At 62.1% G+C, this 57,671-nt stretch carries 47 protein-coding genes and 1 tRNA gene (1 of these 48 running past the window's edge); 27 read left to right on the forward strand and 21 right to left on the reverse strand.

What is annotated here, in order from left to right; translation table 11 throughout:
• Positions 1-237 (reverse strand): DnaJ domain-containing protein (locus tag ABL914_RS07210; protein ID WP_391562497.1); only part of this gene is annotated, 237 nt, incomplete at its 3' end.
• A 103-nt stretch (positions 238-340) separates the two neighbouring features.
• Between ABL914_RS07210 and pdxH the strand changes: the two genes are divergently transcribed.
• Genes pdxH through ABL914_RS07230 form a run of 4 tightly spaced genes read left to right on the forward strand, consistent with a single transcriptional unit; the run spans position 341 to position 4,085 of the window.
• A complete protein-coding gene (pdxH, locus tag ABL914_RS07215; protein WP_391562498.1) occupies positions 341-961 on the forward strand; it encodes a pyridoxamine 5'-phosphate oxidase in 621 nt (206 codons plus the stop codon).
• Positions 958-1,896 carry a cation diffusion facilitator family transporter gene (locus ABL914_RS07220; RefSeq protein ID WP_391562499.1) on the forward strand — a complete coding sequence of 313 codons (939 nt, stop codon included), beginning with the start codon at positions 958-960 and terminating at the stop codon, positions 1,894-1,896. Before pdxH ends, ABL914_RS07220 begins: the two co-directional genes overlap by 4 nt.
• 18 nt (positions 1,897-1,914) lie before the next feature.
• Complete coding sequence (locus ABL914_RS07225; protein ID WP_391562500.1) at positions 1,915-3,093, forward strand: glycosyltransferase family 4 protein; 1,179 nt, start codon at positions 1,915-1,917, stop codon at positions 3,091-3,093.
• Between the two features lie 20 nt (positions 3,094-3,113).
• The gene (locus ABL914_RS07230; protein ID WP_391562501.1) at positions 3,114-4,085 is read left to right on the forward strand and encodes an NAD-dependent epimerase/dehydratase family protein; all 972 of its coding nucleotides are present in this window, start codon (positions 3,114-3,116) and stop codon (positions 4,083-4,085) included.
• Between the two features lie 22 nt (positions 4,086-4,107).
• Here the strand turns inward: ABL914_RS07230 and ABL914_RS07235 are convergent, their stop codons facing one another.
• The gene (locus tag ABL914_RS07235; protein ID WP_391562502.1) at positions 4,108-5,223 is read right to left on the reverse strand and encodes a serine hydrolase domain-containing protein; all 1,116 of its coding nucleotides are present in this window, start codon (positions 5,221-5,223) and stop codon (positions 4,108-4,110) included.
• Between the two features lie 30 nt (positions 5,224-5,253).
• On the opposite strand from ABL914_RS07235, the gene ABL914_RS07240 reads away from it, so the two are divergent.
• The 3 genes from ABL914_RS07240 to ABL914_RS07250 are packed head-to-tail and all read left to right on the forward strand — an operon-like array spanning position 5,254 to position 7,479.
• Entirely contained in the window at positions 5,254-5,595 is a 342-nt protein-coding gene (locus tag ABL914_RS07240) for a hypothetical protein (protein WP_391562503.1), read from the forward strand.
• Positions 5,596-5,641: 46 nt separating this feature from the next.
• Positions 5,642-6,685, forward strand: coding sequence for a mannose-1-phosphate guanylyltransferase (locus tag ABL914_RS07245; protein WP_391562504.1), 1,044 nt, complete (start codon positions 5,642-5,644; stop codon positions 6,683-6,685).
• Positions 6,682-7,479 (forward strand): class I mannose-6-phosphate isomerase, encoded by a 798-nt coding sequence (locus tag ABL914_RS07250; protein ID WP_391562505.1) that lies wholly within the window; start codon positions 6,682-6,684, stop codon positions 7,477-7,479. The genes ABL914_RS07245 and ABL914_RS07250 overlap by 4 nt, the downstream gene beginning before the upstream one ends.
• Here the strand turns inward: ABL914_RS07250 and mnmA are convergent.
• The gene (gene mnmA / locus ABL914_RS07255; RefSeq protein ID WP_391562506.1) at positions 7,476-8,609 is read right to left on the reverse strand and encodes a tRNA 2-thiouridine(34) synthase MnmA; all 1,134 of its coding nucleotides are present in this window, start codon (positions 8,607-8,609) and stop codon (positions 7,476-7,478) included. The genes ABL914_RS07250 and mnmA overlap by 4 nt on opposite strands.
• Positions 8,610-9,055: 446 nt before the next feature.
• Between mnmA and ABL914_RS07260 the strand changes: the two genes are divergently transcribed.
• The 5 genes from ABL914_RS07260 to ABL914_RS07280 all read left to right on the forward strand — a co-directional run bounded on the left by ABL914_RS07260 (position 9,056) and on the right by ABL914_RS07280 (position 16,229).
• On the forward strand, positions 9,056-9,355 hold the full coding sequence (locus ABL914_RS07260) for a DUF1153 domain-containing protein (protein ID WP_391562539.1): 300 nt from the start codon (positions 9,056-9,058) through the stop codon (positions 9,353-9,355).
• A 344-nt stretch (positions 9,356-9,699) separates the two neighbouring features.
• Entirely contained in the window at positions 9,700-10,869 is a 1,170-nt protein-coding gene (locus ABL914_RS07265; RefSeq protein ID WP_391562507.1) for an efflux RND transporter periplasmic adaptor subunit, read from the forward strand.
• A gap of 25 nt (positions 10,870-10,894) precedes the next feature.
• Positions 10,895-14,410, forward strand: coding sequence for an efflux RND transporter permease subunit (locus tag ABL914_RS07270; protein ID WP_391562508.1), 3,516 nt, complete (start codon positions 10,895-10,897; stop codon positions 14,408-14,410).
• A gap of 68 nt (positions 14,411-14,478) precedes the next feature.
• Positions 14,479-15,687, forward strand: a complete 1,209-nt coding sequence (locus ABL914_RS07275; RefSeq protein ID WP_391562540.1) for a DUF445 domain-containing protein — start codon at positions 14,479-14,481, stop codon at positions 15,685-15,687.
• Positions 15,687-16,229 carry a GNAT family N-acetyltransferase gene (locus ABL914_RS07280; RefSeq protein WP_391562509.1) on the forward strand — a complete coding sequence of 181 codons (543 nt, stop codon included), beginning with the start codon at positions 15,687-15,689 and terminating at the stop codon, positions 16,227-16,229. The genes ABL914_RS07275 and ABL914_RS07280 overlap by 1 nt, the downstream gene beginning before the upstream one ends.
• On the opposite strand, the gene ABL914_RS07285 is transcribed toward ABL914_RS07280, so the two are convergent.
• The 4 genes from ABL914_RS07285 to sucC all read right to left on the reverse strand — a co-directional run bounded on the left by ABL914_RS07285 (position 16,204) and on the right by sucC (position 20,148).
• Positions 16,204-17,091, reverse strand: coding sequence for an energy transducer TonB (locus ABL914_RS07285; protein WP_391562510.1), 888 nt, complete (start codon positions 17,089-17,091; stop codon positions 16,204-16,206). The genes ABL914_RS07280 and ABL914_RS07285 overlap by 26 nt on opposite strands.
• 100 nt (positions 17,092-17,191) lie before the next feature.
• Positions 17,192-18,121 (reverse strand): electron transfer flavoprotein subunit alpha/FixB family protein, encoded by a 930-nt coding sequence (locus ABL914_RS07290; RefSeq protein ID WP_391562511.1) that lies wholly within the window; start codon positions 18,119-18,121, stop codon positions 17,192-17,194.
• Between the two features lies 1 nt (position 18,122).
• Positions 18,123-18,875, reverse strand: a complete 753-nt coding sequence (locus tag ABL914_RS07295; RefSeq protein ID WP_391562512.1) for an electron transfer flavoprotein subunit beta/FixA family protein — start codon at positions 18,873-18,875, stop codon at positions 18,123-18,125.
• A 76-nt stretch (positions 18,876-18,951) separates the two neighbouring features.
• Positions 18,952-20,148 carry an ADP-forming succinate--CoA ligase subunit beta gene (sucC, locus tag ABL914_RS07300; RefSeq protein ID WP_391562513.1) on the reverse strand — a complete coding sequence of 399 codons (1,197 nt, stop codon included), beginning with the start codon at positions 20,146-20,148 and terminating at the stop codon, positions 18,952-18,954.
• Between the two features lie 158 nt (positions 20,149-20,306).
• On the opposite strand from sucC, the gene ABL914_RS07305 reads away from it, so the two are divergent.
• Positions 20,307-21,086 (forward strand): 3'(2'),5'-bisphosphate nucleotidase CysQ, encoded by a 780-nt coding sequence (locus tag ABL914_RS07305; protein WP_391562514.1) that lies wholly within the window; start codon positions 20,307-20,309, stop codon positions 21,084-21,086.
• 61 nt (positions 21,087-21,147) lie between these two features.
• On the opposite strand, the gene ABL914_RS07310 is transcribed toward ABL914_RS07305, so the two are convergent.
• The gene (locus tag ABL914_RS07310) at positions 21,148-21,840 is read right to left on the reverse strand and encodes an OmpA family protein (RefSeq protein ID WP_391562515.1); all 693 of its coding nucleotides are present in this window, start codon (positions 21,838-21,840) and stop codon (positions 21,148-21,150) included.
• Between the two features lie 164 nt (positions 21,841-22,004).
• On the opposite strand from ABL914_RS07310, the gene ABL914_RS07315 reads away from it, so the two are divergent.
• Positions 22,005-23,321 carry a hemolysin family protein gene (locus ABL914_RS07315; RefSeq protein WP_391562516.1) on the forward strand — a complete coding sequence of 439 codons (1,317 nt, stop codon included), beginning with the start codon at positions 22,005-22,007 and terminating at the stop codon, positions 23,319-23,321.
• Between the two features lie 68 nt (positions 23,322-23,389).
• Here the strand turns inward: ABL914_RS07315 and ABL914_RS07320 are convergent, their stop codons facing one another.
• From ABL914_RS07320 to ABL914_RS07370, 11 genes are all read right to left on the reverse strand, one after another.
• Positions 23,390-23,803: a DUF3035 domain-containing protein gene (locus tag ABL914_RS07320; protein WP_391562517.1), complete on the reverse strand. Its 414-nt coding sequence runs from the start codon at positions 23,801-23,803 to the stop codon at positions 23,390-23,392.
• A gap of 3 nt (positions 23,804-23,806) precedes the next feature.
• Positions 23,807-24,394, reverse strand: coding sequence for a signal peptidase II (gene lspA, locus ABL914_RS07325; protein ID WP_391562518.1), 588 nt, complete (start codon positions 24,392-24,394; stop codon positions 23,807-23,809).
• Positions 24,391-27,309 carry an isoleucine--tRNA ligase gene (gene ileS / locus ABL914_RS07330; protein WP_391562519.1) on the reverse strand — a complete coding sequence of 973 codons (2,919 nt, stop codon included), beginning with the start codon at positions 27,307-27,309 and terminating at the stop codon, positions 24,391-24,393. The genes lspA and ileS overlap by 4 nt, the downstream gene beginning before the upstream one ends.
• A 57-nt stretch (positions 27,310-27,366) precedes the next feature.
• Complete coding sequence (locus tag ABL914_RS07335; RefSeq protein WP_391562520.1) at positions 27,367-28,428, reverse strand: glycerophosphodiester phosphodiesterase family protein; 1,062 nt, start codon at positions 28,426-28,428, stop codon at positions 27,367-27,369.
• On the reverse strand, positions 28,425-29,360 hold the full coding sequence (locus tag ABL914_RS07340) for a bifunctional riboflavin kinase/FAD synthetase (protein ID WP_391562541.1): 936 nt from the start codon (positions 29,358-29,360) through the stop codon (positions 28,425-28,427). The genes ABL914_RS07335 and ABL914_RS07340 overlap by 4 nt, the downstream gene beginning before the upstream one ends.
• Before the next feature lie 19 nt (positions 29,361-29,379).
• Complete coding sequence (locus ABL914_RS07345) at positions 29,380-30,576, reverse strand: dipeptidase (RefSeq protein ID WP_391562521.1); 1,197 nt, start codon at positions 30,574-30,576, stop codon at positions 29,380-29,382.
• A 14-nt stretch (positions 30,577-30,590) separates the two neighbouring features.
• Positions 30,591-31,088: a dihydrofolate reductase gene (locus ABL914_RS07350; protein WP_391562522.1), complete on the reverse strand. Its 498-nt coding sequence runs from the start codon at positions 31,086-31,088 to the stop codon at positions 30,591-30,593.
• On the reverse strand, positions 31,085-32,140 hold the full coding sequence (locus ABL914_RS07355) for a 5-(carboxyamino)imidazole ribonucleotide synthase (protein WP_391562542.1): 1,056 nt from the start codon (positions 32,138-32,140) through the stop codon (positions 31,085-31,087). Before ABL914_RS07355 ends, ABL914_RS07350 begins: the two co-directional genes overlap by 4 nt.
• Positions 32,141-32,152: 12 nt before the next feature.
• The gene (gene purE / locus ABL914_RS07360; RefSeq protein ID WP_391562523.1) at positions 32,153-32,632 is read right to left on the reverse strand and encodes a 5-(carboxyamino)imidazole ribonucleotide mutase; all 480 of its coding nucleotides are present in this window, start codon (positions 32,630-32,632) and stop codon (positions 32,153-32,155) included.
• Between the two features lie 2 nt (positions 32,633-32,634).
• A complete protein-coding gene (gpmA, locus tag ABL914_RS07365; protein WP_391562524.1) occupies positions 32,635-33,321 on the reverse strand; it encodes a 2,3-diphosphoglycerate-dependent phosphoglycerate mutase in 687 nt (228 codons plus the stop codon).
• A 220-nt stretch (positions 33,322-33,541) separates the two neighbouring features.
• Complete coding sequence (locus ABL914_RS07370) at positions 33,542-33,679, reverse strand: hypothetical protein (protein WP_391562525.1); 138 nt, start codon at positions 33,677-33,679, stop codon at positions 33,542-33,544.
• A gap of 111 nt (positions 33,680-33,790) precedes the next feature.
• Between ABL914_RS07370 and ABL914_RS07375 the strand changes: the two genes are divergently transcribed.
• The 8 genes from ABL914_RS07375 to ABL914_RS07410 all read left to right on the forward strand — a co-directional run bounded on the left by ABL914_RS07375 (position 33,791) and on the right by ABL914_RS07410 (position 44,447).
• Positions 33,791-33,865: transfer RNA gene (locus ABL914_RS07375), tRNA-Thr, on the forward strand.
• A 274-nt stretch (positions 33,866-34,139) separates the two neighbouring features.
• Positions 34,140-36,143 carry a glycoside hydrolase family 97 protein gene (locus ABL914_RS07380; RefSeq protein ID WP_391562543.1) on the forward strand — a complete coding sequence of 668 codons (2,004 nt, stop codon included), beginning with the start codon at positions 34,140-34,142 and terminating at the stop codon, positions 36,141-36,143.
• Between the two features lie 245 nt (positions 36,144-36,388).
• Positions 36,389-37,738 carry an MFS transporter gene (locus ABL914_RS07385; protein ID WP_391562526.1) on the forward strand — a complete coding sequence of 450 codons (1,350 nt, stop codon included), beginning with the start codon at positions 36,389-36,391 and terminating at the stop codon, positions 37,736-37,738.
• A gap of 44 nt (positions 37,739-37,782) precedes the next feature.
• Complete coding sequence (locus ABL914_RS07390; RefSeq protein ID WP_391562527.1) at positions 37,783-39,840, forward strand: alpha-galactosidase; 2,058 nt, start codon at positions 37,783-37,785, stop codon at positions 39,838-39,840.
• Positions 39,837-40,850 carry a UDP-glucose--hexose-1-phosphate uridylyltransferase gene (locus ABL914_RS07395; RefSeq protein ID WP_391562528.1) on the forward strand — a complete coding sequence of 338 codons (1,014 nt, stop codon included), beginning with the start codon at positions 39,837-39,839 and terminating at the stop codon, positions 40,848-40,850. The genes ABL914_RS07390 and ABL914_RS07395 overlap by 4 nt, the downstream gene beginning before the upstream one ends.
• A complete protein-coding gene (galK, locus tag ABL914_RS07400; protein ID WP_391562529.1) occupies positions 40,850-41,983 on the forward strand; it encodes a galactokinase in 1,134 nt (377 codons plus the stop codon). The genes ABL914_RS07395 and galK overlap by 1 nt, the downstream gene beginning before the upstream one ends.
• Positions 41,980-43,113, forward strand: a complete 1,134-nt coding sequence (locus ABL914_RS07405) for a glycoside hydrolase family 68 protein (protein WP_391562530.1) — start codon at positions 41,980-41,982, stop codon at positions 43,111-43,113. Before galK ends, ABL914_RS07405 begins: the two co-directional genes overlap by 4 nt.
• Positions 43,114-43,127: 14 nt before the next feature.
• Entirely contained in the window at positions 43,128-44,447 is a 1,320-nt protein-coding gene (locus ABL914_RS07410) for a glycoside hydrolase family 32 protein (protein ID WP_391562531.1), read from the forward strand.
• A 23-nt stretch (positions 44,448-44,470) separates the two neighbouring features.
• Here ABL914_RS07410 and ABL914_RS07415 read toward each other — a convergent pair whose 3' ends face one another.
• Entirely contained in the window at positions 44,471-45,487 is a 1,017-nt protein-coding gene (locus ABL914_RS07415) for a LacI family DNA-binding transcriptional regulator (RefSeq protein WP_391562532.1), read from the reverse strand.
• Positions 45,488-45,775: 288 nt separating this feature from the next.
• Here ABL914_RS07415 and ABL914_RS07420 point away from each other — a divergent pair, with 288 nt between their 5' ends.
• The 3 genes from ABL914_RS07420 to ABL914_RS07430 all read left to right on the forward strand — a co-directional run bounded on the left by ABL914_RS07420 (position 45,776) and on the right by ABL914_RS07430 (position 51,308).
• Positions 45,776-48,304: a TonB-dependent receptor gene (locus tag ABL914_RS07420; RefSeq protein ID WP_391562533.1), complete on the forward strand. Its 2,529-nt coding sequence runs from the start codon at positions 45,776-45,778 to the stop codon at positions 48,302-48,304.
• A gap of 115 nt (positions 48,305-48,419) precedes the next feature.
• Positions 48,420-49,796: a putative 2OG-Fe(II) oxygenase gene (locus tag ABL914_RS07425; protein WP_391562534.1), complete on the forward strand. Its 1,377-nt coding sequence runs from the start codon at positions 48,420-48,422 to the stop codon at positions 49,794-49,796.
• Between the two features lie 9 nt (positions 49,797-49,805).
• Complete coding sequence (locus ABL914_RS07430; RefSeq protein ID WP_391562535.1) at positions 49,806-51,308, forward strand: tryptophan halogenase family protein; 1,503 nt, start codon at positions 49,806-49,808, stop codon at positions 51,306-51,308.
• Between the two features lie 11 nt (positions 51,309-51,319).
• Here the strand turns inward: ABL914_RS07430 and ABL914_RS07435 are convergent, their stop codons facing one another.
• Positions 51,320-52,216 (reverse strand): ROK family protein, encoded by an 897-nt coding sequence (locus tag ABL914_RS07435; protein WP_391562536.1) that lies wholly within the window; start codon positions 52,214-52,216, stop codon positions 51,320-51,322.
• Between the two features lie 444 nt (positions 52,217-52,660).
• Here ABL914_RS07435 and ABL914_RS07440 point away from each other — a divergent pair, with 444 nt between their 5' ends.
• A complete protein-coding gene (locus ABL914_RS07440; protein WP_391562537.1) occupies positions 52,661-53,893 on the forward strand; it encodes a TIGR03032 family protein in 1,233 nt (410 codons plus the stop codon).
• 17 nt (positions 53,894-53,910) lie between these two features.
• Positions 53,911-57,671, forward strand: part of the annotated coding region (locus ABL914_RS07445; protein WP_391562538.1) for a beta strand repeat-containing protein (this coding region is incomplete at its 3' end). Its footprint extends 1,315 nt past the window's final position; 3,761 of its 5,076 annotated nt are in view.

Consider the following 57,671-nt stretch of genomic DNA (forward strand, 5'->3'; position numbering starts at 1 on the left):
GCCAAAGCCCAGCGGGTTGCCGTCGATATCAATCTCACCGCGATCAAACCGGGCGCGCTTGTCCTTGTCGCTCAGCAGATCATAGGCGCGGGTTATCTCGGAAAAGCGTTCCGCTGCCTTGGGATTGTCCTGGTTGCGGTCGGGGTGAAGCTCTTTTGCCAGCTTGCGATAAGCGGACTTGATGTCTTTCTCACCCACGCCGCGCGCCACACCAAGGATCGAATAGGGATCTGCCATCCAGGTTAGCTAGGGGCGCGAAGCGCAAACGGCAAGGTTTTGCGGCAATTGCGAAACGCGCGGCCTTCCCTCGGGCGCGGGCACGGGCTATGCGGCTGGCGCGATGGAAGACCAGCAGCACGACCAACAGCACGATGCAATCCCGGACGAAGCTCCGTTTGCCCTGTTCGGCGAATGGTTCGCTGCGGCCCGGGCCAACGAACCCAACGATCCCGAAGCCGTGGCATTGGCCACCGCCACGCCCGATGCCGCGCCTTCGGTGCGGATGGTCCTGATGAAGGACTGGGGCGCAGATGGCTTTGTGTTCTACACCAATGGCCACAGCCGCAAAGGCGGTGAACTGGCCGCAAATCCGCAGGCCGCGATGCTGTTCCACTGGAAATCACTGCGCCGCCAGATCCGGATCGAAGGACAGATCGAGGAAGTTACGCCAGAGCTGGCCGATGCCTATTTTGCCAGCCGTGGCCGCGATTCGCAGATCGGCGCACATGCTTCGGATCAATCGGCGGAGCTGGGATCGCGTGGTGAATTTATTGCCCGGATCGCCAAGACCGGCGCGCGCTATTTGCTGGGCCCGGTTCCGCGGCCGCCGCACTGGACCGGCTTTCGGCTGATTCCATCGGCATTCGAATTCTGGCTCGACCGGCCGTTTCGCCTGCACGAACGCCGCCGGTTCGAACGCGGCGACGCGGGCCAATGGTCGAGCAAGCTGCTTTACCCATGAGCGAAGCCGGTAAACTCAATCGCAGCGCCGCCTATGCTTCGATCGCGGTGGCCAGTTTGCTGCTGGGGCTCAAGGTCTGGGCGGTCTGGACCACCCAGTCCACCGCGATGCTTGGCAGCCTGGCCGATACCGCGCTGGATCTGATCGCCAGCCTGGCGACGCTGCTGGGGGTCTGGGTTGCGGCCCAGCCCGATGATGACAATCACCGCTTTGGTCATGGCAAGGCTGAGGCTTTGGCGGCGATGTTTCAGGTGGTGCTGATCTCGATTTCTGCGCTCAGTCTGGCGTTCCGTGCGGTGATCCAGTGGAGCGAAGGCGCCCGTCCGCAAGCTGCTGAAGGCGGGATTGTGGTTTCGGCTATCGCAATTGCCGCCACGTTGATGCTGTTGGTCTGGCAGCACCGGGTGATCAAGCGCACCGGGTCGATCGCGATTTCGACCGACCATTTGCACTACAAGAGCGATCTGGCGCTCAATCTGGCGGTGATCGCGGCCTTGGCGGTCGATCAGTTTGCCGGGGTCAGAGGCGCTGATGCGCTGTTTGGCTTTGGCATCGCCTTGTGGCTGGGCTGGGGGGCATGGCGGGCTTCGCAAGATGCAATCGAGCAGCTGATGGATCACGAATGGCCTGAGGAGAAGAAGGCCCGCTTTCTTGAAGTGGTGGCGCGCCATCCTGAGCTGAAAGGGTTGCATGATTTGCGCACCCGGACTTCTGGAAACCGCGATTTCGTGCAGTTCCACATGGCGGTCGATCCCGAAATGACCGTGCGCACCGCTCATGATGTGATGGACGAGATCGAGGCGAAATTACTGGCCGAATTTCCAGAGATCGAGATTCTGATCCATCCTGATCCAGAAGGGCTGGTCAACGAGGTGGGACTGGCCGCGCAAGATCTGCTGGTAGCTGTTCAGACCGCGCACCAGCGCAGCAGTTGAAGGGCGCTGGGCCGCATCATGCATATTCTGATTTCGGACTATTCGGGCCATCCCTTTCAGGTTCAGCTCAGCCGTGAACTTGCCCGCCGCGGGCACCGGGTAACGCACCTGCACTTTGCCGGCTTTCAGACTCCCAAAGGCAATCTGACCGTGCAACCCGGCGATCCCGCGCTTTTTGCAATCGAAGCCATCACGCTGGACCGGCCCTTTGCCAAGGCAACCTTTGTGGCGCGCTGGCGCCAGGAGAATGAGGTTGGACGGATCATCGCCGGGCGGATCGCGGCGCTGCGCCCCGATGTGGTTATTTCCAGCAACGCGCCGCTTGATACCCAGCACCACATCCAGAAGGCGGCTCGGCAGATTGGTGCGCGGTTCGTATTCTGGCTGCAGGATATCTACAGCCGGGCGATCGGTGCAGTGGTGCCCCGCAAACTTCCGCTTGTTGGCCACGCTATCGCCGCCTGGTACAAGCACCTTGAATTCGCCATGCTGCGCCGCAGCGACCGGGTGGTGGCGATCACCGAGGATTTTCGTCCGATCCTGATCGATCATGGAATCGATGCAGCGCGGATCGCCGTGATCGAGAACTGGGCCCCGCTCGATGAGATTGAGCCAATGCCGCGCGATAGCGCCTGGGCCGCCCGCTATTTCAGCGCCAGGCCGCTGCGCTTCGTCTATTCGGGCACGCTGGGTTACAAGCACAACCCGCACTGGCTGCTGGCGCTCGCCCAGGAATTTCCTGAGGCTGAGATTTGCGTCACCTCCGAAGGTGAAGTGGCGGATGGAGTAGCCGCGCAGGCAAAGGCCGCGGGGCTTGCAAACCTGATCGTGCGGCCCTGGGTGCCGTTTGCCGATCTACCGGCCTTGCTGGGCGGGGCCGATGTCGTGGTAGCCTTTATCGAGCCTGAGGCCGGGATCTATTCGGTCCCGTCAAAGATCCTGTCATATCTTGCGGCGGGCCGGCCGGTGCTGGGCGCAATGCCGCGTGAGAACCTGGCTTCGCGGCTGCTTGAAACGCACCAGGCCGGCTATGTCAGCGATTGTGATGATACCGCCGATTTCCTGGCCAAGGCCCGCCAGCTGGCCAGCGATCCGGTTCTGCGCCAGACCATGGGCGAAAACGCGCGCAGCTATGCCTTGCGCACATTTGACATTGAAAATATTGGCGAACGCTTCATCGGCGTGATTGCCGGTTGACGGATTCTTGGAGATAGCTCGTGAAAACAGCTTTGGTACTTGGCGCTGGAGGATTTATCGGCAGCCACCTGGTCAAACGGCTCAAGGCCGAAGGCTTTTTCGTGCGGGCGGTCGATCTCAAGCAAACCGAATTTGGCGCCAGCCCAGCTGATGAATTCGTGATCGGCGATCTGCGCGAACAGGATGTCTGCCGCGCTGCCTATGATCGCCATTTTGACGAGGTCTATCAGCTTGCCGCCGATATGGGCGGGGCCGGCTATATCTTCACCGGCGAACACGATGCCGATATCATGCACAATTCGGCCAGTATCAACCTCAACATTGCCGCTTCTGCCAACAAGCAGGGCGTGGGCGCGCTGTTCTATTCATCATCGGCCTGCATGTACCCGGCGTACAACCAGCTTGATCCCGATAACCCCAATTGCGAGGAAAGCTCTGCCTACCCGGCCGAGCCGGATAGTGAATATGGCTGGGAAAAGCTGTTCTCCGAACGGCTCTACCTGTCCTATGCGCGCAATTACGGAATGAAGGTCCACATCGCGCGTTACCACAATATCTTCGGCCCCGAAGGCACCTGGCAGGGCGGCAAGGAAAAGGCTCCGGCCGCAGTCTGCCGCAAGGTCGCGATGACCCAAAGTGGCGGTGATGTGGAAGTTTGGGGCGATGGCCAGCAGACCCGGTCATTCCTGTATATCGATGAATGCATCGAAGGCACCTTGCGGCTGACCCGTTCAAACAAGACCGGCCCCTACAACATCGGCTCGGACGAGATGGTGACGATTTCGCAGCTGGTCGATGTGGTTTCCGATCTGGCCGAAAAACCTGTCAGCAAACGGTTTGTGCCTGGCCCCACCGGGGTGCGCGGGCGCAACAGCGATAACCGGCTGATCGAAAAAGAGCTGGGCTGGCGCCCCAGCGAGCCGCTGCGCGATGGATTGGCCAAGACCTATCGCTGGATCGAGGCGCAAGTCATGGCGCAGGACAAAGGCTAAGATAGCGCCCGGCAGTGCTGCGCTATTTGAACAGCGCGGCTATCCTGACAATCGCCTCTCGGACGGGCAAAAGGTTGGCATCGTCGGTCCGGCCCAGGCGGACAACGGTAACGCCGCGGCCAGGGTCAACCACCACGAATTGGCCAAGATGCCCGTTCATCGAAAAGGCGTTTGCGGAAAGCGGTGCCCACATCGCGGCCTGGCCGGGCCGGGGTTTGTTGAGCCAGGTCTGCGCGCCATAGCCCCGGTTGGCGGGGCTGGGCGCGATCATGAAATCAATCCAGTTCGAAGGCACCAGCTGAGCCCCCTGTGCCGCGCCGCGGCTCCGCAGGAATTCGCCGAACCGGGCCCAATCGCGGGCGGTGCCGTGGATCAGGCTGCCGCCGATCAGTGTGCCAGCGGCATCGTATTCGGGAACCATGCTTTTCATGCCCAGCGGCTCAAAGATCCGGGTCCTGAGATAATCACCCACCACCCGCGCGCGTTCGGCCGGATCCTGGCTGGTAGTCAATGACCGGGCCGCAAGATCGGCCAGAATAACCGTAGTGGCCGAGGAATATTCCCAGCTGGTGCCCGGTTCATCCTCAAGCGGCTGCGCCTCGGCATAGGTGGCCATATTGCCGCGCCCGTCGAGGAACAGCATCCGCACCGTATCAGCTTCATACGGCGGATCGCTCACCTCTTCGTGTTTAAGCCCTGAACGCATCTGCAGCAGATGGCGCAGGGTTATGCTTCCGCGCGGATCGCCGGGGCGTTGCCAGGCCGGAATTGGCACACCTTCATCCAGCCGCAGCCGCCCATCGGCCACCAGCATCCCGATCATCACCGCGGTTACCGTCTTGGCCATCGACCATGACACAAAGCGGGTGTTCTCATGATAGCCGGGGCCATAACGCTGGGCCACGATCCGTCCGCCTTTCAGCACCAGAACGGCCCTGGTTTCGGCGGTATCCTCGCGGCTGAACAGATCATCGACCGCGCGGGCCAGCGCCTCGCGGCCAACGCCGGGCTCTGCGATCACCGCCGCCATCGCGGCCCCGCTCAGCGGCGGCGGCGGCGCGGATTGGCCAGAGCCGCAAGCGATCAGGGCTGGCAGCAACAGCAACGGCGCGATATGAGACAGGCGGCGGGCAAGCATTGCCCGCTTCACTCGCGCAAAGGCCGTCCGATGGCAACCGTTAACCCCACCACCCGTCCATCCTTGCGCCGCCGGATGCTGTTGTTGGGTGTTGCCCTGGTGCTGGGCCTGGCGGCCTGGTTCTGGGGGCCGCTGGGGGCCTATGCCCAGACCGGCGCGGCCTATGGCGCACGCGTCGCCTGTTCATGCCGCTATGTCGGCGGGCGTGATCTGGGCGATTGCAAAAAGGATTTCGAACCCGGGATGGAACTGGTGATGTTGTCTGAAGATGCCGCTACGAAAAGCGTCACCGCCAGCTTTCCGCTGCTGGCCAGCGAAACCGCCAGCTATCATCCGGGCCTGGGCTGCCAGCTAGAGCCTTGGCGGGATTGATCCTGCGGTAACCCATTCCCCCGAATCTTGTGCTAGTCCCCGGTTCATGAGCGATTCCCTGATTCATCCCGTGATCCTGTGCGGCGGCAGCGGCACGCGGCTTTGGCCGCGCAGCCGGGCGATCAAGCCCAAACCGTTTCTGCCCTTGGTGGGCGATTCGACCCTGTTCGAACAAAGCGTTTCGCGCTGCGCGCCGGGCGCCGGCTTTGCCGCTCCGTTGGTGGTAACCGGCGCGGCCCATCTGGCCCATGTTGAAGCGCAGCTGGATCCCGGCAGCGGCGCGCGCGTGATTGTTGAACCTTCGGCCCGCAACACTGCCGCCGCGATTGCGCTGGCGGCGCTGCGGCTGGATCAGGACGATGTGATGCTGGTCTGCCCCAGCGATCACCACATCGCTGATGTTGCGGCCTTTCAATCGGCGGCCCATGCCGCCGCCACGCTGGCCCGCCAGGATTGGCTGGTTTCATTCGGGATCGAGGCCAAAAGCCCCGAAACCGGCTTTGGCTATCTTCAGCGCGGCGCCGCGATTGGCGCGCTGGGCTATCAGGTTGCCCGCTTTGTCGAAAAGCCCGATCTGGCAAGGGCCCAGGCCTTTCTGGCTGATGGCGGCTATGCCTGGAACGGCGGAATTTTTGCGTTCCGGGTCGGCGCGTTTCTGGCTGAGCTGGAACAGCACCGTCCTGCGATTGCGGCGGGCGCGCGCGCCGCGGTTGCAGCAGGACACGCCGATGGCCAGCGCTTTCATCCCGGCGCGGATGCCTTTGCCCGGATCGATAGCGAATCGGTTGACTATGCGGTGATGGAAAATACCGCCCGCGCGGCGATGGTTCCGGCCGATATGGGCTGGTCTGATATTGGCAATTGGGATGCATTGCTGGCTGCGCGCCCGCGCGATGAAATGGGCAACAGCGTGACCGGACCGGCTGAACTGGTCGGGTGCCGGGGGGTCCTGGTTGAAAGTGATGGCCGCCAGGTTTCTGCGATCGGGCTGGAAGACGTGGTGATCGTGGTTGATGGCAACGATGTGCTGGTCACTACCCGGGCCGGGGCGCAGCTGGTGGGAAAATTACAAGGCGCGGTCAACCAGTGAGCGGAAAGCTGGCCACAACCATGTCGGCGCGGCCGTGGGGGGTGGATCGGCTGCCGCCACCGTTCTTATCGCCGGCGGACGAGCGGATTGGTGAGGTCTGGTTCACGCCGCCAGCGGCGCTGGATGCGCTGTTGGTCAAATACATCTTCACCAGCCAGGCACTGTCGGTGCAGGTCCACCCTTGCGATGCCGATGCCCCCGCCGGATCACGCGGCAAGGAAGAATGCTGGTATGTGATCGGCGCGCAGCCGGATGCAAAGCTGGGGATCGGTTTCAAACAGGCGCTATCGGCAGATCAGCTGCGCGAAGCCGCGCTGAGCGGTGAGATCGAGCATTTGCTGGACTGGCATCCGGCCCGACCGGGCGACTTTTTCTATATCCCGGCCGGAACGGTCCACGCGATCGGTGCCGGGATCAGCCTGATCGAGGTTCAGCAGAACAGCGATGTTACCTACCGGCTTTATGACTATGGCCGCCCGCGTGAACTGCATCTGGATCAAGGGATGAAGGTGGCGCTGGGTGAACGGTATCCTGCGGCGCTGCACTGCCATGTGCCGGCCTTGGGCAATGCGGATCTGGTCAATGGGCCGCACTTCCGGCTAGACCGGATTGACGGCGCGCCTGATCCGGCCACCGCCGGGCGCTATCACGGGGCGGTGTTGGTGTTGCCGCTTGATGCGGCGCTTTTGGTTCACGGCCAGACGATTGCGCCGGGCGAATGCGCCTTGGCAGAAACTATGCGCGCAGTTGAATTTGGCGCGGGCCGATCGTTGATTACGCAGCCCGTGGGCTAGGAAGCTGCCGTTTCAGCGATCCAGCCGCCGCCGATTACGCGGTCACCGGCATAGATCACCGCAGCCTGCCCGGGGGCAACGCCAAATTCCGGCGCGGCGAAATGCAGGATGCAATCGCTGCCCTGGCCCAGCTCTCCCGCGATCGTGACCGGCACAGGTTTTGCCAGCGATCGGACCTTGGCGCTGAGCGGAGCTGACGGGACTGGCCCGATCCGGCCGGTTTCGACGATCCGCGCCGAACAGACCGCCAGCAGCCGCCTGGGCCCAACCAGCACCCGGCGCTGGCCGGCATCGATCCCGGTCACATAAAGCGGTTCTGGCTGGCCGCCGATATCCAGCCCGCGGCGCTGGCCGACGGTGTAATGGATGATCCCCTGGTGTGCGCCCAGCACATCGCCCGTTTCGGCATGGACTATTTCGCCGCCTTCGACCCCTGCCGGGCGAACCGCGCGAACCACTTTGGCATAGTCACCATCGGGCACGAAGCAGATGTCCTGGCTATCCGGCTTCATCGCCACGCGCAGCCCTTCGGCCTCGGCAATTTCGCGAACCATCGATTTAGGCAGGCCGCCCAGCGGAAAGCGCAGGAAATCGAGCTGCGCTTCAGTGGTCGCGTAAAGGAAATAGCTCTGGTCGCGGGCCGGATCGAGTGCGCGGTGCAATTCCGGGCCGGCCGGGCCGATCAGCCGCCGAACATAGTGGCCGGTTGCCAGGCAATCGGCGCCGAACTCGCGGGCCATCGCCAGCAAATCGGTAAATTTCGGGCCCATGTTGCAGCGGATGCAGGGGATCGGGGTGCGACCGGCCAGATAGTCGTCGGCAAATTGCTCAACCACTTCCTCGCGGAACTGGCTTACGTGATCGACGATATAATGCGCGATGCCCAGGCGATCGGCCACGCTGCGGGCGTCGCGAATATCATCGCCAGCACAGCAGGCCCCTTTGCGGCCGCTTGCCGGGCCGGTATCGTAGAGCTGCAGGGTAACCCCGATTACCTCGGCCCCGCTGCGCGCAGCCAGCGCTGCCACCACCGAACTATCGACCCCGCCCGACATGGCCACCACGATCCGCTTGCCGGCAAGCGGCGCAGACAGCTGGAACAGCTCTTCAAATGGAGGCAGCACAGACATTGCGCTGCGGCCCTTACACTGTGCGGGTATCACGGCAAAGGGCCCTCGCAATTCGGTAAGCATTCTCAACAAGGAGTAAAGCCGGGCTTTACCTGATCTTGACCTCGATCCTCTAGTGGCTGGCAGATGGAATTCGCAAACGACTTCATGGCTGGCCTCCGCGGCAATGTTTCACACCGTTCAAACCCGGTGGATTCGTGCGGGCTGGACTGGCCCGGGCTGCACGCCCGGCTTTGCGCCGCACATGCGGTGCGGGCAGAAATCGAATCGAACGAATCACGCCGGCGGCCTGCCGTTGGCGGATTTTCCTGCTGGGCGCGCTCGGTCCAACCCGCAGCAAATCCCTCACAGCGCGTTAACCTTACAGATTCAACAGATAGCAAAGCGTTTACTGGCAATGCTGTCCCTACCGCCGAACATTTCAAGGTTGGTGGTTGAGGAACATGATGATCGAAAATCAGAAAATCCGACCTGCGATGGTAATCGGCCCGCTCGGGGAGCCGCTGACGGTCGATTCGCTGCCGCCGCCCACCACCACCCGCTGGGTCGTGCGGCGCAAGGCTGAAGTCGTCGCCGCGGTCAATGGCGGCCTGCTTTCGATCGACGAAGTCTGCGAGCGCTATACCCTGACGCTCGAGGAGTTTGCCTCGTGGCAGCGTGCGGTTGATCGTTCGGGCATGCAGGGTCTGCGTGTTACGCGGATCCAGCACTATCGCGATCTTTACGAGCGCCAGCTGAAGTACTGAACCGAATACCAACTGCCAATACCACTGGTTGCCGATAGCGGCCGGCGCAGGAAATCCCTGCGCCGGCCGTTTCGCATTTCAAAACGGTCAATTGTTGCCAGACTGCACCGTCTGTCGGTCAATATCAGCGGTTCCCAGAAGTGCGCATTGCGCGGGCCCGTTCAAATCGCCAAAGCGGGCACTGATTGGATCTTGTGGCCAGGTGCTTATGCAACAGGGGCTTGCCGCAGGTGATTTAGCACTGTAACACAGTTCGGCAAATGGCGGAACGCTTGGCAACAGGCGTGCCGATCCGCCAAAACCGATCCGATAAAACTGATGCGATGAAGAGGGCAGCAGGACCAATGAGTTTCGAATCCACATACGGCTCGGATACTACGGATAATCCGCTGCTCGATTCAGAGGCTGATCGGTCATCGCGCTGGCGTTTGATTATCGCCGGGGTTGTGGTGCTGCTGGTGCTGATCGGGATCTGGTTCATGACCCACAGTGGCACCGCGGCAGACGAAGGCGATGCCAAGGATCAGGTCCCGGTTGTAACCGTGATCGCGCCCGGCCAGACCACCATCGAAGGCACGATCAATGCCACTGGCACATTGGCAGCGCGCCGCGAAATGCCGGTTGGCATCGCCGGCGAAGGCGGCCAGGTTGTTGCTGTTCTGGTAGAGCCGGGCCAATGGGTCCGGGCCGGGCAGACCCTGGCGGTGATCGATCGATCGGTGCAGGTTCAGCAACAAAGCAGCCAGGCCGCGCAGATCCAGGTTGCCAGGGCCAATGCGGATCTGGCCGAAGCCAACTATCAGCGCGCGCTCAAACTGGTCGGCAAAGGCTTTGTTTCAAAAGCTGATGTCGATCGCCTTCGGGCCCAGCGCGATTCGGCCTTTGCCCAGGTCCGGGTGGCCAATGCCCAGCTAGGAGTGCTTAATGCGCAGTCGCGCCGGCTCAACGTGGTTGCACCGGCCGCCGGGCTGGTGCTTGAGCGGCGGGTTGAACCCGGGCAAGTGGTCAGTGCCGGATCGGGTTTCCTGTTTCGCATCGCCAAGGGCGGGGAAATGGAGCTGATGGCGCAGCTGGGCGAAACTGATCTGGCTGGCATCAGCCCAGGGGTCAGCGCCGAAGTGATCCCGGTTGGCGGGGAAAAATCCTTTATTGGCCAGGTTTGGCAGATTTCACCGGTGATTGATCCGGCCAGTCGCCAGGGCACCGCGCGGATCGCACTGGCCTATGCCCCGGAACTTCGCCCCGGTGGATTTGCCTCGGTTGTGATCAAATCCGGCACCATGGTGGCCCCGCTTCTGCCCGAATCGGCTTTGCTTTCGGACAGCAAGGGCAGCTATGTTTACATTGTTGGCAAGGACAACAAGGTTGAGCGCAGGGATGTGAAGCAGGGCCGGATTACAGCCCGGGGCGTCGTCATCGCGGGCGGCCTTTCTGGCACAGAGCGGGTTGTGCTGCGGGCCGGCGGCTTCCTCCAGCCCGGTGAGACGATCAAGCCGATAGCGCCGAAGCCGTGATAGGGCACCGGGCAGGAGCGCAGACATGAATTTCCAGAACATCTCGGCCTGGTGCATCCGCAACCCGGTGGTGCCGATTGTGCTGTTTATCGCGTTGATTCTGGGCGGAATGGTCACCTTCTCAGGGATGAAGGTCCAGAACGATCCGGATATCGAATTTCCGCTGGTGATCGTTGCGATCAGCCAGCCAGGCGCCGCGCCGACCGAGATCGAGAACCAGATCACGCAAAAAGTTGAGGCATCGCTGCAATCGTTGCAAAACGTCAACAACATCAGTTCAACCGCGCGCGAAGGGTCCAGCGAAACGCAGATTGAATTCGATATCGGCACCGATGTTATCGAGGCGCTGAACGACGTCAAGAATGCTGTAGATCAGGTTCGCGGCAGCCTGCCCGACGGGATCCTTGAACCCGAAGTGTTCAAGGTTGAAATCTCCAGCGACGAAATCGGTTATTTCGCGGTCCAGGCCGATGACATGACGCTTGAGCAGCTGTCGTGGTTTGTCGATGATACGGTCACCAAAAATCTGCTCAGTGTGTCAGGCTTGGCCCAAGTTAACCGGGGCGGCGGCGTGACCCGTGAAATCGCGGTCATCCTTGATCCAGCCAAGATGCAGGCCAACGGTGTAACCGCCGGCCAGATCAATCAGGTTTTGCGGCAGCTCAATCTCAACGCGGCAGGCGGGCGATCTGAAATCGGCGGATCGCGCCAGTCGGTCCGCGTGCTGGGCAATACGGCAACTGCCTATCAGCTTTCGCAGACCGACATTCCGCTGGGCGGCGGGCGGGTGATCAAGCTTACCGATGTTGCCAAGGTATCGGACGGGTACAGCGAAATAACCTCGATCGGCAAAACCAACGGCAAATCGGCGGTCACCTTCGGGATTGCCCGGGGCCGGGGTGAATCCGATGTTTCGGTCTATGATGCCGCCGTCGCTCGGCTTGAAAAAATCGAGGCAGACAATCCGGGCGTCAAGTTCACCAAGCTGTTCACCACCGTACCCTACGTCAAGGAACAATATTCCAGCTCGATTGCAGCGATGATCGAAGGCGCGGTCCTGGCAGTTATCGTGGTGTTCTTCTTCTTGCGCGATTGGCGCGCAACGATGATTTCGGCGATTGCGATCCCGCTTTCGGCGATCCCGGCCTTCTGGTTCATCGATATGATCGGGATCACGCTCAACCAGATGTCGTTGCTGGCTCTGGGGCTGGTGGCAGGTGTGCTGGTTGATGATGCGATCGTTGAGGTTGAGAATATCGTGCGGCACATGCGGATGGGCAAAAGCGCCTATCAGGCCGCGATTGACGCTGCTGACGAGATCGGCCTGGCGGTGGTGGCAACTACATTCTCGATTGTCGCGGTGTTCCTTCCGGTTGGACTGATGCCGGGGATTCCCGGGCAGTTCTTCTTCAATTTCGGCTGGACCGTGGTGGTTTCGGTGCTGATCAGTCTGGCGGTGGCACGCATGATCACGCCGATGATCGCGGCCTATTTCCTCAAGCCGGCTGGCCCGGCCGAGCATGGCGGCGGGATCTGGATGGAACGCTATGAGCGGCTTCTCCATTTCAGCCTTGATAACCGCAAGCAGCGCGCGCTGCGCGGCCAGGTTGAAGCGGTTCGCGGGTTGCCGTTCTATCACCTGCTGCCGACACTGGCGGCAGCTTTCGTAGCGATTTCGCCGTTCGTTATGCGTGGGGAGCCGGTTGTCGGCGAAGTGGCCAAGGGGCCGGGGGTGGGCCTGGCCCTATCCGCCCTGATCCTTGGCGCGCCGATTGCCTATGGCCTGGTGTTCCTGATCCAGACCCTGCTGATGGCCCTGGTCAACCTGGCGATAAAGCAGCGTAGCGCTGGGTTCTTGGCCTGGAGCCGTTTCTGGGCGCTGCGGCTGGGCGCACGGCTGCGCGATCACCGGATCTGGATGCTGGGCGTGGCCTTGTTCGCACTGGTGATGTCGGGCGTCTTGTTCGGGATACTTCCGCAAAAACTGTTTCCCGAACAGGACAGCGATTTCAGCCGGATAACCATCGAAATGGTTCCCGGCACCACCTTGCAGCAGACCGAGGCGGTGTTGGGCAAAGTGGCCAAACTGATCGCAGACCAGCCCGAAGTGGAACGGGTCCAGGAGCGGATCCGCGAAGGCAGCGGATCGGTTTTCATCACGCTGAAAAAGGACCGCGAAAAAAGCAGCCAGGAATTTGAACGCGGGCTGACCCCGCAGCTTCAGCAGTTCGCCGATGCCCGGGTCAATTTCCAGGCGCTGTTCCAGGCTGGCCCTCCGGGGCTTGGCCGGCCGATCTCGGTCATGCTGACCGGCGCAGATTCGGTTGTGCTGGAAGCGACCGCGGCGCAGCTGGCCGAACAGATGAAATCGATCCCCGGCGTGGTTGCCCCGCGGGTGGCTGCTGATACCCGCCGGCCCGAACTGGTTATCACGCCCCGGCAAGAACTGGCGGCGAGCCTTGGGGTTACAACCGCCGCACTCAGCCAGACGATCCGCATCGCCACGATTGGCGATATCGATCAGAACGCAGCCAAATTCTCGCTCGCAGACCGGCAGATCCCGATCCGGGTCCGCTTGTCCGAAGATTCGCGGCGCGATCTTTCCGTGATCGAAAATTTGCCGGTGCAAACCACCAGCGGCGGATCGGTGCCGCTGGCGCGGGTTGCCGATATCAGTCTGGGTTCGGGCCCGGTATCGATCCGCCGCTTTAACCAGCAGCGGCGCGTGTTTGTGGGGGCCGATCTTGCGCCGGACGCCAAGGAAGGTCCGATCAAGGCCAAGATCGAAGAATTGCAGGTCATGAAGAACCTGCCCGCCGGGGTCAGCAAGAAGCCGTATGGCTCTGACGAAATTTTCGAAGAGCTGATTACCAGCTTCCAGATCGCGCTGGGATCAGCGTTTCTGCTGGTCTTTGCGGTGCTGGTGCTGCTTTATCACCGCTTCGTCTCGCCCCTTGTCAATATGGCCTCGCTGTTGCTTGCGCCGCTGGGCGGCTTGATCGCGCTGTTCCTGGCCGGACAGGAAGTGACCCTGCCGGTGTTCATCGGGATCCTGATGTTGTTCGGGATCGTCGCCAAGAACTCGATCCTGTTGATCGATTTCGCGATCGAGGAAATGGCCAAAGGGGTGCCGAAGTATGAGGCGATCCTTGATGCCGGCCACAAACGCGCCCAACCGATCGTGATGACCACCGTGGCGATGACTGCCGGGATGGTACCAACCGCGCTGTCGCTGGGCGGCGATTCGGCCTGGCGGCAACCGATGGGCACGATGGTGATGGGCGGCCTGATCCTGTCTACAGTGCTGACCTTGCTGATCGTTCCGGCCGGCTTCAGCCTTGCCAACGGTCTGGAAGTGCGCATTGGCCCGTGGCTCAGCCGCCTGTTCCTGACCTATCAACCAGCCCATGCCGAAGCGGCCACAATGCCCTCGCATGAGCCTGCATCTGACATGGCCCCGCAGCTACCCTCGCCGCCACCCCAGCCGTCGGCCGCCACACCGGCCAGCCGGCGCGGCGAAGGACCTTCGCCGGCCGAGTGAGCGGATCGGCGCCTCGGCTGCGCTGGCGCCGCCCGGTCAGCGCCCCTCTGCCCGATCGGGCCAGAACCATGCGCCGCGTTGCCACCGGGCTGCTGGTGGCGATGGCCGCGCTGTTCCTGCTGGCCCGGCAGTTTCAGGGTGCGCACCCGGCCTGGGGCTTTGTGCTGGCCTTTGCCGAGGCCGGGATGATCGGCGGGATTGCCGATTGGTTTGCGGTGACCGCCCTGTTCCGCCATCCGCTGGGTCTGCCAATCCCGCACACCGCCATCGTCCCCGAAAACAAGGACCGGATCGCCGATACGATGGCGCAGTTCCTGCAGGACAATTTCCTGATCCCGCCGGTGGTGGCGCGGCGCCTGAAATCGATGAACCTGGCCGGGGCGGCGGGCGATTGGCTGGCCGATCCGGCCAAGGGCGGATCAACCCGGCTGCGCGATGGCGCGGCTGAACTGGCGGCTCAGGTGCTGGAATCGCTCGATCCCGATCGGCTGGGCAACCAGGTTCGTGGCGGGCTGTTTCGCCAGATTGACAAGCTTGAGGTTTCGCCGCTGATCGGCCAGATGCTGGGCACCACGATTGCTGACAAGCGCCACATGCCGGTGATCGAATCGCTGGTTCGCTGGGCCGGGCTGACGCTGGAAGACAACGAACAGATGATCCGCGATCTGATCCACGCCCGCGCCAATGCCGTGCTGCGCTGGACCGGGCTGGATGAAACGCTGGCCAATTCGGTGCTCGATGGGCTGTACAAGCTGTTGGCCGAAGTGATCGTCGATCCCGATCACCCACTGCGCGCCAAGGTCGAGGAAGGGCTGGCCAAGCTCGCCCAGGATCTTCAACACGATGCCGATCTGCGCGCCAGGATAGAGCGGCTAAAGGGCGAACTGGTTGGCAATCCGGCGGTCTCGGTCTGGTGGCAGGGTGTGTGGGAACGGTTGCGCGCCGCAATGCTCGATCGGCTGCGGCGGCCTTCGGGCGAAGCCAGCGGGCAATTGGCCGAAGCCTTGACCGAGCTGGGCAAGCATCTGCGTGATGATCCGCAATTGCAGCTGCAGATCAACCGCTTTGCCCGCCGCACCCTGGTGGGCATTTCGGTGCGTTATGGCACCCAGATTGTCCGGCTGGTTTCTGAAACGGTCAAGCGCTGGGATGCGCAGACCGTCACCACCCGGTTGGAAAGTGCGGTTGGCCGCGATCTGCAATTCATCCGGCTCAACGGCACCTTGGTGGGCGGCTTTGTTGGCGTGGTGATCCACGGGGTTGATCTTGTGCTGTGATGCCGCTGATCACCACCGCCCGCCTTGAACTGTGGCAGCCCCGGCTGGGCGATCAGGCGGATCTGTTTGATCTGACCCTGGCCGAGGAAACCCGCCGGTTTCTAGGCACCTTCGTGCCGACACAGATGGATGCCTTTGCCCGGTTGCACCGCAATGCCGGATCATGGGCGCTGCACGGTTATGGCAGCTTCATGGTGCGGCTGAAAGCCAAGGGGCGGATAATCGGCAACTGCGGCGTGTTTCGCAGCCATCGCGGGTTTGGGGCCGATCAGGGGCTTGATGATGTGCCCGAAGCCGGCTGGATCGTGCACCAGGACCATTGGGGCCAGGGCATCGCGCGCGAAGCGATGGAAGCCGCGCTGGCCTGGTTTGATGCGGAACATGGCCAACAGCGGATCGCCGCGATGATCGAGGAAGGCCATGCCGCGTCCGATGCCCTGGCGCAGCGGCTGGGCTTCGTGCGCTATGGGCGGCATCAGCCGGATGACGGTGCGGCGCTGGTGCTCTATGAGCGGCTTACCATTCCCCAGCCACCCAATTGATCCGGCTGATGTAATAGGATTTTACCGGCTGACCGGCGGCATCAAGCGCAGGCTTCATCTGCGCGCGAACCATCAGCAGCTTGCACGATAGATCCGCGAATTCATCGGGATTGGTGCGGAACAGGATCCGGCATCCCGTGACAGCGCCACTGGGGGCCACATCAAGCCGAAAGCGGACGATACCGTTCTGGCCGCGGTGCAGCGCCTTTTCGGGGAAATCGCCGGAGCGGAACCATGTGCCGGGATTGCTGGCAGGCTGGGCTTGCCGTGAAAGCGTAGCTTGCACCTTGGGATCAAAGCCCCATTGGACCAGCAGATCATCGGTGCAGGTCCGCATCGCCGCCATCGGCGCGGCCATTGACCCGGTTTCCAGCCGATAGGCCTTGCCGCCTTTGCGCTTGATTGTGATAGAGTTTGCCGCTGCTTCTGCCGCGCTTGTCAGGCCCGGCGCCTGAACCGGCTCTCTGGTGCTTTTCGGAGGTTCCCAGCCATCCAGCCGCAGCCCTTCGATTATAACCCCTGGAACCTTGTCATCCCCGGCCGTTATCGCCACACCAGTGCGGGAAAAGGGTATGGCCTGACCGCCGAAAGCGACTTGGACCGGCATGGCAATGCCATCGAACTTCAGCACTTTGCTGAAAATCGTCATCTGCACATAATCGCCCGGCGCAGTGCGGGTCAGCGAAAGCAGTGCTGAATCAACGCCGTTGCCGAACCGTGCAAACAGGTGACAGGCATCGATATCGTAATTCATTTCCCACTTGGTGGTTTTTGGCAACGATATGGGCGCCTTGTTTGCTGCTGCTGCGGGAAATTGCCCAACCGCAAGGCTAAGTGTGGCCAACCAGGCTAACGAACGCATCGGCGCCTCCTTGCAATGGATGGAGCCAACTTACTGCCTTGCATCAAAAAGAAAAGGCCCCGCCGAAGCGAGGCCTTTGTCTTGTTCGAAGGATCTGAATTCAGAGCTTGCCGGTCAATTCCGGCACCGCATTGAACAGATCCGCGACCAGCCCGATATCGGCGACCTGGAAAATCGGCGCGTCTTCGTCCTTGTTGATCGCGATGATGGTCTTGCTGTCCTTCATGCCCGCAAGATGCTGGATCGCGCCCGAGATGCCGATTGCGACATAGATTTCGGGGGCGACGATCTTGCCGGTCTGGCCAACCTGATAGTCATTTGGGACATAGCCCGCATCAACCGCAGCACGGCTGGCGCCAACGGCGGCGTTCAGCTTGTCGGCCAGCGGAAAGATCGTGGCGGTGAAGGTTTCTGCATCCTTCAATGCGCGCCCGCCAGAGACGATGATCTTCGCGCTGGTCAGCTCGGGCCGCTCGCTCTTGGCGATTTCGGACCCCATGAAGCTGCTGGTCCCGGCATCGCCGGTGCTGGCAACCGCTTCAACGCTGCCCGACCCGCCGGTGGCCTCGGCCTTGGCAAAGGCGGTGCCGCGAACGGTGATCACCAGCTTGGCATCGCTCGATTCAACCGTGGCAATCGCGTTGCCGGCATAGATCGGGCGGGTGAAAGTCTTGGGACCTTCGACCGAGAGGATATCTGAGATCTGCATCACATCGAGCAGCGCTGCGACGCGCGGGGCGATGTTCTTGCCGGTGGTGGTGGCGGGCACCACGAAGGCATCGTGGTTGGCCATCAAGCCGGCTACCAGCGGCGCGACGTTTTCGGCCAGGGCATTGGCATAGGCCGCATCATCAGCCAGGTGGACCTTGCCCACGCCGGCGATCTTGGCGGCTTCATCGGCCACGGCCTTGCAGCCCGATCCGGCGACCAGCAGGTGCACTTCGCCAATTTGCGAAGCGGCGGTAACCACAGCCAGCGTTGCATCCTTGACCGAGGCGTTGTCGTGTTCGACCCAAACGAGCGTTTTCATCTTACGCTACTCCCATTTCTTTGAGCTTGGCGACAAGCGCGTCCACATCAGCCACCTTGATCCCGGCGCTGCGCACTGGCGGTTCGGCAACTTTCAGCGTCTTGAGCCGCGGCGCGATATCCACGCCGTAATCACCCGCCGTCTTGGTGGCGAGCGGCTTTGATTTGGCCTTCATGATGTTGGGCAGCGAGGCATAGCGCGGCTCGTTCAGGCGAAGATCGGTGGTGACGATCGCGGGCAGTGCCAGCTTGACCGTTTCCAGCCCGCCATCGACTTCACGCTTTACGACAACGCTATCACCTTCGATGCTGACTTCGTTGGCAAAGGTGCCTTGCGGGCGGCCCATCAGCGCGGCGACCATCTGGCCAACCTGGTTCGAATCGTCGTCAATCGCCTGCTTGCCGGTGATGATGAGGCTGGCCCCTTCTTCCTCGGCCACGCCCTTGACCAGCTTGGCAACGGCCAGCGGTTCAACCTCGACGCCGTCATCTACCTGGATCAGCACGGCGCGGTCTGCGCCCATGGCGAGCGCGGTGCGCAGCGTTTCGGCGGCCTTTGCGGGCCCGACTGACAGCGCGATAATTTCAGTCACCACGCCTTTTTCCTTGAGGCGAATGGCTTCTTCAACCGCGATCTCGTCGAACGGGTTCATTGCCATTTTGACATTGGCGAGCTCGACGCCGGTGCCGTCGGACTTTACCCGCGGCTTCACGTTATAATCGATCACGCGCTTTACGCAGACCAGGGCTTTCATAAGTGTCCAGCCTTTCCCTTAGAATGACGCCGCAGCGCCTAGTTTACGTTTACGGAAACGTCAACCTTACGATCCGTTATGCTGCTTTGCGGACTTCCGCCACGATCTTCTTGGCGGCATCGCCAAGATCGCTGGCTGAAACGATCGGCAGGCCCGAATTCTCAAGGATTGCCTTGCCCTGCTCTACATTGGTGCCTTCAAGGCGGACCACCAGCGGAACCGAAAGGTTCACTTCCTTGGCCGCCGCCACGATCCCATCGGCGATAATGTCGCACTTCATGATCCCGCCGAAGATGTTGACAAGGATGCCCTTCACCGCCGGGTCCTTGAGGATGATCTTGAACGCTGCCGTAACCTTTTCTTTGCTGGCGCCGCCGCCCACATCGAGGAAGTTGGCCGGGAATTCGCCGTTCAGCTTGATGATGTCCATCGTTGCCATGGCAAGCCCTGCGCCGTTGACCATGCAGCCGATGTTGCCATCCAGCTTGATGTAGGCCAGATCATACTGGCTGGCTTCGACTTCAGCCGGGTCTTCCTCGGTTTCGTCGCGCAGCGCCATCACATCGCTGTGGCGATAGAGCGCGTTCGAATCGAAGCTCATCTTGGTATCAAGCACCATCAATTGCCCGCTGCATTCGGCCAGCGGGTTGATTTCGATCATCGCGCAATCCAGCGCCATGAATGCGTCATACAATTGCTTGCCCAGTACCTGTGCCTGTTTGGCCAGATCGCCCTTCAGCTTGAGCCCGAAAGCCAGCGCGCGGCCGTGGTGCGGCATAAAACCCTGAGCCGGATCGATCGTGACAGTGATGATCTTTTCCGGGGTATCGTGGGCCACATCCTCAATGCTCATCCCGCCTTCGGTGCTGACGATCATTGCGATCCGCCCGGTGGCGCGGTCAACCAGCATCGAAAGGTAGTATTCGCTGCCGATATCGACCCCATCTGTGATGTAGAGCCGGTTCACCTGCTTGCCGGCATCGCCGGTCTGGATTGTCACCAGGGTGTTGCCCAGCATGTCTTGTGCATGGGCTTCCACTTCCTCAAGGCTCTTGGCCAGACGAACGCCGCCTTTGGCATCGGGGCCAAGTTCCTTGAACTTGCCCTTGCCGCGCCCGCCGGCGTGGATCTGGCTTTTCACCACATAGAGCGGCCCGGGAAGGTCCTTGGCGGCGGCAACCGCTTCGGCTACGCTCATCGCGGCGATCCCCTTGGGAATGGCAATGCCGAACCGGCTGAGCAGTTCCTTGGCCTGGTATTCGTGGATGTTCATGGCGTGGGCATCTCCGGAGATGGGGCCAGCAAGTTGCGGCCTGCTTGGCAAGCGCCTAAGCACAGTCAACCCAGCTTGAAAAGGCCCGTAATGGTGCAGGATCGGACAAATATGAACGCCAGTTGCGATTGGTTCTCAGCAATGGGGAAAATGCCGGCTTGATCGATCGCGCGCGTCTGGAACAAATCGTTCGCGCAGCCGGGCAAATCGCGCTTGGCGCCTGGCCGGGCCATGGCCACGTGCTGGAAAGCTGGGACAAGCTCGATAGCAGCCCGGTGAGCGCGGCTGATTTTGCCGTGGATGCCTTTCTCAAGCACGAACTATCGGCGCTGCTGCCTTCGGCTGGCTGGCTCAGCGAAGAGACGATTGATGCGCCCGAGCGGCTGGAAGGCCGCTTGATCTGGCTGGTCGATCCGATTGACGGGACCCGCGATTTTATCCGCGGACGCAGCGGCTGGGCCATATCGGTCGCCCTGATCAGCGCCGGGCGGCCATTGATGGGCATGCTGGATGCCCCAGCCCGCGGCGAATTCTGGCAGGCCGAGGCAGGGCATGGCGCCTGGCGCAACGGGATCCGGCTGGCGGCTTCGCGCCGCACCGAATTGACCGGCTCGCGGGTGCCGGCCCAGGCCTTGCCAAAGGCCGATCTTGATCTGACGCTGGTTGATCAGCCCAATTCGATTGCGCTGCGGATCGCCAAGGTTGCCGCCGATGAGGCCGATCTGGTGGCTACGCTGCGCTGGGGGTTTGAATGGGATGTTGGGGCCGCCGCGCTGATCGCGCGTGAGGCCGGAGCCGCAGTGACTGATGCCTTTGGCCAGCCGCTGGCCTACAACAAACCCGATCCGCGGGCCTTTGGCGTGCTGGCCTGCGCCCCGGGGATCCACGATGCCGCAGTAGAGCGGCTGGCGGGGCGGGCCAAGGAACTGGCCGGCTGAACCAGAATCAAAAAGGGCCCGCCGGTCTGGCGAGCCCCTCTCGATTCGTAACTTCGCAGCCTCAGGTGCCGCTTTGTGCCGCCTGAACGTCTTCGGTTGTCACCGGCACGATCTTGATTTCGACCCGGCGGTTCTTGGCCCGGCCTTCGGTTGTGGTGTTTTCGGCCACCGGCATGGTTTCACCAAAGCCCTGACTGCGGATCCGTGCGGCCGGCACGCCCTTTGAAATCAGGTAATTCATCACCGTCTGTGCGCGCTTTTCAGACAGCGCCTGGTTGAAGCTGTCGCTACCGGTTGAATCGGTGTGACCATAAACGTCGATCAGGCTGTTGGGATAGGCGATCAGGCTTTGCGCGACCTGATCCAGCGTGGTGCGGAAGGCCGGCTTGAGTGTGGACGAGCCAACATCGAAAGTCACGCCATCGGGCAAGTTGACCAGGATCGCCTTGCCGCCATCGGTTTCGGTCACATCAACGCCCGAACCGGCGGTCTGCTCTTTCAGTTCCTTGATTTGCTGGTCCATCTGATAGCCAACAGCAGCCCCGGCAACCCCGCCGATTCCGGCGCCAACGATGCGGCCGGTCTTGCCGCCGATCAGGCCGCCCAGCAGGCCGCCAACAACTACGCCGCCAAGCCCGCCGATGGCCGTGCGCGAAACTTTCTTCTGGCCGGTATTGGGATCGGTCACGCAGGCCGAAGTTGCCAGCAGGGCCGATGCGGCCATTGCGGAGGTGAGCCAATGGGTCTTCTTCATGTCTATTCCCCTTACCTGTTGCAGGATTGGCATTAACCCTATGTAGTTGAAGCTGAATGGCGGGTGCATGGCCCGGTTGTCAACAATTCAGCGGCGCGCAGTGGGCGGCCCATCGCATTTTACACCCCCTTCGCCTTTACCCGCAAACCTGCTAGGCCGCCTGTGTGACACCTTTTCCCTGGTCTGACCTTTTCATTATCGCGGGATTGATCCTGCTTAACGGGCTGTTCTCGATGTCAGAGCTGGCGATTGTCTCGGCGCGGCCAGCGCGGATGAGATTGCTGGCCGATGGCGGCAATGCCGGCGCGCGGCGGGCAATCGAGCTGGCATCGGATCCGGGCAAGTTCCTCTCGGCGGTGCAGATCGGGATCACCCTGGTCGGGATTATCGCCGGGGCCTATTCGGGCGCCAGCCTGGGCGGGCCAACCGGTGAGCGGCTGGCCGCGCTGGGCGTGCCGGCCCGCTGGGCGCCGCAATCCGGCTTTGCCCTGGTGATCGCCTTGACCACCTATTTCAGCTTGGTGGTGGGCGAATTGGTGCCCAAACAGCTGGCATTGCGCTCGGCCGAAAAGATTGCCGTGCTGGCCGCCATCCCGATCTCGGTAGTGGCGCGGATCACGGCGCCGTTTGTCTGGCTGCTCGACAAGTCATCAGGTGTGCTGCTGCGCCTGACCGGGGTGACCCACAAAGGTGAGCATTCGCTGACCGCCGAGGAACTGCAACTGGTCTTTGCCGAAGCGACCCGATCGGGCGTGATCGAGGAAGACGAACGCGCGATCATGACCGGGATCATGCGGCTGGCCACCAGGCCGGTGCGCGAGCTGATGACGCCCCGGACCGAGCTGGACACGATTGACCGCAAAGCCAGCGAGGCTGAACTTCGCGCCGCGATCAAAGGCAGCCCGCATTCGCTGCTGCCGGTTACCGATGCCAGCCCCGATAATATCGTCGGCGTGGTCAAAGTGAAGGATGTGCTGGCCGTGCTGCTGGCGGGGCGCAAGCCCAACCTGGCCCGTCTGCTCAAGAAGGCGGAGATTCTGCCCGATCAGCTGGACGCGATGGACGCGCTCAAGATCCTTCAGCAAAGCGGCGTGTCGATGGCGCTGGTCCATGATGAATATGGCCACCTTGAAGGGGTGGTTACCCCGGCCGATCTGCTTTCAGCCATCGTTGGCAATTTCGCCAGCTATCAGGATGAAGGCGATGCGCCGCTGCTGGTAACGCGCGAAGATGGCTCGCTGCTGCTGGCGGGCTCGCTTCCAGTTGATGCGCTGATCGACCAGCTTGGGCTGGATCTGCCGGCTGACCGCGATTTTGCCACCACGGCGGGCTATGCCCTGTCAGTGTTCAAGAAGCTCCCGCGCGAAGGCGAATATTTCCACGATCAGGGCTGGCGCTTTGAAGTGATCGATATGGACGGCCGCAAGATCGACAAGCTTTTGGCCAACAAGCTTCAGGCCGAAATCCGCACCGAAAACTGATCTGCGGGCCAAACCAGAAAGGGCCCGCTGTTCAGCGAGCCCTTTGAAGCATTTTCCGGATCAAAGGTTCAGTTGCCGCCGATTGCGGTCTGCGCTTCGCGGCCATCGCCTTCGGGTGCGGCGATGATATCGCGGGCCACTTCGCCCTTGTCGACCGTGTTGGTCTGCGGATCACCCACGGTCGAACGGATCGCAGGGGCGGCCTGACCGGCCTTGCCGCCAACCGTGGTTTCCACGCTTGAACGCGGTTGCGGTGCACCGAACAGTGCGCTTTGCGCCTGGGCGGCTGCGCTGGAATCGTTGGGGCGCGGCGCGCCCGGAGCGGGCGGAACCAGCGCGAAATCGGGCGGTACAACCAGCGGCGCCTGGCGCTGCACGGCGAATTCATCGGGCCGATTGCGGTTAAACATCCCGCCGCCGCCGCATGCCGAAAGCAGCAGCGCCGAAGTGGTGACCAGAATCAAGCCTGTGGTCTTACGCATCTCTCAAATCTCCGTTGCGGGCGTTTTGTGGTTGGTCGCATTTTCCGAGTCGCCAGTTGAATCCAACTGGCTCGAAAATGCTTGGCCCGCCGTATCAAGTTGGGGCTTTTCGCGGATAAGCAGGCTGCGGGCAAGGATTATCACCACGCCCACCGAGATCAGCATATCGGCCAGGTTGAAAACCAGAAACGGCCGCCATGCGCCAAAGTGCAGATCAAGGTAATCGACCACATGGCCCAGCACCGCCCGATCATAAATGTTGCCCAGCGCCCCGCCCAGGATCAGCCCCAGCGGCACCACATCGCCCAACTTGCTCTCCCGCGTGATCCAGGCTGCCACTACCAGCGCAATTGCGCCGGTCAGCGCCACCAGCAGCCAGCGCATCGCATCGGTATCGGCGGTCAGCAGACCCAGCGAGATGCCATAGTTTGAGGTGCGGGTCAGATTGAAAAAGCTGGTCAGCACGATCTGCTGGCCATCTGCAATCAAGCCCAGCGGCCCGGTGACCAGCAGCTTCAGCGCCTGATCGGCCACAAAGCCGGCCAGGGCCACGGCAAAGCCGATCTTGCGGGTGCGCGTCAGCATGGTCATTCGCCGCCGTCCATGCCGCCCACAACCTGATCGCAACGTGAACAAAGCGCGCCGTCTTCGGTCACGTCGGGCAGGTGCCGCCAGCAACGCCCGCATTTGTGGTGGGTGGTGCGGGTGACTGTTTCCCAATCACCTTGATGGACTTGTGCCGTGATAAACAGCTCTGCGAGGTCGATGCCGGGGTAAGCGTGATTGACCGCAACTTCGGCTTCAAGACTTGAGCGGATGATCTTGTCGCGCCGCATTGGCTCGATCCGTTCATTGACTGCTGCGCGAAGCTGGCGAAGCTCAGCCCACTTCTCCACCAACTCGTCATCCCCGCGCAGGCGGGGATCCAGCTCGGGCGCTTCGCCGGCCGCTTGGTCAGCGGCTGGGTTCCCGCCTTCGCGGGAATGACGAGGGTTGGGGGCGGGCAGCACCGGCCACTCCAGCAAATGCACCGAACCGCCCTCTGGATACCGCGTCCCCCACACCTCTTCGCTGGTGAACACCAACACCGGCGCGGCCCAGCGGACCAGCGCGTGGAACAGCGTATCCAGCACGGTGCGATAGGCCATCCGCTTGGGATCGGTGGCCGCATCGCAATAGAGGCAGTCCTTGCGCACATCGAAGAAGAAGGCGGAAAGGTCCTCGTTGCAGAAGTCGGTCAGGGTGCGGACATAGGTGTTGAAATCGAAGCTGTCGGTGGCCGCGCGCAGCGTTTCATCCATCCGCGCCAGCAGCGCCAGAACATAGCGTTCCAGCTCTGGCATCGCCTCCACCGGCACCCGCTCAGCCTCGCTGAAGCCGTCCAGCGCGCCCAGCAGATAGCGGAAGGTATTGCGCAGTTTGCGGTACTGGTCGGACACGCCCTTGAGGATTTCATCGCCGATCCGGTGATCCTCGGTGAAATCGACTGTCAGCGCCCACAGCCGGATGATGTCCGCGCCATAGGTTTCCATCACCTTGTTGGGATCGATGGTGTTGCCCAGCGATTTGGACATTTTCATGCCCTTGGAATCCATCGTGAAGCCGTGGGTCAGGATCCGGTCATAGGGCGCGCGGCCGCGGGTGGCGCAGCTTTCCAGCAATGACGATTGGAACCAGCCGCGATGCTGATCGCTGCCTTCGACATAGATGTCGGCCGGCCAGCTCAGGTCCGGCCAGCGCCCGCTATCGAGCACATAGGCGTGGCTGGTGCCGCTATCGAACCATACGTCGAGAATGTCGGGCACGGCTTCCCACTCTTCGGGATCATAGCCTTCACCCAGGAAGCTGTGCGCCGTCTCGGGCGTCCAGGCGTCGATGCCTTGTTCGCGCACGGCGGCAACGATCCGTGCGTTCACCGCTTCGTCGATCAGATATTCACCGCTCTTGCGGTTGACGAACAGCGTGATTGGCACCCCCCAGGCGCGCTGGCGGCTGAGCACCCAGTCTGGCCGCCCGGCGACCATCGAACCGATCCGGTTGCGGCCCTTTTCGGGGGTGAAGGCAACGCGCTCAATCTCGCTCATCGCGGTTTCGCGCAGCGTCCGGCCATCGGCCATCGGTTTGTCCATCGGCACAAACCACTGCGGGGTGCAGCGGTAGATCACCTTGGCCTTGGAGCGCCACGAGTGCGGGTAGCTGTGCTTGTAATCGGCCGATGCCGCCAGCAGCCCGCCCGCTTCGCGCAGGTCGCTGCAGATCGGCCCATCGGGGGCGTTGAACTTGGGGTTGATGACGCTGCCCTGCCCGCCCAGCCACTGCCAGTCCTCGCGGTACTTGCCGTCGCCCTCAACCGCGAATTTGGGACCGATGCCGACCGACTTGCACAGCTCGAAATCGTCCTCGCCGTGGTCGGGCGCCATGTGGACCAGTCCCGTGCCGCTGTCGGTGGTGACGAAATCGCCCGCCAGCAACGGCCGCGGTTCTGCAAAAAACCCGCCGAGGTGGTGCATCGGGTGGCGAGCGATGGTTCCGGCGAGGTCGGAGCCTTTGATTTTCGCGAACGGCTCTGCACAAGCGATGAAATTGAAACGCTCGAAGTTCGAGTTTCGTGATCGTTGCTCGACCTGTTCGATCAATTCTTTGGCTACGAGGAACGCGTTGCCAGTTCCACCATCGTGGAACACCCAATATTCAATGTCTGGTCCATAGGCGATCGCTTGATTTACAGGAATCGTCCAAGGAGTAGTCGTCCAAATCAGTGCAAAGAGCTTGATTGGCTCTCCCACGCCCTGATTGGCAAACTCCCTCCAACCGAGCCCATCCAGGACAGGACTCTCGACAATCTCGAACGCCACGTCAATCTGGGTCGAGGTGATATCCTCGTATTCAACCTCAGCCTCGGCCAGCGCGGTCTTTTCGACCGGCGACCACATCACCGGCTTGGCCCCGCGATAGAGCTGGCCCGAGGTGGCGAACTTGAGCAGCTCCGCCACGATCGTCGCTTCGCTCTCGGCCTGCATGGTGAGGTACGGATTGTCCCAATCGGCCATCACGCCCAGCCGCTTCAATTGCCCGCGCTGCACATCGACCCAGTGCTGGGCATAGGCGCGGCATTCGGCCCGGAATTCGAGGAGGGGAACCTGATCCTTGTCGAGCTTCTTCTTTCGGTACTGCTCTTCCACCTTCCATTCGATCGGCAGGCCGTGGCAATCCCAGCCCGGCACATAGGGCGCGTTCTTGCCGAGCAGGTTCTGGGTGCGGCAGACCATGTCCTTGATCGTGTGGTTCAGCGCGTGGCCGATGTGCATATCGCCGTTCGCATAGGGCGGACCATCATGGTACATGAAGGTTTCGCGGCCCCGGCGGGCATCGCGCAGCTGTTCATACAGCTTTTCAGCCTCCCAGCGCGCGGCGATAATCGGCTCTTTCTGGGGGAGTCCGGCCTTCATCGGGAAATCAGTCTTCGGCAGGAAGACGGTGTCTTTAAGATCGCGCTGCTGGGTCATAGGCCGCGGGCCTTAGCCGGGGCGGCGTGAATGCGCAATTCCTCCCCAATGCGGGGATCAGCGATTCTCGCGCCGCTTGGCGATCAGCGCTTCAGTCTCCGCCTTTTCGCGACCGTTGCGGCGATCACCCGCCGGGTGGAGCGCCGGGCCGATCACCCACAGGTCTGATACCCAGATGTGGCTGTTGAAACTGGCCGGAACCTGGCCGATCTGTTCGGGCAGATCCAGCCCGCGCGGTTCTGCGCCGTCACTGGCCGGGCCCGTCACCACAATATGGCCGCCCACCGCAGCCATCCGCGCGATCAGCCGATTGGGCCAGCCGGCGAACTGCCACTGGCGGTTGAGCGGCACCAGAATGGTCCCGCCCTTGCAGCTTGCCGGGGTCAGCCCCAGCCAGCCTTGCAGCTGGTAAGCACTGGTGCAGGCCCGCGCAGCCTCCATCGAGAAGGCCCAGCTTTTGGGAAAACGCTGCCGGATTGGGGCAATCGCGGCTTCACTGCCCATGAAGCCATCGCCCAGATCCTCAACCTTGCGGCCAGCGGCCAGCAGCGCATCGATCAGCCGGGCGCTAAGGGCCTGATCCTGGCCACCCAGGTTGAACAGGATCGGTTCGGTCGGCAAGGCGCTCAACGTTTCCTCCAGCGTCGGCACATAGCCAATGCCCATGCCGCGCAGCGGAAAGCTTTTGCCGCCATCGGCGCTATAGCCGTGCCCGGCATCGATCGCCTTCAATTGGGCCAGGGTCATCGCGGAAACCGCGCCCTTGCCGCTGGTCCGGCAATCGAGGGTGGCTTCGCGCAGCAGCACGATCCGCCCATCGCTGCTTTGCGCCACATCGACCGAAACCATCGCCGCGCCCATTCCGCTGGCGCGCTGCAGCGCGGGCAGGGTGTTTTCGATATAGTCATGCACCGGAACTTCGATATTGTCGGCGGTGCAAACGCCGTCCGCGGCGGCCAGCGTGGCGGGCAAATTATTAGGCTGCTGGCTGATCCCGCGCACCGCCAGCAAGCGGGGGTAGCCCGTGGGCCGTTCGGCAATCCAGCTGGCATTGACGAAAGTCATCACCAGAAAAGCCAGCGCCAGCACAAACCCGATCCGCTTGAGCCAAAGCGTCATTCCGAAATTCTCCCCAGGTGCGCTTTCGCCGCTTCGCAATCGTGCGCCATCTGCGCAGTCAATGCTTCCAATGTTTCGAACTTTTCTTCGCCGCGCAAGTAGTGATGCAGCGCTATTTCAATTTCCTGGCCATAAAGATCGCCGGAATAATCAAAGAAATAGCTTTCCAGCAGTTCGACCGGTGGTTCAAAACTGGGGCGGATGCCCAGGTTGGCCGCGCCGTGCAGCACCTGCCCGCCCGGCAGGGTTCCGGTAACGGCATAGATCCCATAACGCGGCCGCAGATAGCTGCCCAGTTCAAGGTTGGCGGTGGGAAAGCCGATTGTGCGGCCCAGCTTGGCCCCGTGCCGGACCGTGCCGCGGATCGCAAAGGGCCGGGTCAGCAAGTGGGTGGCGGCGGCGCAGTCCCCGGCTTTAAGCGCTTCGCGGATCCGGCTGGATGAGATTACTTCGCCGCCATCGCCAACCGGGCCAACCGCGCGCGCCGATAGACCGCACGGCGCGCCCAGTTCCTTCAGCACGGCCACGTTCCCGCTGCGGCCCTGGCCGAATGTGAAATCTTCCCCGGTCACCACCCCGGTCACGCCCAGCTGACCAGCCAGCAAATCCTGGACGAAGGCCCGGGCAGTGGTTGCGGCCAGCGCGGCATCAAATTCGAAAACCAGCATGGCATCGGCCCCGGCAGCGGCGAACAGCTCGGCCCGCTGATCGAGCGTGGTCAGCCGGAACGGCGGGCTGAGCGGCGCAAAAAAGCGCACCGGGTGCGGATCGAACGTGGCGACAATCGCCGGGCGGCCCTCAGCCCGGGCCCAGGCCATGGCTTCACCCACAACCGCCTGATGGCCCAGGTGGAAGCCATCGAAATTGCCCAGTGCGATCACTGCGCCGCGCAAGGATGGTGGCATCGGTGCCCGTGCGTTCAGCCTGACCAGATCCACCGCGCCAATCCGTTCAGTGCTGCCGGCGGCCTTTGGCCCATTCGGCATAGGGAAGCAGCCCGGCATGGATCACGCGCAGGGCATTGCCGCCCATCACCGCGCGAATTTCCTCTGCCGAGAAGCCTGCATCGAGCAATGCCTGGGTCAACTGGACCAACTGGCTGGTATCGAACCGCACCGTTGTGCCGCCATCATAATCGCTGCCCAGCGCTACGTATTCAATCCCCACCAGATCGCGCACGTGCTTCATCGCCTTGACGATTCCGGCTGGGCTGGTGTCACACACGGCGGCATCCCAATAGCCGATCCCGATCACTCCGCCGGTGCGGGCTACGCCGCGAATTTCAGCATCGCTGAGGTTGCGGTTGACCGGGCACACCGCCTGAACACCGCCGTGGCTGGAAACCACCGGGCGGCGCGCCATCTTCAGCACTTCGGCCACGCAGGTGTGGCTGCAATGGGCGATGTCGACGATCATCCCGCGATCTTCCATCATCCCCACGATCTGACGGCCGAACGGGGTCAACCCGCCTTTGACCAGGCCGTGCATCGATCCGCCAAGCTCGTTATCGAAGAAATGGGTCAGCCCGGCCATCCGAAATCCGGCGCTATACAGCCGGTCCAGATTTTCGGCCTTGCCTTCAAGATTGTGCAGCCCTTCGACCGAAAGTAGCGCGCCAACTGGCGCTTGCGGCCGGGCGCGCAAGGCCAGCAGCTGATCAAGCCCGCCCTGGTCTGCCACCTTGCGCAAGGTGCCTTGCGATTGCGAAACCGCGACATCCAGCTTCTGGCCGTGAAACAGCGAGCGTTCGAGCAGCGAATCCCAGGTCCGGCGCGGCTGGCCTTGGGATACCAGCAGCAGCGTGAGCATATCGGAATCCGCTGGATTGCTATCGTAGTTCTGGCCCTTGGGGCTCTTGGTGGTCGATGCGAACACCTGCAAGGTGACATTGCCCTTGATCAGCCGGGGCAGATCCTCGTGCCCGCGATTGGATGCGGCCACCAGATCGCGCTTCCACAGCAGGGTATCGGAATGCAGATCGACGATGTTAAGCGAACGGTGCAGCGCCTCGGCTTCGGGTGAAATCACCAGCAGCGGCTTGCCTTCCAGCTTGTTCATGCCGGATTCCAGCATTGGCGGGAGCAGCCGGAAGAACACCAGGGCACCGATTGCCAGCACGGTAGCCAAAGACCAGAATATCTTGCGCATCGTGCCCCCCAAAATCAGACTGCTGGTTTACGCAGCAATGTTACGAAATCAAACCCCGGCACGCGACCTTGTGGGGGATGACTTTCGCGGAATGTCTCAGCCCAGTCGGCGCGGTTGAATGCGGGAAAGCGGGCATCGCCTTCGGGCGTCAGGGCCACTTCGGTCAGCTCTATCCGGTCCGCCAGCGGCAGGGCTTCGGCATAGATCTGGGCCCCGCCGAAGATCGCGATATGGGGGGCATTGGCCAGGCGCAGCGCGGCGGCCAGATCATGCACCACTTCGGCCCCATCGGCTTGCCAGGCGGGATCGCGGGTAATCACGATGTGGCGGCGGCCGGGCAGCAGGCCGGGCAGCGATTCAAAGGTCTTGCGGCCCATCACCAGTGGTTTGCCGATGGTCAGCGCCTTGACCCGGCGAAAGTCCGCACTGATGTGCCAGGGGATCTCGCCACCAGCACCGATAACGCCGTTTGCGGCCACCGCAGCAACCAGGAAGATTTCGCTGCGGTTCACGCCAGCAGCCGGGTGACGTGGCCCATCTTGCGCCCGGGGCGCACCACGCCTTTGCCATAAAGGTGGACGTGATTGGCCGGGTCAGCCGCCAGCGCGGAAATGTCCAGCACATCGTCACCGATCAGATTGCGCATCTCCACGCCGCGCGCGGCAAGCCGGGTTTCGCCCAGCGGTAGCCCGCAGATTGCGCGGATGTGGTTTTCAAACTGGCTGGTGGCCGCGCCCTCGATCGTCCAGTGCCCCGAATTGTGGACCCTGGGCGCCATTTCGTTGAACACCGCGCCCTGATCGGTCGCAAAGAATTCAAACGCCGCCACGCCGATATAGCCAAGCGCATCGGCCACTTTTTGGGCCAGCGCACGGGCATCGCCAATCTGGGCCTGCACCGCCGGGCCGGCCGGGACGGTCGATTTAGCCAAAATCCCATGCTCATGGACATTTTCGGCGCTGTCCCAGAACACGCATTTGCCATCCTGGCCGCGCGCCAAAATCACGCTGAATTCACTGGAAAAGCGCACCAGCCCTTCATAGATCAACGCCTGCCCCGCCAGCGATATCCCCTCGGCCTCATGGTCATAGGCGATCCGCCACTGGCCCTTGCCGTCATAGCCTTCGCGCCGGGTCTTGAGGATCCCGGGCGATCCGATCCGGATCAGCGCCTGGTCCAGATCCTCAGCCGTGTCGATCATCATATAGGATGCCGTGCGGCCCCCCAGATTCTCGACGAATTCCTTTTCATTCAGCCGGTCCTGCGCCACTTCAAGTGCGCGAACCGAAGGAAACAACGGCGTTTCGCCGAGTCCTTTCAGTGCGGCGATCGGCACATTTTCCCACTCATAGGTAACAACCGCGCAGGCCGAGGCGAACGCGGCCAGCGCGCTGGCATCGTCCCAGCTTGCCCGGGTGTGGGCCTGGCTTACCTCTGCGGCAACGCTATCGTTTTCTGGGGCATAGATGTGGACCTTATAGCCCAGCCGCTGCGCCGCCATGGCCAGCATTCGTCCCAGCTGCCCGCCGCCCAGAATGCCGATCACTTCGCCGGGGGGGATCATCGCCATGGGCTGTCAGCTTGGCCGTTCAGCCACGCCGGCACTTTGCGCGGCGCGGTAGGCCTGAAGCCGAGAGCTTAGCGCGGGATCGCTCAGCGCCAGGATCGAGGCGGCCAGCAAGGCGGCATTGGTTGCCCCGGCCTCGCCAATCGCCAGCGTTCCCACCGGGATCCCGGCCGGCATCTGGACGATCGACAGCAGGCTGTCCTGCCCTGAAAGCGCCTTGGACTGCACGGGCACGCCCAGCACCGGCAGGTGGGTCATGCTGGCTACCATCCCCGGCAAATGCGCTGCGCCGCCCGCCCCGGCGATGATCACCTTGAAGCCTTCATCGGCTGCGCCCTGGGCAAATTTGACCAATCGATCTGGCGTGCGGTGCGCCGATACGATCCGCGCATCGTGCGCCAGGCCCAGCTTGTCGAGCGTTTCGGCGGCGCGTTGCATCGTAGGCCAGTCAGACTGGCTGCCCATGACAATCGCGACAAGTGCAGCCATGCTCAGCGCTCCGCCAGATAATAACGCTCGATCGCCTTCAGATCGGCATCGAGTTCATAAATGATTGGTTGGCCGGTCGGGATCTCAAGCCCGGTGATCTCATCATCGGAAATCCCCGAGAGATGCTTGACCAGCGCGCGCAGCGAGTTTCCGTGTGCCGAAATCAGCACAGTTTCGCCCTTGGCCAGCTGCGGCGCGATCGCGCTTTCATAATAGGGCAGCACGCGGGCGATGGTGTCCTTCAGGCTTTCGGTGCTGGGAATCGGGATCCCGGCATAACGCGGATCAGATTTAAGATCGAACGCAGAGCCATCTTCCAGCACAGGCGGCGGAATATTGAAGCTGCGGCGCCAGATCTTGACCTGATCATCGCCGTGTTTGGCGGCCGTTTCAGCCTTATCAAGCCCCGTGAGCCCGCCATAGTGGCGCTCATTCAGCCGCCAGTCCTTGATCTCGGGAATCCACAGCCGACCGGCCGCTTCGAGCGCCAGGTGCAGCGTCTTGATCGCCCGGCTTTGCAGCGATGTGAAGGCCATGCTGGGCAGCATGGCGGTTGCCTTCAGCAGCGCACCGGCGGCCTGGGCTTCGGCTACGCCCTTTTCGGTCAGGTCAACGTCCCACCAGCCGGTGAAGCGGTTTTCCAGGTTCCACTGGCTCTGGCCATGGCGGACAAGAATTAGGCGGGGCAAGGGGCCAAACTCCAAGCTTTTCAGGAGCACCGCGCCTAGCCGGTCAAGCCGGGTTTGGGAAGGGCGTTCGGCAAGAAGCAAGGCGGGTCAAAAATTGATCCACGCCAAGCCGCAAAAGCGCGGGACTGAATCGCAGGGCTCAGTCCACCCAAGGCTTCGCTTTGCGATGCTGCTTGCTGGTGGCTTGGCGCGCATCAATGCAAAGACATCACCAAAACCGCTATTGCCCTTCGGAACCCGTTTTCTCTGATCCATCGCCGTCTTGCGCGCGCGCCTGCGCCTTGCGGCGGCGCAGGTTCTCGCGCAGCTTGGCGGCAAGGCGTTCTTCGCGGGTGGGGGCGGGCTGTCTTTCACGCATTGGCAATAGTTCGTGCGCTATCAGGCATCGGCTTGACAAAGCAAGGGGGCGCAGCCAATAGCGCGCCCCTGCCCCCCGGCCTTGGCCGTGTTGGGCCATTTGGAATGGTGTGCTGCTGTAGCTCAGTGGTAGAGCGCATCCTTGGTAAGGCTGAGGTCGGGAGTTCAATCCTCCCCAGCAGCACCATTCCACTGCCGCACCTGTGTGGCACCTGCGCCTCAACCCCGGATTCATACGCGCGCAAACGCCCTGTGGCCCAGCGCGCCGGCCCAGCGCCACCGCAATCCGCCAGGCTGGCCCGGACCCGGCCTCAGTTCCCGGACCTGGCTTGCCCGATCCGGAATTGCAATCGATTGTTGATTTGGATACGATCCACCTTGCGAAACCCTGCGCAAGTGCGGGCAGGTCTTGAAGATACAAGAAAGGTTTCATCGTGGGTGCTCTGAAAGCTTTGCTGGCCATGATTCTGGCCATGCTCCCTATGCCGGCATTTGCGGCTGAGCAGATCCGCGCGAGCTCGCCCGGCGGGGTGATCGCGGTTGAATTGGCGATCGATGGTGATGGCCGCGCGGCCTATGCGATAAGCCGCAAGGGCAAACCGATCCTTGCCCCTTCGCGGTTGGGCTTTCTGTTTACCGATGTGGCCAAGATTGATCGCAGTCTGGAACTGACCGGGCACGAAATCGGCGAATTCGACCAGACCTGGCAGCAGCCGTGGGGTGAATGGGCGCAAGTTCGCAATCACTACCGCGAGCTTCGGGTTCATTTGCGGGAAAGCAAGGGGTTGGGCCGGAACTTCACGATCACGTTCCGGATCTATGACGATGGGGTCGGCTTGCGCTATGAGTTCCCCGACCAGCCCAATATGCACCACGCCAACATTGCCGAGGAGCTGACCGAGTTCGCCTTCGCGCAGGATGGCACCGCTTGGTGGAAGCCCGCCTTCCTGTGGAACCGCGAAGAGTATCTTTACAACAAGACTGCGATTTCGGGGCTGGGTACGGCCGATACACCCGTTACGATAAAGCTGGCCGATGGCACCCATGTGGCGCTGCACGAAGCCGCGCTGGTTGACTATTCGGCGATGGCCGTTGCCCGGACCGAGGGCAACACGCTGCGCGCACAGCTGACTCCGGGAGCGGGTGTGCCCAAGGTGATCAAGCACGGCGCCTGGATCACTCCGTGGCGCACGCTGATCGTGGCCGATGATGCCGCCGGGCTCTATATGAGCCACCTGATGCTCAACCTCAACGAGCCGAACAAGCTGGGCGACATGGCTTGGTTCAAGCCGGGCAAATTCGTTGGCGTATGGTGGAACATGATCAAGGGTGAATGGACCTGGGCCCGCGGGCCGCACCACGGCGCAACCAACGAAAACGTCAAACGCTACATCGATTTCGCCGCTGCGCAGGGTATCCCGCAGGTGCTGGTAGAAGGCTGGAATGTGGGCTGGGACGGCGATTGGTTCGGCAACGGCTGGGACATGGACTTCGCCAGGCCGGTGGAGGATTTCGACGCGGATATGCTGTCCGCCTATGCCAAGAAAAGGGGCGTCCGGCTGATCGGGCACCACGAAACCGGCGGCGCGGCCAGCCATTATGAGAGCCAGTTTGACAAGGCCTTCAAATTCGCCGCCGACCATGGCTACATGGTGGTCAAAACCGGCTATGTTACCGATGCAGGACAGATCGAACGAGTCGATCCCGATGGCAAGCGCTATCGCGAATGGCACGAAGGCCAGTGGATGTCGAACCATCTGATCCGCGTGGCCGAAGCCGCCTACAAATACCGTATCGCAATTGACAGCCACGAACCGATCAAGGGCACCGGCCTGCATCGCACCTGGCCCAACTGGGTCGCGCGCGAAGGGATGCGCGGGATGGAATACAATTCGTGGCCGGGCAAGAATCCGCCCGAACACGAAGCCAACATCGTCTTCACCCGGATGTTGGAAGGGCCGATGGATTTCACCCCCGGTGTGCTGAGCCTGACCGGCGAAAAGGGCAGTGCGATCCTTTCAACCAAGGCCAAGCAACTGGCGCTTTATGTGGTGATCTATTCGCCCGTGCAGATGGCGGCCGATACGCCAGAGAACTACGCGCGCGATATGCCGGCCTTCAAGTTCATCCGCGATGTTGCGACCGACTGGGACGAGACGCGGGTGCTAAACGGCGAAGTGGGTGATTATGTCACGATTGTCCGCAAGGTGCGCGGCGGCAGCGACTGGTTTCTGGGCGCAGTGGGTGACGAGAACGCGCGCAACGTTTCGTTCGCGCTTGATTTTCTTACCCCGGGCAAGCGGTATATCGCCGAAATCTACCGCGATGGCGACGATGCCGATTTCCGCACCGAAAAGCGCCATTCAATCGTGATCGAGCAGCGCCAGGTGACCGCCAGGGACAGCATGACACTGCGCCTGGCCCCGGGCGGCGGAGCGGCAGTGCGGTTCCGGTTGGTCAAATGATCATCAGCTGACCTGGCTCTGCCTTGCAAAAGCGGGGGGTGAAACCGCACAATTGCAGAGCCGGGCCAGGGCCGGGCCAGAGCCGGAATTAACGGAAACCGGGGCTTGAAAGGAAGCGCCCAGCGAGCTGGCGGAAACACCTGCAGCGGGGCAAAAAGGCATATTGCAATCGATTGTTGTTTTGTCCTGCCGAATGTGACATTGAGGCGTCAATAACGCGGCCTCAGGCCGCTTGGGAGAGGCCGATGGCAATGGGAAAACCGCACCTTTCGATTCCGCGAATCCTGCAGATGAACCTGGGCTTCCTGGGCTTGCAGTTCAGTTTCGGGTTGCAACAGGCAAATCCCATCTTTGCCTACCTTGGGGCAGACGAAAAGGACTTTCCCTGGCTTGGCATTGCCGGGCCACTTACCGGTCTGATCGTCCAGCCGCTGATCGGGGTGATGAGCGATCGCACTCTTTCGCGGTACGGGCGGCGCACGCCCTATTTTCTGATCGGCGCGCTGATGTGCAGCGCCGGGCTGTTTCTCATGCCGTTTTCGCAAAGCCTGCTGATGGCGTTTTCGATCCTGTTCCTGCTCGATGTAGGCAACAACATCACGATGGAGCCCTATCGCGCCTATGTGAACGACCGCCTGCGCGAGGAACAGCGTGGCTTTGGCTTTTTGTCTCAAAGCGGGTTCACCGGCCTGGCCCAGTGCCTGGCCTATGCCAGTCCATTCCTGCTGGTCAACCTGTTCGGGGTATCCAAAATCGCCGAACCTGGCGTGATCCCGGACTATACCCGGATGGCCTTTTTCATCGGCGCAGTCTTGTCTATCAGCACGATCCTGTGGTCGATCCTGCGGGTGCCGGAACTCCCGCTTACAGATCTTGAAAGGGCCCGGATCACCGCCCTGCCCAAGGGCTTTGGCGCGACCTTTGCCGAAGTGTTTGCAGCGATCCGCGAAATGCCCGAGGCGATGCGGACCATGGCCTGGATGAGCCTGTTCCAATGGTATGCGATGTGCTGCTATTGGGCTTACCGTGTTCCATCGGTTTCAATGGCGCTGTTTGGCACTTCGGATGGCAGTACGTCGCAGTTTCGGGAAGCAGATTTGCTATCGGGTCCGATGGGGGCCTTTTACAATGCAATCGCCTTTGTCGCCGCGTTCTCGATGGCTCCGCTTGCCAGGCGGCTTGGCGCGGCGCGGCTTCATGCCGCCTGCTTGTTGATGACCGGTTGCGCGATGATTGCGATGCCGATGATGAACAGCGAACCGCCGATGTGGCTGCTGATGGGGATCATGGGGCTGGGTTGGGGCTCGATCATGGGCAATCCCTACATCATCCTCGCCAATGCCATCCCGGCAGAGCGAACCGGGGTTTACATGGGCATTTTCAACATGATGATTTGTGCGCCGATGCTGGTGTTCGCCGGGACAATGACCTTTATCTATGAACCGGTGCTGGGCGGCGATCCCCGCAACGCGCTGGCGTTTGGCGGCGTGCTGATGCTGTGCGCGGCGGTGGCGGTGTTGCGGGTGAGATCAGGCGGACAATCCGGACCGGCGGCCGAGCCGAGGCCTGAGCCAAAGGCCGCCGTTTCCACCTGATGCCGGTCCAATTCGCCTCACTCCACAGCGCTCAGGCGAGCCTAGTGCTTGAACCGCGCGCCAATGCTGCGCCATTGTGGCGCCACCTTGGTGCGCGGGTCGATCCTGGGGCATTGGCGGCGTTGGAGGACGTGCGGACTGCGGCCAGCTTCTCGTTCGATCGCGATGTCCCGATGGCGACTGCGCCGGTCAATGGACTGGGCTGGTTTGGCCCGCCTGCGCTGGCAGTGCGGCGCGGCGGGCGCGCCGTCTCGGCCGATTTCACCCATGTCAAAGTGACCAAGGATGCGGACACGATCGCAATCCGCCTGGAAGACTCGCTGGAAGGCCTGCTGCTTGAGCAGACAATTTCCCGTGATCCTGGCGGGGCATTCCGGTTCGATGCGCGATTGACCAACACGGGCCGGGCACCGCTGGGCCTTGATTGGCTGGCAAGCGCGCTTGTGCCATTGCCACACCATTGCGAAGCGCTGGTTTCCTGGCGGGGGCGGCACAACGCGGAATTGGTCGAATGCCGCGAGGCGATGCCGCAGCAAGGCTGGAGCCGCGAAGGAAGGCGCGGAATTTCAGGACATGGCGGCCCGCCCGGCGTTGTCGTGCTGGGCGAAGGTGCCGGGCATCACGCGGGGTTGGTCCATGCGCTCCAACTCGCCTGGTCGGGCGATAGCCGGATCAGTGTTGAGCGGGACGATGAAGGCTACTGGCAGCTTAGCGCCGGGGCAGTGCTGCAGGCGGGCGAGGTGCTGCTTGAGCCGGGCCAGAGCTTTGCTGCGCCGCAAGCGATCCTGGCCGTTTCCAGCCGCGGCCGCAATGGCGCCATGGCCCAGCAGCACGCCGCCGTGCGGGCGCAGCTGCGCTGGCACGGTGGCACAATGCGGCCGCGCCCAGTGCATCTCAACAGCTGGGAGGCCTGCTATTTCGATCATGATGCGGCGCGGATCGGCGCGTTGGCCGAAGCGGCCGCGGCGATCGGGATAGAGCGCTTCGTGCTTGATGATGGCTGGTTCAAGGGCAGGGGTGATGACACCGCCGGGCTGGGCGATTGGACCTGCGATCCGTTGAAGTATCCGCGCGGACTGGCCCCACTGGCCGAAAAAGTGCGCTCGCTGGGGATGGAGTTTGGTTTGTGGGTTGAACCCGAAATGGTCAGCCCCGATAGCGATCTGTATCGCGCGCACCCTGATTGGGCCCTGCACTTGCCCGGCCGGGACCGACCGACCGCGCGCAACCAGCTGGTGCTCAATCTGGCAATGGCGCCGGTGCAGGATTATCTGTTCGGCGCGCTTGATACGCTGCTGCGCGAAACCCCGATCGCCTACCTCAAATGGGACCACAACCGTGATCTTGCGCCCGCCGGCGGCGCGGCACAGGTGGCGGGCAGCTATGATCTGTTGGCCCGTCTGCGCGCCGCGCATCCGGCGGTAGAGATTGAAGGTTGCGCTGGCGGCGGTGGCCGCAGCGATGCCGGATTGGCGCAGCAGGTTCACCGCTTGTGGACCAGCGACAACATTGATGCTGTCAGCCGCGTGCCGATGCAGCGCGGTTTTCTGGCCTTTCTGCCACCTGAAATGATGGGATCGCACGTCGGAGCCAGCCCGGCGCATGCCTCAGGTCGCAGCCAGTCGCTGGGTTTTCGCGCTGGCGTAGCGATGCCGGGGCACTTCGGGATCGAGCTTGATCCCCGGCAACTGGACGGTTCGGACCAGACAGAGCTGGCCGGCTGGATCGCATTTTACAAAGAGTGGCGCCGCGTGCTGCATGGTGGGCAGACCTGGCTGGGCGAAAGCGCCGATGGGCTTGTTTGGCAGGCGGCCGGAAGCGCAAGCGAATTCCTGCTGTTCGTTCTTCGCACTGACCCGCCGCTGGATCGCCGCCCGCAGCCGCTGCGCTTGCCGCACCTGGCGGATCACGGTGATGTGGCCATGCGACTGCTGTGCATGGGCGGTGGGCAGCTTGGCCACACGGTGCACAGTGCCGCGCTGTTCGATGCCATGAATTGTGCACCGCAATCCTTCACCGGTTCGTGGCTGGCGCAGGCTGGGTTGCCGGTCCCGCCGCTGGCGGCCGAAACGGTCGCAGTGTTCCACGGAGCAATGCGATGAGCCTGGCTGATCTGCCGCATCGCCGCCGCAACCTGTTGACCGGGGAGTGGCTGCTGGTATCGCCCCACCGGGCCAAGCGTCCCTGGCAAGGCGAGGCCGCAGCGCCGCCACTGCCGTCTGCGCCGGCGCACGATCCGGCCTGCCACCTGTGCGCCAACAATACCCGCGCCAACGGTGAGGTTAATCCCGGCTATGCTGGGACCTTCGTGTTTGCCAATGACTTTGCGGCCCTGCTGGACAACGGCGGGAGTGCACCTGACCACCCGTTGTTCGAAAGCACCCCGGCATGCGGCGAAGCGCGGGTGATCTGCTTCAGCCCGGATCACGGCGCTACCCTGGCGCGGTTGCCGACCGGTGGGCTGGACCGGGTGATAGAATGCTGGTGCGATCAATCGGCCGAACTTGGCGCGCGCTGGGCCCACGTCCAGCTGTTTGAGAACAAGGGCGCGATGATGGGCGCGTCCAGCCCGCATCCGCATGGGCAGGTTTGGGCCAGCGATTTCGTGCCACAGGAAGTGGCGAAAGAGGATCATCAGCAAAGAGAATTTCTGGCTTCGCGCAGGATGGTTTTGCTCGACGCAGTCGCTGAAGCGGAACTGGCCGAAGCCACACGGGTGGTTGAAGCCAATCTCAGCTGGTTGGCAGTTGTTCCGCACTGGGCAGCCTGGCCGTTCGAAGTGCTCTTGATTGCCCGCGATCCTGTGGCCCGGATCGAGGATTTATCAGTTACCGCCCGGGCTGATCTGGGGCTGATCCTGGCCCGGTTGCTGCGCCGCTATGATGGATTGTTCGGCTGCGATTTTCCCTATTCGATGGGGTGGCACGGCGCACCGCACGCGTATGAAGGCGATGTCGCCCATTGGCGGCTGCACGCCCATTTCCTGCCGCCGCTGCTGCGCTCTGCCAGTGTGCGCAAGCATATGGTCGGATTTGAGCTGCTGGGTGAAACGCAGCGCGATCTGACCCCCGAAGCCGCTGCGCAGCGGCTGCGCGCGGTGGAGATCGATTGATGCCGTTGCTGGAGCGCGCGCGCGCAGGATTTGCGAACGCCTTCGGGCAGGAGCCGCTCGGCGTGGCATTCGCGCCTGGCCGGGTCAATCTGATCGGGGAGCACGTCGATTACAACGATGGCCTGGTCTTGCCGATGCCGATCACAGCCGGGACTGCCGTTGCCTGGGGGCCAGCAGGCGCAGATACGGTCGAAGCCGTGGCGCTTGATTTCAACCAGGCCCGGGACCGGTTTAATCCGGCAACCGCCGCGCCGCTGAAGCCGCCCGGCTGGGAATCCTATGTCCGCGGTATGGCGCAGCTGGCGGGTCAGTCAGGCGTTGCGCTGGCGATCACCGGCTCGATCCCGCAAGGCTCGGGCCTGTCGTCATCGGCCTCGATGTGTGTGGCGGTTGGACGCGCCCTGGCTGCTGCGGCCCAGGCAGCAATTCCCGATCCGGCAGAATTGGCGCAGGCGGCGCGGCAGGTTGAGCACGACTGGGCCGGGGTCCATTGCGGAATAATGGATCAAATGGCGGTTGCTGCGGGGCAGCCTGGCGCCGCCCTGCTGCTGGATTGCAGAACCCTGCAAACCCGTCAGATTGCCTTGCCAGCCGACTGGGCAGTGATGGTGGTCCAGTCTGGCGTGGTGCGCGAACTGGCCAGTGGCCATTACAATGCGCGGCGCAGCGATTGCGAGTCTGCCGCGCGGCAGCTTGGCTTGCCGGCGTTGCGCGATGCCGATCCGGCCATAATCGCTGCGGCCGATCTGGATCCGGTAGTGCGCCGCCGGGCCTTGCATGTTGTTCAGGAAATCGAACGGGTTAAAGCGGCAGTGGGTGCAATTGAAACCGGGGATATTGAAAGCTTCGGCCGCTTGCTTCGCGCCAGCCATGCTTCGCTGCGTGATCTGTTCGAAGTCAGTGTTCCGCAAGTTGATCAACTTGCGGAACTGCTCAACGCCGCGATCTGCCGCGATGGCGGCGCCCGGATGACCGGCGGCGGGTTTGGCGGAGCTGTGGTGGCTGTGCTTCGCGCCGATCAGGTGGCGCGGGTCAAGGCAGCCGTGGAACAAGACTACAGCGCGCCTGGCGGCGCGCGTTTATCGATCATGATTGAAGGGGCAGGTGGCCAGGCCGCCGGGAAACTGAAATGAACCGAGTTGAAGCCAAATTGCCCGTCGGATCGGCCGACGCGATCTCTGCATGGAGGCCGCGCTTGATCGAGCCAGCGGCGCAGATTGCAACGATCACCGCTGCTGATGCGGCACCGATCTTTCCCGCGCTTGATCTGTGGGATAGCTGGCCGCTTGCCCGCGAGGATGGAACCACCGCAATCATCGGAGGCCGGCAGTACTGGTTTTTCCTCAGCTCGCCGCGCTTTGATGATCCCGGCAAACGCCACAGTGCGGCCAAAATCAGGCTTGCTTCGCATGGGTTAGACGGCTGGCGCGATCATGGTGATTGCCTGCCCGACGCGCTCAGCCCGGGCTCGCGCGAATGGGCGGGCAGTGCCGTGCTGCATGACGATCAGCAAAGCGTGACATTGTTCTTCACTGCCGCAGGACGGCGCGGCAGCGGCCACAGCTTTGAACAACGCCTGTTCGCTGCAAGCGGGCGGATTGGCAATGCCGGCCCGGGCGAATGGGCGGCAAGCGAGGAAGTGATCCGTCCCGATGGCAACCGGTATTTCGTGGCCGATGAGGGCGAAGGGACGCCCGGGATGATCAAGGCGTTTCGCGATCCTGCCTGGTTTCGCGATCCGGCCAACGGCCAGTGCCATTTGCTGTTCACCGCCAGTGCCGGATGGGACAATTCCGCCTTCAACGGGGTGATCGGTCTGGCGAGTCTGGATCAAGCTGGAAACTGGCGGCTTGATAATCCACTTATCGACGCAGTGGGGATCAACAACGAACTTGAACGGCCGCATGTTGTTGTGCGCGATGGGCGCTATTACCTGTTCTGGTCAACCCAGCGGCGGACCTTCAATCCGGCCGGCCCAAGCGGTCCCAACGGCCTTTATGCGATGGTCGGCGAAAGCCTGCGCGGTCCTTATCGGCCGGTCAACGGTTCCGGGCTGGTAGCCGCCAATCCGCCCGAAGAGCCAACCCAGGGCTACAGCTGGTGGGTGACCGGCGAAGGCGAGGTCTGGAGCTTTATCGACCATTGGGGAATGCAGGGCCGCAGTTTCGAGCAGGATCCGGCCCTGTTGCGCGGCCAGTTTGGCGGGACGCCCGCCCCGGTATTTCGGCTGGCCTTTGCCGGCGATGCCGTCTCATTACTCTGAATCCGGATCGTTTTGTGCGCCCGCAATATCACTATGCTGCTGCAGCCAACTGGCTGAGCGACCCCAATGGATTGGTCTATCATCAGGGCATCTGGCACTTGTTTTACCAGTACAACCCGTTGGGCGAGGACTGGGGCCATATGAGCTGGGGCCATGCGATCAGCCACGATCTGGCCGAATGGCAGGAACAGCCGGTGGCGATTGCCGAAGATGCCCAGCATATGATTTTCTCTGGCGCGGCCATAGCTGATCCTGGCGGTGCGGCCGGGTTTGGCCGCGATGCCCTGATCGCGCTCTACACCGCTTCTGCCGCGCATGGCCCCGCGCATCAAAGCCAGGCACTGGCATGGAGCACAGACCAGGGCCAAACCTGGCAGCGGTATGCCGGCAATCCTGTGATCGACCGGGGCCTGGCGGATTTTCGCGATCCAAATCTGTTTTGGCACGGGCCGACCGGGCGCTGGATCATGGTAGTGGCGCTTTCAGCAGAGAACCGCGCGCTGATCTATGCTTCGTCCGATCTGAAGCAGTGGGACGAGCTTTCGGTGATCCATGGCGCAGGCGCGCCGGGCCGGGTCTGGGAATGCCCGCTGCTGATCGAATTGCCGGTTGAAGGGACCGACGAAACCCGCTGGCTGTTCAAGGTTGATGTGCTGCACGATGGCCCTGGCGCAGGCGCCATCTATCAGACCGGGACCTTTGACGGGATCCGCTTTCAGCCCGATGGACCAGCCCTGGACCCGATCTGGCAAGTGGCCGATCATGGCCGTGATTTCTATGCGGCAGTCGCCTGGCACGAACCGCGCGACAATCAGCGGCGGCCGGTGTGGATCGGCTGGATGGGCAATCACGCCTATCAGGGGCAATTGCCGCAACAAGGCTGGCGCGGCGCGATGAGCGTACCGCGGCGGCTGTCACTGGGCCGCTCACCCCAAGGGTTTTGGCTGCGCCAGGAACCGGAACCCGCTGCAATTGCCGGGGTCCATGCCGTTCAGATCGGGACCACGGACATCGGGCAAGCCGCTCGGCTTGAAATTACCCATCCTGCCGATTTCTCAATGACAATTGAGGATTGTGACGGCCGGCTGCTTGAGGTTGTGCGCCAATCAAACCGCCTTGCAGTGGCCCGGCGCGATCCGGGATCGCCGTTTCTGGATGCGCAATGCACTGCTCCGATCGCAGCAGGCGAACCTGTTTGCCTGTGGCTTGACTGCGGAAGCCTTGAAATAGTGTCAAACGATGGCCGGACGGCCTTGACCTTGCAGCACCGCTTGAGTGGTGACGTGCTGTCGGTCCACTATGAGCAGGCTGCTGAAATTCCGGCTTTTCTGTAACACAAACAGGCCGGTTTTCGGCCCTAGGCAGTATCGCGGCGGATCAGGATCGGGTCCATCTCCACCGACGGACCTTCGCGGCCGGCGATCCGTTCATACAGCGCGCTCACCATCGCGCGCGCGCCTGTCGCGATATTCTGGCTGATCGTTGTCAGCCGCGGGATGGTCTGTTCGGCCAGCGGCAGGTCATCGAATCCGGTGACCGACACATCACGCGGCACCATCACGCCGCGATCGGCCAACGCCCGAACGGTATGCATCGCAATCAGATCAGATCCAGCGGCGATACCATCGGCTTCGGCCCCGATCCGCTCGACATGCGCCGCGATTTCGTCAGCCATTACTTCGGAAGCGAGGTGCGTATCGAGCTTGACCGGCTTGGCAAGGCCCGCGGCACTGGCCGCATCGCACAGCCCGCGGTAACGCTCGTGCAGTTCGGGTGCGGTTGTCTCACCCAGGAAAACCAGCCGCTTGCGCCCGGCGGCGATCAGGCATTCACCCGCCAGGCGTCCGCCGGTGCGATTGTCAACGCCAACCGTGCAGTGGATTTGCCCGGGCTTGTGACTGCCCCAGACCACCATCGGCTTATACCAGGCCGCTACACGCTCAATCGCTTCAAACTGATTCGATTGGCCGATCAGCAGAACGCCATCCAGCATCCCCGAATCGACAATTCGTTCCAACCAGTCCTCTGCATCGGGAATCACCCGGCTGAGCATGATGTCATATCCGTTTTCGGTCAGGGCATCGGCCAGATGGCCCAGGATTGACATGAAGAACGGATCGGAAAGGTGCTGGCGCTTTTCATGACCAAGCGGCACCACTACCCCGATCACCCGGGTTTCCTGAATCCGCAGCCGCCGCGCCATCTGATTGGGGCGATAGCCATGCTTGTGGGCCAGCGCCTGAATGCGTTCGCGGGTTTCTTTCTTAACCAGCGGGTTATTCGCCAATGCGCGCGAAACCGTGCCGGCATTGACGCCGGCCAGCAAAGCCAATTCCGCAATATTGCGGACGCGCGATGGGGCCATATCGGTCATGCAGTCGCAGGAAGGGTGTTGGTGAGCAGCATCGGTGACCCCTTAAGAGCCGAAACCGCGCGCAAGGTCCATCACAGACTGCCCGCATGACCCGGAATTGTGGTTAATCTGCCACAGTTACGGCATTCTGACAATCGATTGTGAAAACGCATTGCAATCGATTGTTATGTGTGCGAGTGACACGCTCGACTTGCATCATGCAGGCGCCAGTCCTGTTGGAGGGGAGAGGTTATGAAGAAATCCGTATTCCGGAATTGTGCTTCGGTTGTTGCCGTGGCGGCCGCTGCAATGCTTGCAGCACCAGCTATGGCGCAAGACGCGCCGCCGGCTGATGAAGCTGCTGAAGATAGCCTGAGCGACATCGTTGTCACCGCAGCGGGCGGCAACAAGACCAAGCTCAACAGCTCCGTCTCGGTGACCAGCATCGATAATGCCGTGATCGAAAACATGCAGCCTTCCTCGGAAGCCGAAGTGTTCCGCATGATCCCGGGGATCCAGGTGCCCGGCACTTCGGGCCCGGGCGGCAATTCGAACATCGCGGTTCGCGGGCTTCCCGTAGCAACCGGTGGTTCGCCCTTCGTGCAGATCCAGGAAGATGGCCTGCCGACTGTGCTGTTTGGCGATATCCAGTTTGGTAACAACGATTACTGGACCCACTATGACGCCACGGTTGACCGGGTTGAATCGGTCCGCGGTGGCGGTTCGACCACCTATGCCTCACAGGCTCCCGGTGCGGTAATCAACTACATCAGCGATACTGGCACCAAGGAAGGCGGCATGGTCCGGCTTTCGAAGGGCATCAATTATGACCAGACCAAGGTCGATTTCCGCGTTGGCGGTCCGCTGGGCGAAGGCCTGCGGTTCAGCGTTGGGGGTTACTTCAAGACCGGTCGCGGGCCGCTCCATGCCGATTTCAACGTCTCGGATTCGTTCCAGATCAAGGGCAACCTGACCAAGGAATTTGCTGACGGGCGCGGCTTCTTCCGCTTGCTGGTCAAGGTCGCCGATACCCGCGAACCGAACTACACCGGCGCGCCTGCACTGGCTTCGCTCAGCGGCAGCTCGTTTTCAAACGTTGCGCCGTTCCCCGGTTTCGATGGCCGCAAGGAATCGAACTACTCGATCTACAATCAGAACTTCCTGATTCTGGGCCGCAGCGGCCAGCTTGAACGGGTTGAGATGAGCGGGATCACCACCAAGGCGACCTCGGTAGGCGGCCAGTTCCATTATGAATTCGACAGCAACGTAACTGTCGATAACAACATGCGCTGGACCAAGATGAGCGGCGGCTTTACCTCACCGTTCCTCAATGTCGGAAACCGGCTCAATACCAATCCGGTTCCGGTTGGCTTCACCGCCTGCACTGCACCGTCATCCTATAGCGCCAATGGCGTGGTTGGCAGCTGCGTAAACGGCAGCGTCGTGGGTTCGGCCCGCTATGCTTCCGGGCCCAATGCCGGGCAGGTCTACACCGGCACCTATATTGACAACAACACCAACGTGCACACCAATATCCGCGATATCGGCAGCCTGGCCAACGATCTCAAACTGGCGGCAACGTTCGATGCCGGTGGTTCGGCCAAGGTTACTGCGCGCGCGGGCTTCTTCTATATGAACCAGAAGATCGCGATGGATTGGCACACCAACAAGTCAACGCGCGAAGTTAGCGGCAATAACCCCGCGCAGCTCGATCTTTATGATACTGCTGGGAACAAGCTGACCCAGGAAGGCATCTCGGGTTACAACAACAATTGGGGCAATTGCTGCGCGCGGGATTATGATCTCTCGTACACCAATACCGCTCCTTATGTTGCGCTGGAACTCGATAGCGATGCCTTTAACCTCGATGGTTCGGTCCGCTTCGAAAGCGTCAAGGCGTCGGGCGGCGGGACCATCGGCGGCAGCGAATTCCTGGTGAATTCGAACGGCGTCCTGATCCCCGCGATCACCTCGAACGGCAGCCGCGAAGTGCTTAACTACACCCGCAGCTACACCTCGTGGACCGGCGGCGCATTGTACAAGGTCAGCGGCGATACCAGCGTGTTCGTCCGTGCCTCACGCGGGGGCCGCTTCAACGGCGATCGGCAAACCTTTGGTGGCAAGATCGCCAGCGATGGTTCGCTTTGCACCAGCGCAATGGCGGCGGTTGGCACCATGGGCTGCGCCTCGGACGGCGTAACCCCGTCGGTTGATTTCGTGCGCCAGTACGAACTGGGCCTGAAGACCCGCGGCGATGCCATGGGCGGTCGTTACACGATCGAACTGACCGCGCTTAAAGGCAGCTTCAAGCAATCGACGTTTGAACTGTCGGCAACGCGTTGCCCCGGTGGTTCGGGCGGCTGCGTGATCGATGCCCGCTACAAGTCCTATGGGCTTGAATTCTACGGCACCTACCGCAGCGGCGGCTTTAGCCTGGTGGGCAATGCCACCTGGACCAAGGCCACCCGCTCGGGCGTGGACAGCAGCGGCAATCCGACGCCGTTCACCCGCGCGCCGTATATGCCGAACCTGATCTACACGGTGCAGGCCAACTACGATGTCAACGATATGGTTTCGTTCGGGGTGAATGCCACCGGCCAAAGCAATGTCATCGATGATGCCGGACGCAGCTATCCCGGCGGCGTGATCCTGGGGGTTGATTTCGCGGTTCGTCCGCTGCCCAACCTGGAACTGGGCGTGCAGGGCTATAACGTGTTCAACCGGTATGATCTGCGCGGCAGCGGCAATGTTGCCGATGGTTCGGTCAGCCCGGCAGTGATCGGAACTGGTCCGGCGCTGGGCCAGAACTGGACAGCATCGATCAAGTACAGCTTCTGATCGCCACGTTAAACCCAAAGGGTCGCAAGCTGGGGGAGGCAGTCGCAAGACTGCCTCCCCTTTTGCGCCAATGGGGGACTCGACACGAACCACCGAACGAAGCAGTAATCAATTGATGAACCCCACCGCCCAGCACTTGCGGCAGCTAGGCTTCGCCTTGCGCGAGGAGCAGCGCTATGGCGAAGCTGAAGCAGAGTTTGCCAGAGGGGCCATTCGGTTTGACCAGGATGCCGCCCTGGCATTCGGTCTGGCGCAAACCCGTTACGAGCTAGGGTATCCTGCTGCCGATCTGTTTGCGCGCGCCGCCGCTCTGGCGCCAGAGCATCCTGATATCGCCCGCAATCAGGCCCTGGCGCTGGTTTCGGAAAACAGAGCCGACGAGGCGCGCGCGCTGCTGACGGCACGGCTGGCGCGCCACCCCGATTGGCTCGATGGACACAAAGCGCTGGCGACGCTGAACTGGACCGAAGGAGATCGGGCCCATTTTTCCGATCACCTGGCCCAGGCCTGCCGGGCACAGCCAGGCAACGAAGCCTTGTGGCTGGCCTGGTTTCGCAATCTTGCCCAGGCCCGCGATTGGCCCGGCGCACTTGCGGTGCTGGATCAAGCCGAACACCAATTGGGGGAAATCCCTGCGATTGCGGTGTCGCGCTTGTTCGTTGCGGTTGAAAGCCGGGCCAGCACTGCCGCTGCAACGATTGCCGCGACGGCCCATTACCGGGGCGATGTATCCAGCCTGTGCCGGATCCGCCATGCCTTGCGCAGCGGCGAGCCGGAGCAGGCCGAGGCCGAGGCATTGCCGCTGACGGCCGGTCCATCGGCCGCGCTCTATTGGCCTTATCTTTCGCTGGCCTGGCGCTTGCGCGGTGATCCGCGGGCGCAATGGCTTGATCAGCCTGACGCGCTGATCCAGTCGCTGGAAAGCGGGCTCGGCCCGGCCGAACTTGGGGCCCTGGCCGCAGTGCTGCGCCCGTTTCACAACGCCGCAGCACCCTATATCGAGCAATCGGTTCGCGGCGGAACCCAAACCGATCGTTCGGTGTTGCTGCGCCATGAGCCAGAGCTGCAAGCGATCAAGGCCCGGTTGATGGAGCTGGTGCAAGACTATCTCGGCGGCTTGCCCCCGCACGATCCGGCGCATCCCTTGCTTGGCGCGGCGCGCGGCTCGCCATTGCTGATCGAGGGCAGCTGGTCGGTGCGGCTCGCCAGCCAGGGCCACAATGTTCCGCACACCCATGCGATGGGCTGGCTCTCCACTGCGTTTTACGTGGCTTTGCCTGAAAAATTGCATATGGGGCCGGCGCCGGCCGGGCACATCGCTTTTGGCACTGCTCCGGCTGAGCTGGGGCTCGATCTGCAGCCGTACCGCACAATCGAACCGGCGCCGGGCCGACTGGCGATTTTCCCCTCAACCATGTGGCACAGCACCGTGCCGTTCGGCGATGGCGAACGGCTGGTGATTGCCTTCGATGTCAAGCGCCCACCGGACTAGGAGAACCTGATGCAGACTGAAAATTCGATCCGTTCGGTGGTGATCGTTGGCGGCGGCACCGCTGGCTGGATGACTGCCGCCGCGCTGGCCAATGCGATCCGCACCGGGTGCACGATCACGCTGGTTGAAAGCGAGGAAATCGGCACAGTCGGCGTTGGCGAAGCGACGATCCCACCGATCCGCACGTTCAACGAAGCGCTGGGGATCGCAGAGAGCGATTTCGTCAAGGCAACCCAGGGTTCGTTCAAGCTGGGAATCCAGTTCGTGGGCTGGGGCGCTCAGGATTCCACCTATTTCCATCCTTTTGGAAGCTACGGGCGCAATTTTGATCTCCTGCCATTGCACCAGTACTGGCTGGCCGCCAAAGCGCGCGGCGATGCACCGCCGCTGGATGAATTGTGCATGGCCTGGGCGGCGGCCAAGCGCGGCAAATTTGCCCAGCCTTTGCCCGATCCGCGCAGCGTCCTTTCAACGTATGATTATGCGTATCACTTCGATGCCGGGCTTTATGCCAAATACCTGCGCGGCTATGCAGAGCAGCGCGCCGTGGTGCGGATCGAGGGCAAGGTTGGCGCTGCCGTGCTGGATGGAGCAAGCGGAAGGGTCAGCCACATCAAGCTGGAGGATGGCCGGGAAATCGCCGGCGATCTGTTTGTCGATTGCTCTGGCTTTCGGGGCTTGCTGATCGAAGGTGCACTGGAAACCGGCTATCAGGACTGGCGGCACTGGCTGCCGTGTGACAGCGCTTATGCTGTGCCTTGTGAACGGGCCGGCGAATTCACCCCATACACCCGATCAACCGCGCGCGCAGCGGGTTGGCAATGGCGCATTCCGCTGCAACACCGCACCGGCAATGGCCACGTGTTCTGCAGCGGGTTCATTTCCGATGATGAGGCAGCGGCCACCCTGATGGCCAATCTTGATGGTCAGGCGCTGGCTGAGCCGCGCAAGCTTTCGTTTGTAACCGGGCGGCGCAATCTGTTCTGGAACCGAAATGTTGTGGCGGTAGGCCTTTCGGGCGGTTTCATGGAGCCGCTGGAATCGACGTCGATCCACCTGATCCAGGCTGCGATATCAAAGTTGATCGCGTTGTTCCCCGATCGTGATTTCGATCCCTTGGTAATCGACGAATACAACCGCATCGCGATCAATGAATTTGAACGGATCCGCGATTTCATCATCCTCCACTACAAGCTGACCAGCCGTACCGATAGCGAGATGTGGCGCTATTGCGGGGCGATGGACGTGCCCGATACGGTTACCTGGAAGCTGGAGCATTTCCGCCGGAACGGCCGGCTGGTCCAGCGCGATGCCGATCTGTTCGGCCCGCCCAGCTGGCTGGCGGTGCATATTGGCCAGGGCAACATGCCGCACGGAACCGATCCGCTGTTGCCACTGCGCGGGGCCGATCATGCCGATCACCTCAAGAAGCTGGAAGCCGCGCTGGCCCGGGCCGCGGAAGGCCTGCCCAGCCATGCCGACTATGTTGCGCGCAATTGTGCGGCGGGCTGACAGGTCTCGAACTAGGCCAGCGCCCTGCGGCCCAGCGCGATGGCGCCCGTAATCCCGGCCTCGTCGCCCAGGGCGGGCGCGGTGATGTAGCTTTCCAGACCGGGATCAAGTTGCGGGGCTTTGATATAGCCAGCTAGCCGGGCCTGGGTTGCCTTGCGCAGTGCCGGGATCAGGCCGGGCGCTTTCATCACCCCGCCGCCGAAAATCATCCGGTCTGGCATGTGCAGCAGGATCAGGTTCACCGCCAACTGCGCGACATAGTCTGCGATCAGTTCGATCTTGTCGGCCGGGCTGCCCAGTTCAGACAGACTTTGTCCCCAGCGCCCCTTGATTGCCGGGCCGGCCGCCAGTCCTTCAAGGCAATCGCCGTGGAATGGGCAAAACCCGGCATATGGATCGCGCGCCGGATCGCGGGCGATCGGGATGTGGCCGGTTTCGAAGTGTGAAAAGCCCATCAGCGACTTGCCGTCTTGCAGCACGCCGCTGCCCACTCCGGTTCCTACCGTGGTATAGGCAAGCGTCCTGCAGCCCTGACCGGCGCCCTTTTCCCATTCGCCCAGCGCCGCGCCTGCCACATCGGTATCGACCACGATCGGAGCCCCGAACCGGTCCAGCACATCGTGATACCGTGCCCCCGACCAGCCGGGTTTGGGCGTGGTGGTGAACGTGCCATAGGCGGGCGAGGCGGGATCAATATCAATCGGGCCAAAGCTGCCGACCCCGAAAGCGGATATCGCTCCGTGCGTGGCTGCGGCCTGTTCAAAGAAGGCGGCCAGATCAGGAAAGCACTCTGCCGGACTGCGGGTGGCGATCCGGGTTTCGGCCAGCACGGTTCCATCCGCGCGGGCCAGTGCCAGCACAAATTTGGTGCCGCCAGCCTCGATTGCCCCAATATTCCTTTGATCCACGCCAGCCGCCCTCAACCATGTCTGCCACACGCGACTTCACACTTATCCGGCCGCAATTGCAATCCATTGCATGCCGATTGAAACGGTTTCAGGCGGGGCGCGCTGTGGCACAAGGTTTTGCGCAGGCCGTGGCACAGTTCTGCACGGCGGGTGCTGCCGCCAGATGCCTGGAAAGAAATTTTTCTGCCAAGGATGAATACGGAATTGCGATTAACCACGAATGTGCTTAAGAACCTGCTCAAGCGTGGCGTTCGGGGCACAATCGTAACGGCTCGCTTAACAGGGATGGCTAGAATAACGCAATCGTTTCAGTGCGTTATGATCTCCACGCTCGGTTATATTGGTGCTTTGGACGGGTTCGGCCCGCCAGTGTGCCGGTAGGAATGGAACCAAAAAAATAAGAATAATTGGGTCGCGCCAACAGTATTAGCTTAAGGCGATTAAGTGGCGAAAAATCCAAGTGGTGCGGCGGCTGATGGAGAACAGCAAGCCCCGCCAAACAAATACAGCCAGTCAAACGGGCTTCCTGCTTTGTTGTCCAGTCTGGACATAGGAATCGCGTTTACTTCGTACCAGTCGGGCTGCCTTTATTTGCTGGGCGCGCGCGGTGGCTTGCCGCATCTTCACGAATGCGCTGTTCCGCGCCCGATGGGCCTGGCCCGCGATGGCGAAGGCGCTTTCGTGCTTGCATCCGGCCACCAGATTATCCGTTTCGCCAATCCGCTGGATGCGCACGAAAGCATCAACGGGCAGTTCGATACCTGCTTCGTGCCGCGCAATATCACCATGACCGGCGAGCTTGATTCGCATGACATCGGGATCTGCGACGATGGCAGCCTGGTGTTCATCAGCACCCGGATGAACTGCATTGCCGCGCCCGATCCGCGCCACAGCTTTCGCAAGGTCTGGTCGCCCTCGTTCATCAGCGAACTGGTCGATGAAGACCGCTGCCACCTGAATGGGCTGGCGATGCGCGATGGCAAACCGGCTTATGTTACCGCCGTCAGCAAGAGCGATACGATCGACGGCTGGCGTGATCGGCGCGGCAATGGCGGCGTGGTGATCGATGTCGAGAGCGGCGAGATCGTCTGCGAAGGCCTGTCGATGCCGCATTCTCCGCGCTGGCACCAGGGCGAGCTGTGGGTGCTCAATTCGGGCACCGGAGAGCTGGGCGTGGTCGAGGGCCTTGGTCAGGGCGCCGGCAAGGGCAAAGGCAAATTCGTCCCCCGGGTTTTCTGCCCCGGCTTTGCGCGCGGGCTTTCGTTCCATGGCGATCTGGCCTTCGTCGGCTTGTCGCGGCCGCGGTATGAGCGGTTCGAAGGGCTTGAGCTGGATCAGCGGCTGCGCGATGCCGATAGCGAGCCGTGGTGCGGCGTTCAGGTGATCGATATTCGCCGCAATGCCTGCGTTCAATGGTTCCGGATCGATGGCACCGTTGCTGAACTTTATGATGTCGAAGTCTTGCCGAAAATCGGCCGGTCGATGGCAATCAGCCCCAATTCCCGCGATGCTGCGGGTTTCGTTACCTGGCAGGGCCGCAATGCCGCACAGGCATCAGGCCAGGATTCCGTGCTTGAACTGACCGATCCAATCGACGTTGAAACACCTCCTCCTGCCAAAACCCCAACCCCGAAATCCGCGAAGGCTGCACCGCAGCCTGCCGCCATCAAATCCTAACTGGAAGAGCCCGACCCATGACCCAGAGCAAGATGAATTTCGCCCCCGGCACCAGCGTTATCCTGCGCGGCGGACGCGTAACCAAGTGGAAGGGCCAGGCGGCCAGCTATGCCCCGCATGTCGGAATTGCGCTTGGCGGCGTATCCAGCACCGCCCTGGCGATGGGTCTGGCCTTTGCCGGGGTTGCGCTGACACCGGGTATGGCGCGGGCGGGTACTTGCCTTGAAACCGCGCCCGGATCGGGCATCTGGAACTGTTCGGGTCCGGTTGCAGCCGATCCGCCGCAGGTGCTCAGCGCCGCTGGAAACGCAACCGCCACCACCGCTCCGGGCTTCAGCATTGTCGTGGCAGGTACCGCGATTACGCTGAGCGGGAACGGCACGGTATCCTTTACCGATGCCAATGCATCGACGATCACCGGCTCCACATCGGGCCTGCTGGTGACAAACACCGGCACCGGCACCACCAGCGTGACCACAACCGGTCCGGTGATCGGTGCTGGCGGCAATGCAGTAGACGTTACCAATACGGCTGTTGGCAACGGGGTAACGATCAGCACAGTCGATACCGATGGCAACGTCGGCGGGATCTATGGCCGCAACTTTGGCAGCGGCGCGCTCAGCATCACATCCAGCGGGACTGCGGTTGGCAACACCAGTTCGGGCATCTACGGCAAGAACGATATTTATGGCACCAACCTGACGATCGTGGCCAACACATCCACCGGCACAACCGGGATCGGCGCCTCGAACTTTGGCATCGGCAATCTTTCGATCACATCTTCCGGGACCGCCACTGGCACCGCCGGCAACGGGATCGGTGCCTTTAACAGCGTGTACAGCGGCGGCCTGACGATCAACGCCGCAAATGTCACTGGCAATAACAACGGGATCGAAGCCGCGCATTATGGCGCAGGCGCGCTCAGCGTAACGGCAACCGGCACGGTCACCGGCACCAATGGCATCGGTATTCGGGCGTTCAACATCAACGGCACCGGCACCACCATTTCGGCCAGCACCACCAACGGCGCTACCACCGGCATTCAGGGGATCAACTATAGCGGCGCGATGACCATCACGGCCACCGGGGCCACCACTAGCACCTCCGGCGTTGGTATCTTTGCCTATAACGGGTCCGCAGCCACCAATCTGACGATCAACGCCGCCAGCGTCAGCGGCGGCACAGACGGGATTGAGGCCCGAAATCTGGGAACCGGCAGCACCAGCATCACCGCGACCGGCAATGTCACCGGTACCGGCGGCGGCAGCGATGGGATCCACGCCTATAACGATGCCAGCACCACTGGGCTGACCATCACGGCAACTAGCGTCACCGGCAATGATGATGGGATCGATGCCATCAATCTGGGCACTGCTGGCGCGCTCAGCATTACGTCAACAGGGCTGGCCACTGGCCAAACCGGAGACGGGATCTATGGCCGCAACCTCGGCACCAGCCTGACCATCACCGCCAACAGCGCCACCGGCAGCAACGACGGGATCGATGCCCGCAACTTTGGCACCGGCTTGCTCAGCGTTACCTCAACCGGCACCTCAACCGGCACCAACGCCGATGGGATCCGCGCCTTCAATTACAACGGCACCAGCCTGACGGTAAATGCCAACAACACCAGCGGCGGTTACGGCGATGGGATTGAAGCCAATAACCAGGGCAGCGGTGCGCTCAGCGTCACATCTACCGGCCTTGCCAATGGCGCGTTTGATGGGATCCGTGCCACCAATAGCAGCGGAACCACCAGCCTGACGGTTAATGCCAACAATTCGACTGGCCTTTATGGCTCAGGGATCGAAACTGACAATTTTGGCACCGGCGCAACCAGCATTACCTCAACCGGCACGGCATCCAGCACCTTCAGCGATGGCATCAATGCCAACAACGCTACCTATGGCACCAGCCTGACGATCACGGCCAATATCAGCAACGGCTATGACGACGGAATCGATGCCTCCAACAATGGCAGCGGCGCGCTCAGCATTACCTCCACCGGGCTGGCCACCGGCCGGACTGATGACGGAATCTATGGCCGCAACACCGGCACCAACCTGACTATCCTGGCCAACAATACCGCCGGAAATGGCGACGGGATCGATGCCCGCAATTTCGGCACCGGCGCAACCAGCGTTACCTCAACCGGCACGGCATCCAGCACCTTCAGCAACGGCATCAATGCCTACAACGCTGCCTATGGCACCAGCCTGACGATCACGGCCAACATCACCACCGGCCGCAACAACGGGATCTATGCCCGCAATACCGGCAGCGGCGCGCTCACCCTCACCTCCACCGGCACGGCAACCGGCACCTATCAAGATGGCATTCATGCCTTCAACCAGGGCACCGATCTGACGATCACGGCCGCCAGCAGCAGCGGCGGTGACGATGGGATCGAAGGCCGCAATGCTGGCAGCGGCGCGATCAGCATTACCTCCACCGGCAACGCCAGCGGAACCAATGGCGCAGGGATCGAAGCCTACAATAGCTACAATGGCACCAACCTGATGGTTAATGCCAACAACAGCAGCGGGTACCTTTACGGGATCCAGGCCTACAACCGCGGCACCGGCGTGCTCAGCATCACGTCCACAGGAACCGCGTCCGCGGCTTATCGCGATGGTATTCATGCGCGCAATACCGGCAATGCCACCGATCTGACGATCTCGTCCAATATCGCTACTGGCGCTGACGATGGGATCTCTGCGCGCAACGATGGTTCGGGCTTGCTCAGCATCACCGCAACCGGGAATACTACCGGATCCGGCAATGATGGGATCAATGCCTACAATTCCTCCAACGGCACCAGCTTGACCATCACCGCCACCAACACCACCGGCGATGATGACGGGATCGATGCCACCAACCGCGGCATCGGCGCGCTGGCGATCACCTCAACCGGCCTGGCCCGCGGAATCTATGGTGACGGGATCTATGCCCGCAATGGTTATACCGGCTACTATGGTGGCGCCGTTGGCACCAATCTGACCATTACGGCCTACAATTCATCCGGCAGTGATGACGGGATCGATGCGATCAATCGCGGCAGCGGCGCGCTGACGATCACATCAACCGGCGCGGCAAACGGCGCAAGTGATGATGGGATCTATGCCCGCAACGGCAATGTCAATTACTACACTGGCGCCACCGGCACCGATCTGACGATCACGGCCAGCAACACATCCGGCCGGGACGATGGGATCGATGCGATCAATCGCGGCACCGGCGCGACGTTGATCACGTCAACCGGACTGGCGAATGGAACCCTTGGTGACGGGATCTATGCCCGTAACGGCAGCAATACCTTCTTCAGTGGCACCACCGGCACCAATCTGACTATCGTGGCCAACAATTCCACTGGCGGTGACGATGGGATTGATGCGATCAACCAGGGCACCGGCGCGCTCAGCGTTACCTCAACCGGAACCGCTCGCGGCCGCGGTGACGATGGGATCTATGCCCGCAACGGCAATCTCAATTACTACACTGGCTCCACCGGCACTAGCCTGACCGTCGTGGCCAACAACTCCTATGGTTACGATGACGGCATTGATGCTCGCAACTATGGCACGGGCGCGCTTGGCATCACATCAACCGGCACCGCGGACGGTCAATATGGCAGTGGCATCTATGGCCGCAACGAGATCAACGGTACCAACCTGACGATCACGGCCAACAACAGCAGCGGGTACATCAGCGGGATAGTTGCCACCAACAACGGCACAGGCTCGCTCAGCATCACCTCGACCGGCACTGCGGATGGGGA

The sequence above is a fragment of the Novosphingobium sp. genome, assembly GCF_040079535.1.
Classification (GTDB): domain Bacteria; phylum Pseudomonadota; class Alphaproteobacteria; order Sphingomonadales; family Sphingomonadaceae; genus Novosphingobium.

Excerpts from the sequence above, each read along its gene's own strand:
- ABL914_RS07235 (WP_391562502.1), bottom strand. The coding sequence starts at position 5,223 with ATGCTTGCCCGCCGCCTGTCTCATATCGCGCCGTTGCTGTTGCTGCCA.
- ABL914_RS07335 (WP_391562520.1), bottom strand. The coding sequence starts at position 28,428 with ATGACGCTTTGGCTCAAGCGGATCGGGTTTGTGCTGGCGCTGGCTTTT.
- ABL914_RS07415 (WP_391562532.1), bottom strand. The coding sequence starts at position 45,487 with ATGACCGATATGGCCCCATCGCGCGTCCGCAATATTGCGGAATTGGCT.
- ABL914_RS07320 (WP_391562517.1), bottom strand. The coding sequence starts at position 23,803 with ATGCGTAAGACCACAGGCTTGATTCTGGTCACCACTTCGGCGCTGCTG.
- ABL914_RS07310 (WP_391562515.1), bottom strand. The coding sequence starts at position 21,840 with ATGAAGAAGACCCATTGGCTCACCTCCGCAATGGCCGCATCGGCCCTG.
- ABL914_RS07405 (WP_391562530.1), top strand. The coding sequence starts at position 41,980 with ATGAACCGAGTTGAAGCCAAATTGCCCGTCGGATCGGCCGACGCGATC.
- ABL914_RS07430 (WP_391562535.1), top strand. The coding sequence starts at position 49,806 with ATGCAGACTGAAAATTCGATCCGTTCGGTGGTGATCGTTGGCGGCGGC.
- ABL914_RS07270 (WP_391562508.1), top strand. The coding sequence starts at position 10,895 with ATGAATTTCCAGAACATCTCGGCCTGGTGCATCCGCAACCCGGTGGTG.
- ABL914_RS07240 (WP_391562503.1), top strand. The coding sequence starts at position 5,254 with ATGGCAACCGTTAACCCCACCACCCGTCCATCCTTGCGCCGCCGGATG.
- ABL914_RS07425 (WP_391562534.1), top strand. The coding sequence starts at position 48,420 with ATGAACCCCACCGCCCAGCACTTGCGGCAGCTAGGCTTCGCCTTGCGC.
- ABL914_RS07275 (WP_391562540.1), top strand. The coding sequence starts at position 14,479 with ATGCGCCGCGTTGCCACCGGGCTGCTGGTGGCGATGGCCGCGCTGTTC.
- ABL914_RS07220 (WP_391562499.1), top strand. The coding sequence starts at position 958 with ATGAGCGAAGCCGGTAAACTCAATCGCAGCGCCGCCTATGCTTCGATC.
- galK (WP_391562529.1), top strand. The coding sequence starts at position 40,850 with ATGCCGTTGCTGGAGCGCGCGCGCGCAGGATTTGCGAACGCCTTCGGG.
- ABL914_RS07280 (WP_391562509.1), top strand. The coding sequence starts at position 15,687 with ATGCCGCTGATCACCACCGCCCGCCTTGAACTGTGGCAGCCCCGGCTG.
- mnmA (WP_391562506.1), bottom strand. The coding sequence starts at position 8,609 with ATGTCTGTGCTGCCTCCATTTGAAGAGCTGTTCCAGCTGTCTGCGCCG.
- ABL914_RS07225 (WP_391562500.1), top strand. The coding sequence starts at position 1,915 with ATGCATATTCTGATTTCGGACTATTCGGGCCATCCCTTTCAGGTTCAG.
- ABL914_RS07345 (WP_391562521.1), bottom strand. The coding sequence starts at position 30,576 with ATGCGCAAGATATTCTGGTCTTTGGCTACCGTGCTGGCAATCGGTGCC.
- pdxH (WP_391562498.1), top strand. The coding sequence starts at position 341 with ATGGAAGACCAGCAGCACGACCAACAGCACGATGCAATCCCGGACGAA.
- ABL914_RS07265 (WP_391562507.1), top strand. The coding sequence starts at position 9,700 with ATGAGTTTCGAATCCACATACGGCTCGGATACTACGGATAATCCGCTG.
- purE (WP_391562523.1), bottom strand. The coding sequence starts at position 32,632 with ATGGCTGCACTTGTCGCGATTGTCATGGGCAGCCAGTCTGACTGGCCT.
- ABL914_RS07285 (WP_391562510.1), bottom strand. The coding sequence starts at position 17,091 with ATGCGTTCGTTAGCCTGGTTGGCCACACTTAGCCTTGCGGTTGGGCAA.
- ABL914_RS07395 (WP_391562528.1), top strand. The coding sequence starts at position 39,837 with ATGAGCCTGGCTGATCTGCCGCATCGCCGCCGCAACCTGTTGACCGGG.
- ABL914_RS07380 (WP_391562543.1), top strand. The coding sequence starts at position 34,140 with ATGATTCTGGCCATGCTCCCTATGCCGGCATTTGCGGCTGAGCAGATC.
- ABL914_RS07370 (WP_391562525.1), bottom strand. The coding sequence starts at position 33,679 with ATGCGTGAAAGACAGCCCGCCCCCACCCGCGAAGAACGCCTTGCCGCC.
- ABL914_RS07385 (WP_391562526.1), top strand. The coding sequence starts at position 36,389 with ATGGCAATGGGAAAACCGCACCTTTCGATTCCGCGAATCCTGCAGATG.
- ABL914_RS07290 (WP_391562511.1), bottom strand. The coding sequence starts at position 18,121 with ATGAAAACGCTCGTTTGGGTCGAACACGACAACGCCTCGGTCAAGGAT.
- ABL914_RS07355 (WP_391562542.1), bottom strand. The coding sequence starts at position 32,140 with ATGATCCCCCCCGGCGAAGTGATCGGCATTCTGGGCGGCGGGCAGCTG.
- ABL914_RS07260 (WP_391562539.1), top strand. The coding sequence starts at position 9,056 with ATGATCGAAAATCAGAAAATCCGACCTGCGATGGTAATCGGCCCGCTC.
- ABL914_RS07295 (WP_391562512.1), bottom strand. The coding sequence starts at position 18,875 with ATGAAAGCCCTGGTCTGCGTAAAGCGCGTGATCGATTATAACGTGAAG.
- ABL914_RS07420 (WP_391562533.1), top strand. The coding sequence starts at position 45,776 with ATGCTTGCAGCACCAGCTATGGCGCAAGACGCGCCGCCGGCTGATGAA.
- ileS (WP_391562519.1), bottom strand. The coding sequence starts at position 27,309 with ATGACCCAGCAGCGCGATCTTAAAGACACCGTCTTCCTGCCGAAGACT.
- sucC (WP_391562513.1), bottom strand. The coding sequence starts at position 20,148 with ATGAACATCCACGAATACCAGGCCAAGGAACTGCTCAGCCGGTTCGGC.
- lspA (WP_391562518.1), bottom strand. The coding sequence starts at position 24,394 with ATGACCATGCTGACGCGCACCCGCAAGATCGGCTTTGCCGTGGCCCTG.
- ABL914_RS07245 (WP_391562504.1), top strand. The coding sequence starts at position 5,642 with ATGAGCGATTCCCTGATTCATCCCGTGATCCTGTGCGGCGGCAGCGGC.